This window comes from Shewanella sp. SM95, assembly GCF_025653595.1.
In the GTDB taxonomy this organism is placed as follows: domain Bacteria; phylum Pseudomonadota; class Gammaproteobacteria; order Enterobacterales; family Shewanellaceae; genus Shewanella; species Shewanella oncorhynchi.
Window position 1 is genome coordinate 57672 of the sequence record NZ_JAKKSE010000017.1, and the last position, 57066, is coordinate 114737.

Sequence of the window (57066 nt, forward strand, 5' to 3'; positions counted from 1 at the left end):
TGATATCCTCCAAAAGCGTTACAACAACGCTATTAAACGGTTGATTCAAACTAACAGTGAAGACGTGTTTCAAGGCGTGATGAATGCCTTCTCTCGTAGCATTGAGCCACATACAAGTTACCTTTCACCACGCAATGCTGAACGTTTCCAAATGGAAATGAACTTGAGCCTTGAAGGCATTGGTGCTCAACTGCAACTCGAAGACGATTACACTGTCATTAAAAGTTTAATTACTGGCGGCCCTGCTGCGGGCAGTGAAAAACTGTCACCGGAAGACAAGATTGTCGGTGTCGGTCAAGAAGGCGGCGAGATTGTTGATGTGATTGGTTGGCGTTTAGATGACGTAGTTGATCTGATCAAAGGGCCTAAGGGCAGTAAAGTTGTACTGCAAATTTTACCGAAGAAAGGCGGTTCGAATGCTAAGCCATTCGACGTTACCTTAGTTCGCGACAAAATTCGTCTTGAAGACAGAGCTGCAACCTCTAAGGTGATTGAACCTAAAGACGGCGAGTATGCTAATCGCAAAGTCGGCGTGATCCAAATTCCTGGTTTTTATATGAATTTGTCGCAGGACGTTGAAAAAGAGCTAGTGAAGTTAAACGACGCCAAAGTAGAAGGCATAGTCATCGACCTTAGAGGTAACGGTGGGGGGGCATTAACGGAAGCCGTGCTGCTGACGGGACTCTTTATCGATATGGGCCCTGTAGTGCAAATTCGTGATGCCGATGGACGAGTGTCTGCGCATCGTGATAACGACGGTAAAACCAGTTATGCAGGACCATTGACTGTGATGGTTGACCGTTACAGTGCTTCAGCCTCTGAAATTTTTGCTGCCGCATTGCAAGATTATGACCGTGCACTGATTGTCGGTGAGTCGAGTTTTGGGAAAGGCACAGTACAGCAGCATAAGAGCCTAGGCCGTATCTACGACATGTATGAGAAGCCAATTGGCCATGTGCAGTATACGATTCAAAAGTTCTACCGTATTAATGGTGGTAGTACACAGATTAAAGGTGTGACCCCCAACATTGCTTACCCAAGTGCGTTGGAGCCGGGCGAGTACGGTGAAGCTGAAGAGAAAAATGCTTTACCTTGGGATAAAGTGCCAATGGCGCAATATGGTACGCTTAATGATGTTACGCCTGAGTTAGTGACTAGCCTTGAATCTAAGCACCTTAACCGTATAAAAAATAGCGTAGAGTTTGCCTATATCAATCAAGATATTGCCGACTTTAAAAAGCATCACAAAGAGAAAACTGTGTCTCTGGTTGAAAGTGAGCGTATTGCTTCCCGTGAAGCCGATGAGAAAAAAGTCCTCGACAGAACAAACGAGCGTCGAGTCGCCAATGGTTTAGCACCGGTTAAATCAATGGAAGACATTAAAGACGACGCTGAATTGCCAGATGCATTTTTAGACGAAACCGCTTATATCACCTTAGATATGGCTGATGTGCAAAAAATGGCTAAAACTAGTGCTAAGTAGGCGCTAGTCGAGTCGATTTATCCGATATCAAAACGCGCTTATGGCGCGTTTTTTCTTATTTAGATCAGCGTTAAAGGGATCGAAATGACACAAGCTCAAGCAAAATACTTAAAAGATTATCAAGCGCCACTTTTTACGATAGAGACTATCGATTTAGCGTTTAATTTGGCAGGCAATGAAACCCAAGTGCAGGCGATCAGTCGTATAAAACGCACTTCAAAACATGCACAAGCCTTAGTGTTGGATGGCGAAGATTTGACCATTGTTTCACTGACAGTTAATGGTGATGCTGTGCCTTACCATGTTAGTGCAGGTCAATTAGTTCTAGAAACTGAGCTTGATGAGTTTGAGCTTAACATTATCACTAAGCTCGATCCTGAAGCTAATTCGAGCCTTGAAGGGCTCTATATGTCCGATGGTGCCTACTGCACGCAATGCGAGGCAGAGGGCTTTCGACGTATCACTTATTTCCTTGATCGCCCTGATGTATTAGCTAAATACACAGTTCGTATCGAAGCCGATAGCGCCGCATTCCCGTTTTTACTGAGTAACGGTAATTTGATTGATCAAGGTGAGTTAGATGGTGGACGCCATTATGTTTGCTGGCAAGATCCATTTCCAAAACCAGCGTATTTATTTGCCTTAGTCGCTGGCGATTTTGATCTATTGCAAGATGAGTTCATTACTCGCAGTCGCCGTAAAGTGATCCTGCAAGTGTTCGTTGATAAAGGTAATTTACATAAAGCACACCATGCGATGGCATCACTTAAGAAATCCATGGCATGGGATGAGAGCCGTTTTGATCTTGAGTATGATTTAGATATTTACATGATAGTGGCCGTCGACTTTTTCAATATGGGTGCGATGGAAAACAAAGGGTTAAATATCTTTAACACTAAATATGTGCTCGCAGATACCTTAACGGCCACCGACGAGGATTATCACGGCATTGAATCGGTTGTAGGCCATGAGTATTTCCATAATTGGACAGGAAACCGCGTAACGTGCCGCGATTGGTTCCAGTTAAGTTTGAAAGAAGGCTTAACGGTTTTTCGCGATCAAGAATTTAGCTCAGATTTAGGCTCTCGTGCTGTGAATCGAATTCACGCAATTAAAGTGATCAAAAATCAGCAATTTGCAGAAGATTCTGGCCCTATGTCCCATCCTATTCGTCCAGAATCCGTCATTGAGATGAATAATTTCTACACTGTGACTGTGTATAACAAGGGCGCTGAAGTCATTCGCATGATGCACACTTTGCTCGGCGAAGAAAAGTTTCAGGCGGGAATGAAACTGTATTTTAAACGCCACGACGGCCAAGCTGTCACCTGTGATGATTTTGTGGCGGCAATGGAAGATGCCAGCGGAGTGGATTTAACCCAATTCCGTTTATGGTATAGCCAAGCCGGTACGCCGATTGTGACTGCGATGGACAGTTTTGATGCGCAAACGGGCGTTTATCAATTGACCCTTAAACAAAGTCTAGCGAACTGTGCATCACCGCTGCATATTCCGTTTAGCTTAGAGCTCTTAGATGCGAAGGGCCATTCTTTAGTGAATGAAATCCTCAATTTTACTCAAACTGAACAAGTGTTTAGCTTTGATGGACTCACTCATAAACCCGTCGCTTCGTTATTGCAAAACTTCTCCGCGCCCGTCAAATTACAATATCGATTCAATGTGGATCAACTCGTCCACTTGATGCGTTTTGCTAGCAGCGAAGTGGCGCGTTGGGAAGCCTCTGTGACCTTAGTGAGCCAAGCTATTTGGCAAAATGTGGCGAGTTTACAACAGCAACAAGCTATGGCTCTCGATCCCCGTGTGCGCGATAGTTTTAAAGGTGTGTTGTTAGACACTCAGCTTGATCCGGCATTGATCGCCGAAATATTAGCGATACCTACGGCTTCGGCTTTGATTGAGCAAACAGAGAATGTTGATCTAGATGCGTTAGCTTTAGCACGTGAATTTGTACTAATAGAGCTCGCTTCACATAGTGAAGATGAATTGATTGCGCTATATCGTTCTTTAGTCGCAGTAGAGAGTACGCAGGCAAGAGCCCTTAAAAATCAGTGTTTAACTTGGTTAGCTCGGGTGTCGGATGAGGCTGAGGGGTTAGTGATTTCTCAGTTCGATAACGCCAGTAATATGACGGATTCTCTTGGTGCGTTGACGGCAGCCAATGTTGGGAATTTACCTTGTCGTGATGAACTGATGACGACATTTGAGCTACGTTGGCAGGATACACCATTGGTGATGGATAAATGGTTTATGTTGCAAGCGACCCGTGATGCAGATGATGTGATTGAGTGTTTGCGTCAGTTGCAGCAACACAAGTGCTTTAGTATGAGCAATCCAAACCGAGTGCGTGCTTTAGTGGGCAGTTTTGCTGCCGGTAATATTTATCAATTCCACCATAGAGACGGTAAGGGTTATGCTTTCTTAACCGAATGCTTAATGACCCTTAATAAGCTCAATCCGCAGGTTGCGGCCCGTATGGTGACGCCATTGATCCAGTATCATAAATTCGACTTAGGCCGCCAAACCTTGATAAAAGCCTGTTTAGGACAACTTTTGGCTTTGCCTGACTTATCTAAGGATATGTACGAAAAAGTCTCTAAAGCATTGGCAAAATAGCAGTTTGTAGGAGGAGGGCAGCAGTCTGTGCTGCCCTGATATTATGGAACTGTATTTCAAACTATCGATCAGCTATCGAGATTTCTTACCTTATTATCAAGGGCTTGCCGATAAAGTCGAGGTTCGTGAAACTCAAGGGCGGATTTTGTGGATTAATGGCCGTCATTTTAGGCGTTTTTTAACCGAAAATGGCATTCAAGGCTATTTCAAATTGGTTTTAGATGACAAGGGACAATTTGTTTCATTAAATCGAGTTTAGTCTTAATTTGTTTATCTTTACTTAGAGCAATTACTTTAAACGGTCGGCTGATTACTAAGCTCGCTTTGTGATATTTTATTTTTAAATATGTTAATGAATTATATGATTTTTTAATGTGTTTTTATGTTTCATTCCTATTCTGCTTTTCGCTAATTTAAATCTCTCCTTTTTAGTTATCGGTACAAATGTACCTACATGCTTAATTCTTTAGAAAATTTTCTCTAACTGCGCCTTGCTCAAGGGGATTAATTGCTGTAACAATGATGTTACCTGTGAGCTAACAAGATGTTGGTTGTAATTCCTAAAACAAAGAATCCAGCAGGGTACGGAGAGCTAAAATGAAAATTGTTAAAAATAGTTTTAACAAATCGGCGCTTGCTTTGGGGGTGGCGTCGGCATTGAGTTTGTTAATGATCCCAAGCGTTAATGCAGTATCTTTTAATTGGGGAGAGGTTGAGGGCACATTTGACTCAACTTGGACTGCTGGTGCGAGCTGGCGTGTAGGGGAGCGCGATTGGGAAGGTCAAATTGGTAAGGTTAATCAACCCCAATTCGATTGGTCTAATTACAGCGCATTTGGCAATACTAAATACACTTCTGCTGAGATTTGGGCCCAGCCCGGATCGTATTCCAGTAACAATGACTTAAGTAATTTACTTTATTCTCAAGGCGATACTACATCCGAAATCGTTAAAGGTTTGCATGAATTGTCATTGAAATACAAAAACTACGGTTTATTCGCTCGTGGTATGTATTTCTATGATCGTAAACTCAATGACGGTAATTATGATTTTAATGATCCGATAACGGGCAAAGAGTTTGACCCTTGTGAAGATAACCGTGCTTCAGAAGTTCAATGTAAAGATATTCGCCTACTCGATGCGTTTGTGTATGGCAATTTTGATCTTAACGATGGCGCTAATCCATTATCTATTCGTGTAGGTAATCAAGTGGTGTCATGGGGTGAAAGTACACTGATTGCCCATGGGATCAGTGAAATCAACGCCGTTGACTTGAACATACTTAATGCGCCAGGTGCTGAACTAAAAGAAGCGTTCAGACCTCAAGGTATGGTATGGGCTTCCCTTGGTTTGACGGATTCATTAACGGTAGAAGCATTCTATCAATATGATTGGCAACCTATTTGGGTACCAACACCGGGTTCTATTTTTGCGACTAACGATTTTGCGGGTTTCGGTGGTTACGCTCAAAACGCTCAGCTTGGGTTTAATGCTAACCCTGACATCAATTTAGACTTTGTGATGCAAGAATACGAGCGTTTAGCGGGCATGATTGCCAGCGGCCAATCTATTCCGACACAGCAATTGGTTTCTATGGCCTTAGCTTACCCAACAAAAGTGACGCTAGTGCAGGATGAGGCAGAGCCAAGCAATGATGGCCAATATGGTATTAAGCTGGGTTATTACGCGCCTTCACTGGGTGAAACCGAATTTGGTTTTTATTTCATGAATTATCATAGCCGTCGTCCTCTTATAAGTGGTACTGCCGCCGATTTTAGCACGGGTGCACTTTTGTCTGATCTGGCGACCATAGGTCAAAACTCGGGTAACATTGATCGTGAATTGCTGCTCAATTTGAAGAGTTTCTCTAAGGCGCAAATCGTTTATCCAGAAGATATCAAGCTTTACGGTTTCAGTTTCAATACCTTGGTTGGTGATACCTCTGTCGCGGCTGAAATTGCCCATCGTCAGGATGAACCACTGCAAATCGATGACGTAGAATTATTGTTTGCCGGTATGCCACAGCAGTTAGCTAACGCTGGTCTTCGTCCAGATCTCGATGGTATTTCGCAGATTAAAGATGTTAAACCGGGTGAAACCGTGGATGGCTTTATCCGTCTTGATACCACTCAGGCGCAGATGACTTTCACCCATTTATTTGGTCCAACCTTAGGTTTAGATAACTTGACCATGTTGGCCGAAGTGGGTGGCGTGTGGATCCATGATATGCCAGGTTTTGATGAGCTACGTCTCAATGGTCCTGGTACGTCACGTTCTGGCGGCAACCCAGATATGCCCGGCATCATTCAAGCCTTGCACAATGGTCCTGAAACTAACCCGTTCCCAACCGATTTTGCTTGGGGATACCGTTTAGTTGGAAAGGCGGATTTCAACAACGTATTTGCTGGGGTCAATATGTCTCCACGGGTGATTTTCTCCCATGACGTTGATGGTATTACACCTGATCCTATGTTCCTGTTCACTGAAGGACGTAAGTCTGTCGCGCTAGGCGTTAACTTCGACTATCAAAACCGTTGGGGTGCAGATATCTCCTATAACAATTTCTTTGGCGGTGTCGGTACGACGAATGCGATGGCAGATCGTGATTATGTTTCATTCAATATCAAGTATTCGATCTAAAAGGACTCAAACAATGAAGAAACTGACGATATTGGCGAGTGCAGTCATGCTGGCGTTCGCAGCGCCAGTCGCTATGGCTAAGATATCAGAAGCTGATGCGGCAAAACTTGGCAATGAACTTACCCCTTTAGGTGCTGAAAAAGCAGGTAATGCTGATGGTTCTATTCCTGCGTGGGATGGTGGTATCACTAAGCCTGTGGCGGGTTATACCAAAGGGATGCATCATCCAGATCCTTTCCCTGAGGATAAGATTGAATTTACTATTACCAATGCTAACAAAGCGCAATATAAAGATTTTTTAACGCCGGGTCAGATGAAGCTGTTCGAACTTTATCCTGATACCTACAAGATGAATGTGTATAAGACTCGCCGTAGCGCCTCTGTACCACAGTTCGTTTACGATGCGACTAAAGTTAACGCGACTCGTGCTGAACTGATTGCACAGGGCAATGGTATTTCTGGCGCGGCTATTGGTATTCCATTCCCGATCCCTGCAAATGGTTTAGAAGCAATTTGGAACCACATTTTGCGTTTTCGTGGTATCGATATCGAAACTTCCCGTAGCCAAGCTGCACCGACAGCCGATGGTAGCTATAGCTTAGTGGAAACGGCTGAGGAAATTCGCTTCGAATATTCTCGTCCAGAAATTACCTTAGATCAGCTTAAAGCCAGCAATACGCTGTTCTACTTTAAGCAAGTGGTGACTCAGCCTGCACGTTTAGCAGGTACAGCCTTATTGGTTAAAGAAACCATGGATCAAGAGGCGCTTCCCCGCCAAGCTTGGACCTATAACACAGGTCAACGTCGAGTACGTAAAGCGCCGAACGTGGCTTTTGATACACCGGGTACAGTGTCAGATGGTCTGCGTACGACAGATGATTTCGATATGTTTAACGGCTCTCCAGTGCGTTACAACTGGGAACTGGTTGGCAAAAAAGAAATTTATATCCCGTACAACGATTACAAACTGCATTCAGATAAGCTTAAATATGACCAAATATTGAAACCTGGTCATGTGAATCCTGAATACGTTCGTTGGGAAAAACACCGCGTATGGCAAGTGAGGGCGACGCTGAAAGACGGTATGCGCCACATTTATAAAGTGCGCGATATGTACCTTGATGAAGATTCATGGCAAGTGTCAATCGCCGATCTCTACGACAACCGTGATCAGTTGTATCGTGTGGCTGTTGCACATGGCTTGAATTACTACGAAGTGCCAGCACAGTGGGATACTTTAGAAGTCTTCCATGATTTGCAATCCCGTCGTTATCTCGCCATGGGCTTAGACAACCAAAGTGGCATGTATAACTTCGATGCCAAACTTACTGAAGCTAACTTTACCCCCGATGCATTGCGTCGTGAAGGTATCCGTTAATAGGCCACGTACAAAGGGGCGCTTAGCGCCCCTCATTAGTTTAAGGAAGTTTGTATGTCGTTTCGCATCCTTCAGTGTGTCGCTGTATTAAGTTTCGGTGGCGCTTTTTTTCCTTCTACGTTATCTGCAACGCCCTCTGATCAGATTTTTTCTCAAGTTCAACCTCTTGCTGCTTCATCTTTGATTTTAGATATTGCCAACGTAGGCGCAGGTTTAGTGGCTGTGGGTGAACGTGGCCATGCTCTGGTGTATGACGGCAGTTGGCATCAAGTGGCAACGCCCGTGAGTTCACAGCTGACCAAAGTCTTTTTTCTCAATGAAAAACGCGGTTGGGCTGTAGGTCATGATGCAACCATTTTACAGACTCAGGATGGCGGTCAAACTTGGCAGCTACAAATGCATTCTCCAGAGATTGAAAAGCCTTTCCTCGATGTGGTGTTTTTAGACGAAAACAATGGCATTGCAATTGGCGCTTACGGTTTGTTTTATCGCACTAATGATGGCGGTGCCCAGTGGCGCGAGGAGTTCCATGAGGAGCTTTTAGCTGAAGAAGATGTGGCTTATTTGGCGGAGTTAAAAGGCAGCGATCAATCGGCCTATTTGAGTGCGCGCGCTTCATTATTGCCGCACTTTAATCGTATTTTAACCTTAACCGATGGACGTTTATTATTGGTTGGCGAGCTGGGCTTAGTCGCTGTTTCTGGCGATCAAGGTAAAACATTTACGCGTACCAATTTTGATTACGATGGTTCTATGTTTAACGCCGTAGAAACGAAAAATGCTGTGTATGTGATGGGCCTTCGCGGTCATATATTCAAAGCTGATGTGAGTTTAAGCCAATGGAATCAAATAGAACTGCCTGTGCAATCCTCAATCAACGGTGCCATGGTTGTTTCTGACGACGCGCTATATTTAGTGGGTAATGCGGGGATAGTGATCAAGCTAAATGAGGACGACAGTAGCAGTATCGTGACTCGTCGCCAAGGGGAAAACTTAGTGTCTATTGCGAAGGATAATCAAGGGAATATGTGGTTATCCGGCAGCCAAGGGCTGTTTATTCTTAAGCCATAAAATTTTAAAACTACAATAAATAACAGGGCCGAGAAGATGTTAGAAAAACTGGTCAACGGATTTGAGTCATTTTTGTTTCGCAATCGCGCATGGGTCGTCGGCATTTTTGTGTTTTTGACGTTGTTTTTTGGCTATCAGGCCAGTCAACTCAAAATGGATGCGGCTTTTATCAAAAATATTCCACTGCAGCACAGTTATATGCAGACCTACCTGAAACACCAAAAAGATTTTGGTGGTGCCAACAGCATCATGGTGGCGGTGGAGGATACCAGCGGTAATATTTTTAATGCTAACTATTTTGATACCTTAAAAAACGTGCATGATCAGCTGTTTTTTATTCCTGGGGTTGACCGTGCGCAGGTGAAATCAATTTTTTCGCCTTCCACTCGTTTTACGGAAGTCGTTGAGGATGGTTTTGCTGGCGGGCCAGTTATTCCAGCGGATTTTTCAACTTCAGTGTCTGGGTTAGAAACGGTTCGCGATAATATTGAAAAAGCAGGGATTGTCGGCCGATTAATTGCTAACGATTACAGTGCGGCTATGGTGTCGGCTCAATTAATGGATTTTGATCCACAGACGGGTAAACCGCTTGATACCATTGCTTTTGCTGCACAATTAGAAAAAGAGCTTAGGGGCAAGTTCGAAACCGATAAGGTTAAAATTCACATCATAGGTTTCGCCAAAATGGCGGGGGATGTGGCTGATGGCGCTAAGGGCGTGTTGCTGTTTTTCGTGATCGCGATTTTGATCACCGCCGTCATGGTTTACCTCTTTTCTAAATCCATCATCTTGACCATGTTGCCACTGGTCTGCAGTTTAACGGCTGTGGTCTGGCAGCTTGGTTTATTGACTGTGATAGGTTTCGGTCTCGATCCTATGTCGATTCTGGTACCGTTTTTAGTCTTCGCCATCGGTGTGAGCCACGGGGTGCAGATCATCAATGCTGTACGGCGTCGAGTGCTCGACGGGCAAACGACAAAAGCGGCTTCGGCGTCGGCATTTCGTAGTTTATTAGTGCCGGGTGGTGTGGCATTACTGTCCGATACTGTTGGTTTTATTACCCTGTTATTTATCGATATTGGGATTATTCGCGAGCTGGCGATTTCTGCCTCGCTCGGTGTTGGCGTGATCATTTTCACTAACCTTATCCTGTTGCCTTTGGTGATTTCTTTTACTGAAATCAAAGTCAATAAACACGCAGAACCGACCGCTGAAGAAGTGCGAACTGAGGCTATTTGGCGCTTCATGGCGCGTTTTGCGACGCCTAAATATGCTGTGGTAGTCATTATTGCCACTGTGGTGTTGTATTTTGTGGGTTTGCAACAAGCCAATCAGATGAAGATTGGTGACTTACAAGGCGGCGCGCCAGCGTTACATCAAGATTCGCGTTATAACCTCGATACCTTCTTCATCACAGATCATTTCTCTATCACCACAGATGTGATGACTGTGATTGTTGAGGCAGCACCTGAAGCCTGTACTTACCACGATGTGCTCACTCAAATTGATCAGTTTGAGTGGTTAGTGCGCAATACCCCTGGGGTGGAGTCGACAGTGAGTTTGGCGTCAGTCGCTAAAAAAGTGAATGCTGGCTTCAACGAAGGTAATCCAAGGTGGGAAGTGTTGCCGCGTACAACGGCGAGCTTAGTACAGGCCATTGGCCAAATTCCCACGACTTCAGGTTTATTAAATGGCGATTGTTCTGTCATGCCTGTGTATCTGTTTATGAAAGATCACAAGGCCGAAACCATAGAAACTGTGGTCGCTAAGGTCAAAGCCGTCGCCGCGAAAATGGACAACGAGAAGTTGCAGTTTAAACTGGCGTCGGGTCCTGTGGGTGTAATGGCAGCGACTAACGAAGCGGTGGCCGAGGCGCAGTTACCTATGATGATATACGTCTATGGTGCTGTGTTTGTACTCTGCTTAATCAGCTTTAAATCTTTTAAAGCCACTGTGGCGGTCATTATTCCGTTATATGTCGTGTCGACACTGGCACAGGCTTTGATGACTCAGCTCGATATTGGCTTAGCTGTCAGTACCTTACCTGTCATCGCGCTGGGGGTTGGTATTGGTGTGGACTATGGTATTTATATCCTCTCGACTATGTCGTCTAAGCTATCGAATGGTATGCCAGTACAGCAGGCTTACTATGAGGCGTTGGTCGAGCGGGGCAGTGCGGTGATTTTTACTGGCCTTACATTGGCGATTGGTGTCAGTACTTGGTTCTTTTCGGCGCTTAAATTCCAAATGGACATGGGAATATTGTTAACATTCATGTTTGTGGTAAATATGCTCGGTGCCATAATTATCCTACCTGCATTGGCAGCCATTTTCTGGCGCCAGCCTAAGTAGAGTCTACAAATGGGGAGCTAAGCTCCCCATTTACTTTTGAATACTTAGTCTGCTTTATCGATTGTTTGGTCATTTGTCATTCCTTGTTTACGCCAACACTGGATTTCAAGAGGATGTACCACTAAAATTTTCCTCGAAATACAGCGGTTTTAGTAATAAACTTCGCGCGACGATCTAGATCACATTAATTTATCTGCGATTGTTAAGCCGAAGCATCCAAATAATGAAAAAAGCGCTGCCATAGACGCTTAAGGAAACAGCAACATGGCCTTGAAAGATGCAATGCCTTCAGTACTACTTGAAAATGTAGTCAGTTTAATTCACGCTAAAGTCCCTAATTCACAAGCCAAGCAAGTTGAACAGTTCGCCACCTGCCTTTATGCCCACATGTCGAAAGACGATCTCAATGCGCGTAATGACAGTGATTTATACGGTGCGGTTCTCAGTTTATGGAACGCCCTGAATAAAACACCAAAAGGTAACACTCATCTGAGAGTGTTCAATCCTAGCCAAGCCAAACACGGCTGGCAATCTACTCACTCGATCATTGAAGTTATCCAACCTGACATGCCATTCTTGGTCGATTCAGTTGGTATGGCATTGAATCGTATGGGTATTACTGCTCACATGATGTTGCACACTCCACTGGCGATTGAGCGTTCAGAAAGTGGTGTGACGAATGTTACTTATCTTAATAAAAGCCCTGAAAGCACTGAGCATGTCGCCGTATTTTTGATTGAAATTGACCGTCAAAGCAGCACGGTCGATATCAAAGCATTAGAGCGCGAAATTCAGTCTGTGCTTGCCGATGTCGCTTCATCAGTCAACGACTGGGAAGTCATGTCTGCCAAGTTGGCTGAGATGATTAAGGAATTGCCAAAACGTCCGTTCCCGGGCGATAAGCAAGAGTTAGAAGAAGCGATTAACTTCCTGACTTACTTGAATAATCATCACTTTACGCTATTAGGTTACCGTCAATACGATTTGAAACGTGTCGAAGGTGACGTTGAGTTAGTGCCTAATATCGCCTCTAGTTTAGGTTTGATGAACAAGCACACTAAAGCGCAACCTGAGCAAGGTTTGTTGCTATCTAGCTTCTCCGATAGCGCCCGCAAAGAAGCCTTAGATCACAGCTTGTTGATCCTCACTAAGAGCAGTGCCAAGAGCCGCGTACATCGCCCAGCTTATGTCGATTATATTGGTATTAAGCGTTTCGATAAGAAAGGCAATGTGATTGGCGAAGATAGATTTATCGGTTTATATGCGTCAAACCTGTATAACCGCAGCCCACGTGAAATCCCACTGCTGAATGAAAAAGTGCAGCGTGTGTTAGATCGTTCAGGCTTGACCCCACGTTCACACGACTATAAAGCCCTGCTAAATATCCTTGAAAATTTACCTCGTGACGAGCTAATTCAAGCCAATGTTGATGATTTATCGCACATGGCCCATGGCGTGTTAGAAATGCAAGACAGAGACAAGCTGAAACTCTTTGTACGCAAAGATGGCTTTGGCCGTTTCTTATCCTGTTTAGTGTACGTTTCTAAGGATCGTTACAACACTAAACTCCGCCAAGATACTCAACGTATTCTGGCCCAGCACTTTAACAGCAAAGAAGATGTAGAGTTTACGACTTATTTTTCCGAGTCGACGCTAGCCCGCACTCACTACATAGTCAAAGTTGATAACAATAATATGGATGTAGATGTGGCTGCCATAGAGAACAACTTAATAGAAGCGGCACGTTCGTGGGAAGATAAGTTAAGCACTGCGCTTAACAGTGCACTCGGCGAAGAAGCTGGCACTCATCTGACTAAGCGTTATTTCAATGCGTTTGAGCAAAGCTATAAAGAAGACGTATTGCCAAGTTCTGCCGTCGTCGACATGCAACAGCTCGAAGCACTGGATGATGAACACAAGCTCGGCATGTTGTTCTATCAACCGCAGGAAGCGGCGCTGAACGACAACAAAGTGCGTTTAAAGCTATTCCACAAAGATGAGCCTATTCATCTTTCTGACGTGCTGCCAATGCTCGAAAACTTTGGTCTGCGCGTGATCAACGAGCGTCCATATGAAGTCACGACTTCAGACGGTTCTACCTTCTGGATCTTAGACTTCTTGATGACAGTTAAAGTCGTCAACACAGATAACATCGCTGATAGCCAAGACAGATTCCAAACAGCACTGTCACAAGTGTGGCAAAAGAAGTTAGAAGATGACGGCTTCAACCGCATTATTCTGGCGTCAGGTTTAACCGGCCGTGAAGTCTCTGTATTGCGCGCTTATGCGAAATACATGCGTCAAATCGATGCGACTTTCAGTCAGTCATATATTGAAGAAACCTTCGGTCGTTACCCACAAATCGCTGATTTGTTGGTGAAGATGTTCATCCGTAAATTTAACCCTAAACTGAAAACCCGTACTCTGGGCAAGTTTTTGGAGCAGATCAATTTACGTTTAGACGAAGTGTCTAGCTTAGATGATGACCGTATTATTCGTCGTTATTTAGACTTGATTAACGCCACTCTGCGTACCAACTTCTACCAACTGGATGCCAAAGGCGAATCTAAGAGTTATATCTCGTTTAAATTCATGCCTTCACTGATCCCTGAAATGCCACGTCCACTGCCGAAATTCGAAATATTCGTTTATTCGCCACGGGTTGAAGGTGTGCATTTACGTTACGGTAAAGTGGCTCGTGGTGGTCTGCGTTGGTCAGATCGTCGTGAAGACTTCCGTACCGAAGTATTAGGTCTGGTAAAAGCACAGCAAGTGAAAAACACTGTGATTGTGCCTGTGGGTGCTAAAGGTGGCTTTGTTTGTAAACAATTGCCAACTGAAGGCGGCCGTGAAGCTTTCTTCACCGAAGGTCAAGAATGTTACCGCATCTTTATCCGTGCTTTACTCGATATTACCGATAACATTTTGAACGGTGAAATCGTCCACCCATTGGATGTGGTTCGTCACGATGAAGATGACCCATATTTAGTGGTCGCAGCCGATAAAGGCACTGCGACATTCTCTGATATCGCAAACTCGATTTCCCTCGAATACCGCTTCTGGCTCGGTGATGCATTCGCATCGGGTGGCAGCAACGGTTATGACCATAAGAAAATGGGTATCACGGCCAAAGGCGGCTGGGAATCGGTTAAGCGTCATTTTCGCGAAGTCGGTATTGATTGCCAAACCACAGACTTTACCTGTTTAGGTATAGGTGACATGGCGGGCGACGTATTCGGTAACGGTATGTTGTTGTCTAAGCACACTAAACTGGTTGCAGCCTTTAACCACATGCACATCTTTATCGATCCAAATCCGGATACGGCATTAAGTTATGATGAACGGGCGCGTTTATTCGCTCTGCCACGTTCAAGCTGGGAAGACTACAGCAGCAAGTTGATTTCTAAAGGTGGCGGTATTTTCCTACGTTCATCTAAATCCATTCCATTATCGGCAGAGATGAAGCAAATGTTGGCCACAGAGAAAACCTCTATGACCCCAACTGAGCTGATGAAAGAACTGTTGAAAATGCCAGTGGATTTGATCTGGAACGGCGGTATCGGTACGTATGTGAAATCTTCACGGGAAACCCACGCTGAAGTCGGCGATCGTGCCAATGATGCTCTACGTGTCAACGGTGGCGAACTGCGCGCTAAGATAGTCGGCGAGGGTGGTAACTTAGGTTGTACTCAGTTAGGTCGAATCGAATATGCGTCTAACGGCGGCCGTATCAACACTGACTTCGTGGATAACGTAGGTGGTGTGGATTGTTCAGACAACGAAGTGAACATCAAGATTTTGCTGAACGCTATGGTGACTGAAGGTGAGCTGACGCTTAAGCAGCGTAACCGTTTACTGGAAGAAATGACTGAAGAAGTCGGCCAAATCGTACTGCAAGACTGTAAAGATCAAACTCGTACTATCTCCGTCACCCAAGTGCGTGGTGCTGAGCAGTTAAAAGAGCAGATCCGCTTTATCCAGTATCTGGAAAAAGAAGGCAAGTTAGACAGAGCGTTAGAGTTCTTACCGTCTGACGATGAGCTAGCTGAACGTCTAGCCAGTGGTCGTGCATTAACGCGCCCAGAGCTATCAGTATTGGTTGCCTATGCAAAAATGGTGCTGAAAGAGCAATTAGTGACCCCAGAAATCACTGAAGATACGCTGTTAAGCCAATTGCTTATCGCCTATTTCCCGAAAAAACTTCAGGAAAAATACAGCGACAAAATGGCAACCCATCCACTGCGTGGCGAAATCATTGCGACCTCACTCGCCAATGAACTCGTCAACGACATGGGTTTGAACTTTGTTCAACGTATGCAAGATGAGACTGGTGCCTCAGTTGCCGACGCGGCAATTTGCTACACTATGGCCCGCGAAGTATTTGGTTTAGCTGAATTAACTAAATCGATCACTGACTTAAACGGCATAGTTCCGGCTGTGGTTCAAGGTGAAATGCTGCATCAGTTACGCCGCAATATGCGTCGTGCTAGCCGCTGGTTCCTACGTCACCGTAACCGCACTTGGAGCATCGAACAAACCGTTGCTTTCTTCAAACCGGTATTTGAACAAATTAAAGATAATGTTCATTTATATCTGGTCGAAGAAGAAGCGAAAGGTATTCAATCTGAGATCAATGCCTTGGTCAAAGAAAACGTACCACAAGCTGTGGCAACGATTGTGGCTAACATGAGCACCTTGTTCTCTGCCTTAGACATTGCCCAAATTGCGCAAACAGAAGATAAGACAGTGGCATTAGTGGCTGAAACTTACTTCAAACTCGGCGCCCGCGTTGAGCTGCATTGGTTTTTAGAACAGATCAGCGCTCAACCTGTAGCGAACCATTGGCAAGCACTGGCTCGTGCTGCCTTTAGGGAAGAGTTAGATTGGCAACAACGTGCATTGAGTTCAGTGGTCTTAAGAACCTGCAGTGCAACCTGTGATGCCGAAAGTGTGATTTCTCAGTGGATTGAGATAAATCAAGGCTTATTGGAAAGATGGTTCCACATGCTAGCTGACTTTAAAACGTCGCAAATCCATGAGTTTGCTAAGTTCTCTGTCGCCCTACGTGAACTTAACCTTCTGATCCTTCATTGCGAAGGCCAAAAGTAAACTTATTATAACAATCAGAAGCCCTGGCGATCGCCGGGGCTTTTTTTAGGTCGAGGAAAGTACATGTTTTATAAAATCGCACAGAAAGTCATGTTTCAGATGGATCCTGAGCGAGCTCACCATCTTGCTATAGGCAGTTTAAAAATGACCGCCAATAGCCCGTTAACGTGTCTATATGGACAAACGATTGCCCCCGCTCCTGTCAGCTTTATGGGGTTGACCTTTCCTAACCCAGTGGGACTCGCTGCCGGTATGGACAAGGACGGCGAATCGATTGATGCCTTTCATGCGATGGGATTTGGTCATATTGAAGTGGGTACAGTGACCCCAAGACCACAGCCTGGTAACGATTTACCCCGTCTATTTAGATTAAAGCCTGCCAAAGGCATCATTAATCGCATGGGGTTTAATAATAAGGGTGTCGATAATCTGGTCAAAAATTTGATCGCTAAAAAGACCAATATCATGGTTGGCGTCAATATTGGCAAAAATAAAGACACGCCAGTAGAACAAGGTAAAGACGATTATTTGATCTGCATGGATAAAGTTTATCTCCATGCGGCTTATATTGCGGTGAATATTTCATCACCCAATACCCCAGGATTACGATCGCTACAATATGGCGATCTATTAGATGAATTATTGAGCGCAATTAAAACCAAGCAACTTGAGCTGGCCGAAAAGCATAAAAAATACGTGCCCATCGCGCTTAAAATTGCTCCAGATTTAACCATCGAAGAAATTGAAAATATCGCACAAGCTTTGATTAAAAACAAATTTGATGGCGCAATTGCGACCAATACTACTTTAACGCGTGATGGTGTTAGCGGTCTTGCCAACGCCAATGAAAGCGGCGGCTTAAGCGGCAAACCTTTAACTGAGCTGTCTACTAAAGTGATTAAGCAATTGGCAATTTGTTTGAAAGGGCAGATCCCGATCATAGGTGTGGGTGGTATTAATAGCGCTGAAGATGCCTTAGCCAAATTTGATGCGGGCGCGACTATGGTTCAGATTTATTCAGGTTTTATTTATCAAGGTCCGAAGTTAATTAAAGAAATAGTGAATGCATACCGCTTGAAATAATGATCTTAGGATTAATATAACGATCTAAAATAAGATCTTATTCTTTAGCAGCGATCTAAAATGATCCTTAGATCGCTGTTAAGATCTTACAATAGATCGACTAAGTAACTGTTAAATAATTTGTATTTTATTATTTTTATTTTGATATTGGATAAAATATCTACTATTATGTCCCAGTGTTCAAATATTGGGTCACCGTTATGTTATTAATGCCGCAAAAAGATTGGCAATGGAAATATAACGATTCGTATGGTGTATTAGGCGTATCGTTAGGTTCCGAGATAGAATTTCTGACGTCTTATAAAGCAAAATTACTCATTCCAGATGCCTTATCAAGCATGGAATTTAATATTGCGCACGCCAAATTCTATATGAACTTACTCGATAGATTGCCTAAAACTCTGTCTTTGTCCGATGCCGCTATTGTTCAAATTGCGCTCAATGCCACCGCAGCCCATTTTATGCTGACACCACAAATGCCTAAATCATGGTTTTTTGATACCAGTGATGTCTGTGTTTATAGCGATGTAGGTAAAGTCTTTGAGCTAAAATGCCAAAAGCAAAGAGTACTAGCCCTCGTGGTTGAAAATACCCTACAGTCCGCGCTAGTGATGTTATTGTCACCTGAATGTGTTTTGTCGGGCGCGAAAACTATGGTGCAGTTTGAAACCATCAAAGTGATGCATAATCGCTTACACCCACTACGTGCACAGCGCCACGTGGTTGCGGCATAGCGTAGTTGTAGATCAATAGTCATTATTGGTTTTTGATATCTATTATTAGCCGATAATTCGCTTAAATCTCCATAGCATTAGTGCGCTATCCGTACTCTTTTCTGCTAAGAAAGCTTTTATCTAAAATTAGTCACGTGACTCTTCAACACCTTTCTATCGAATGCTACCCAATGATAATTCGTGAGTCTTATTACTCTTTATTGGCTCTGCTTGTAGTATCAAACTCACTACGCAGTCTGGTTTGCCATGGTATTCACTCGTCGACACGCAGCCAGTCCATCCTTGGATGCTCGACCGCCCCGTCCATGGGGCGGACGGTCGTCTCGCCAATCACCATGGCGCACCTTTTAGCATTTGCGTAGTCTATAGATTTGAAAGATTAGAGATTACATTTAACGGTGTTTTACTTTGATTTTTTAGTGTTGTCTGTGCAGCGCTAAAAGCAAAAATCTGTGGGTGTTCGGTCTTTTCGATGTATATAGCATTTATTATCAACAACTTATTTTTTGACAGCTTGAGACAATAGGTTTGGAAAACGCGCATGCGCGTTTTTCCTGATGGTATATCTAAACAAAAGCTGATAAGTTCCTTTTATTACAGTTAGTTAACCATGCGCGTTTTTACTGGTCTAATGAGGTAAACGCGCATGCGCACTATACAAAGTTAGGCTCTAGGTTCACGATATTTGAGTCTCATACAGAAACACTGAGTGCAGTAAAGGAGCACTTTAAATATGGTGGAGGACTTTACTGGAACCCAAAAATTTAGACCAGTGTAATCCTAGAAGTGACGGAAGCCTAACCAAGCTATGTAATTGACGTCAAAAAGTTACGTTCGCTTCACTTACTCCACTTTTTGCCGCAATTGATAGCGGCGTTATAAGCCAAATTGAACATGATAGATATATTGTTGTTTATTGTAGGAATCATAATCTACCTAGCCACGATTACATTTTTGGTTAAATTGCATAAATCTATGAATTTGCGCTTTGGATGGCCTAAACCACGCGGCATCGGCAACATTCTTATTTGCTACTTTATTTCTGCATTGTTCATCGTCACTGTTATCCCTATTGGAATATTTTTCCCGTTATGGCTAAACTCTGTCTTTCAAGCTATCCCTGACACTGAAAATACCAGAGTTTTTCTTTTGCTATCAGGTTGTATTGTTTTAGGTTATGTCATGTGGGCAAATTACAGGCATGAAAAATTGTTGTATTAATGTGGGATGCTTCTTACTAGAAATAGGAAGGCGAGTGACTGGGGAAGCAATGAAAATTAATATTAATTATTTTGTCGTCAGTTAGCTTTTAGTTAAGTAAATCATCTATCCAGTTACCGACAAATCCACCAATGAAAACGCCTGCAATTGCAGGCGTTTTTGTTTATATCTATTCGTTTTGCTTTTACGCGCTAGAACCTTAAAAAGCGGATTATTTCTTAATCCATTTGCCTTTGGCATCTTGCACATAGTTGCCTTTATCTGTGGCGGCTATGGCTTTTTCGCCTGCGAGTTTAGCAACGTCGGCTGGGGAGAGTTTGTTCTTCTTGGCGATGGTTTCGTAGTGGGCGCGACGTTTGTTATTTACGTCGTCCATCACCGAATTTAATAAGACAATTTAATAAGACACCCATTGTTAAATTTTGTTACCCAGTGTACGCCGGGGTCGATGAGATTAAGCACAGTCATGGAAGTGACCGTCCGTGACAGGGATGTCACGGTCGAGCACTGTAGGATCCCCTCATAATTCATAACCCCAACAACCATGAGTTAATGAGAGTTCAGCTAGTTTCTTCGCAGCACAAAGCAAATCATCTGCTGATATGGGGTAATCATGCCGTCGCCGCAGCAGTTCTTTGCCTATTCTGATTGTTGATAGCACATTCCTTTTCTTTACCGTGTTGGCTTGGAAGTGCCGCTGTAATTGCTGTGTTTCCCCGTATAATCCTACCCACCAAAATGCCAGTTGCACCAATAATGCTATCAATAGCAGTATATCCATCCTCGCCGCGTAACGTGTTCTGCTATGACGTAAACCAAAGCCATAAGCGGGACTTTTTAAATCTCTAAAGGTTTCTTCTATTTGCATCCGCTTTTGGTAAATATTAACCAGTTTTTGAGGCGACATGGCTTCCATGGTCAAGTTAGTCACCAGTGCCCAAGGTTCTTTGGCGGTCAGTTCATACGTCCATTGCGCCGTATGGTGACAGTCTGTTGTCGTACTTCGCTGACCTTTACTTGGGGCCCTGAACAATACCATCTCACATAACAAAGGTTTCTTTACCGATAACGCCACCCGCCCAACATGTTTTGCGCGACGACGGGCTTGGGGATAAAGCGCTTTTAGTGAAAATTGGCGACCGAAAGGATGCGGCCGATAGACACTCAATCCTCTAACGCGACCCAGCCAATACCAACCGAGCTGCTCGACTTTGCGAAACCATGGATTACGAAAGCCCGCGTCAGTAACTATCAGCGGGGTGATGTTGTCAGGTAATACTTTTCTGAGTTCATTAAGAAACTGATTATGGGCGGTTTGAGTGCCTTGCAGCACTAACGGAAATGTTCGTTCGTAGAGCGTGATAGAGCGACCTTTGATAGCGATAGAGGCGCGTAGCGCAATAAGCTCACGACCTTCAAGCATATCTGACCAATCCACCAATATTGTCGGCATCGTATGTGCTGTTAGCAACCACTTTGCATGCCACTGATAAACAGCCATTCTTTCATGGTGAAGATGCGGGTTGCCCAACAATCTATCCATGCGTTTTATTGAGTGCTTAGTATGAGTGCTGGTGCCATCAATGTGCCGCCCTAAATGCGTTAGGGTGAGGCAATCCGCGTTGATAAGTGCTCGGCAAGCAACCATGAGGGTATTGAGTCGCTTTTGATGGATTTCTGGACAATGTTGATAGAGAGATTGATGTAAGATAGTTAACACTTGCACCTTGAAGCCCTGTGATTGATGTTTGTTCGCACTTCCATCAGATCACACTTCAAGGTGCAAGTTCACTCCAATCTAATGATTTATATGTAAATCATCAGGGGATTCTTCAGGGTCGAGCATACACGGATGTACTTGCTGCGAGTCACTGGAATGACAGTGCTTAACCAAACTCCATCAAACAATCTAAAATCTAGATCCTCGTTCAAAGGTATTGGCCAGCAAATCATTCCTTTTATCGACCACCAATGAAAACGCCTGCTATTGCAGGCGTTTTGTTTATTTCTATTCGTTTTGCTTTTACGCGCTAGAGCCTTAGAAAGTGGACTACTTTTTAATCCATTTGCCTTTGGCATCTTGTACATAGTTGCCTTTATCTGTGGCGGCTATGGCTTTTTCGCCTGCGAGTTTAGCAACGTCGGCTGGGGAGAGTTTGTTCTTCTTGGCGATGGTTTCGTAGTGGGCGCGACGTTTGTTATTTACGTCGTCCATCACGGCTTTGGCTTCGGGATTGGCTTGCACTAATCCTAAGTAGCCGTTGGCTTGTTCGCCTAAATAGCCCTGTGATTTAGCTTCTTGAAGTGACATGGCAAAGGCGCTTAGGCTTAAGAAGCTGAGGGTTAATAGCAATAATAACTTTGTTTTTAGTCGGATTGATTTCATGGTGATTCCTCAATTCTTATTTAATTAGAACAGCTTATCGTCTGACAGGAGTTGATCTAATTCCTTATCTACTTTGATCCGTATCTCATGTTCAATTTTCACATTGAGATTGATAACGATAGGTTTATCCGGCGGTTCTATTTTGACTGTGGGCGTACAGCCCTGCAATGAGGCTAGGGCTACCAATGCGATAAGTGCGCTTCGGGTACCTATGCTAATTTGCTGTAATTGAATTATCTTCACTGAGGTTTCCTTGTTACTTCACTGATTTTTCGATTCTGTCCTGCAAGTCATTACCAATTTGCAGACTTCTAAATAATTGCAGCATGTTCTCTTCGTGGGAGTAATTCAAGTGGATAGGACGTTCAACCCCTTGGCTGCGGCCTTTCACTTCGACGAGTAGCTTAGCATCACCAGTTTGGTCCATGTCAAAGCTGCTCGATAATTGACTGTATTGTAAGTGTTCTAGCGTCGAAAAGACAAAATCTAGGTATGGCTGGGATTGGCGCATTTGTTCAACGGCGGGGTTGCCTGAGATAGCGATAAGTCCGCCGGGTGCGCGCGCGGCTAATTGCCCGCCAGTGATCGACACTTTGCCGTTGATTAAATCGACGGGCAACACGCCATCGAATATGCCGTCGGCATAGATGCCAATTTGCGGTTGAATGCGCAGGACCTCTTCTAGACTCATGGCCTGCAGTAACAGATAGGCATGGGATTTATCCTGTAATTTAAGATTAAATTCTGGCAGCAGAAACTGGCCGCTGAGCACTTTGCCTTTGGCGGTCATGGAAACATCGGTGTCACTTAAGCCTGTGAGTTGTTGTATCCAATTGTCGGGCAATTTCTCGGCATCTTTGCCAAGGGCGATATCGGCTTCCACTTCGATATCGGTCAGTGGGAAGCCAGGATCAAACAGGTTAAAGGTCATCAGTGTCTGCGGACAATTGAGCTTACTGAGACTGCTAAAATAGCCTTTATCCTGCTGTTTTTTATGAGATTGGCCCCAAGTAAACTCACATTGCGCCTGCAGTTTCCCCCCCTCAAAGGTGGTGTCCTTATAAAAACCTTCAAGTTCGGTCATCGACTGGGTAATTTGCATGGCAAATTGGGTCTGATCGCGCTGTTGGGTTAAATTAAACTGTGCCTGTAATTGGTTATTACCTGTGACATTAAGCTCAGATGGTAAGGGTTGGGTTTGATTGAGTAAGGCTAGCGCCTCGGTCATGCTAGTGTTGACTACCCATTGGCCCGTTAACACTAAGGGATTGTTCGCGGTGGCAAGATTCAACTTGTGTTGGCTTTGCAGCTCAACGGTGCCCACTTGCCAATGCTCATCACCAAAGAGCGTGTTATTTTTCCAATCTAAGCTTTGTGCCAGCGTTAACTTGTCCAGCTTAAGTACGGTTTCTTTGCGGCTGCGGCCTTTGCTGCTGAGCTGTTTTTCGATATTAAGCTGACTTGCTTGCCATGCGAGTTGATTACGCCAAGTGGTAGCGCGTAGTGAGTCGAACAGCGCTTCGATATCGGGTTTAAGCTCAAATGACATGGCTTTTTGTAATGCAATCGAGAAACTGCCCGCATTCATATCGGTTTTCGTTATGATGCTAGTGCTAGCATTTTTATCCGCATTAGCCTCAGCGACTACATCATCTGTCACTAAAGTCTGTTTGGTCTGCGAAAAATACAGTTGCTCCAGTGCTAAGGCTAAAGGCGGTATGGCAAGGGTTAACCTGTTTGCGGTATCAGATGTGGGCACTGAGCTTTGCGCTGGACTGACTTTCTGAATGCTAGCGTTTTGAATACCAGAACTCTGAGTATGAGTGCTTTGCAGCGAGCTTATGTTCAGCGGCGCAAGGGCATTTATCGCGATACTACCAAGGCTAAACTCTGCATGTTTAGCCGCATTTTTATTTTGCATGCTAATACGCTTAAGCTCACCCACGGCGAATTGTAGCGTGTTGCCAGTATTTTTTTTTGCTGATTGAGTCAGTTCAGTCGATTCGGTAGCGGCAGTGATAAATTGCCAATCGGTTGAACTTGGCGTCTGAACTAAGTTAAATGTGCCTGCTGTCGTTAACTGACTATTATTCCAGCTAAAATCCTGCGGCGGATTTGCCCACAATTCAGATAATTGCATTGAGCTTGTTTGCCTCGTACTAAGGCGCCAATCTGTTTTGAAGGACAGTGCTTCGGTTGATTTTGTGATTTCAACATTGGCCAAATCGACTTGGGTATCTAGCTTGCTGCCTAAGGTTTTAAGCTTCACTCGAGGAAGTTTAATCGCAAGGGGATTAGCTAAGTGCACATCTTGCGGAATTTGAGTCAGCGGATAGTGCAGGGCTTCAGGCAATGTCAGTGCGATCCCTACTGGTGCATCTGTACTTTTGAGCCCCGATAGCAGCTTAGCGATTTGACTCGCTAGCGGATCAGGCACTTGCTCAGCTATCGGTTGAGATACTGGTTCAGATACTGACTGAGATGAAGGTTTAGCTAGTGATGCATCGAGCAGCTGCATCAGTCGTTGTTGCTGCTCTGTATTTGGACTCAGGGCTAAGCTAAAGGGTTCTAGTTTTAGGTCAAGTTCGGCTAAATGCCCTGCAATCTTAAATGCGAGCTCAGGTTTTGGCGCAAGCTCGGGTTTAGGTGCAAGTTGCAGCGCTGCCAACTGATTAAAGGTCAGCTTTGGCTTGATTAACTGATGCTCACTGATAAGTTCGCCTGAGGTTAAAGTGATACTGCTGTTGGACACCAATTGACCTTGTAGATCAATCGCTAACGCTTGCCACTCTTTATCAAGCTCAGTTAACGGACTCAGTACACTGTCCTGCGCTTGCCTCAGGCTTATTTGATGCAAGCTCGCAAGCAGCGGCGCGAGCTGGATTTGACTCATGAGTTGCCATTTGTTGGTTTCGAGTGTTGCTTTAAGTGTGGCGATACTTTCGCCTGCGTGGCTAAACTCGCTGTTGATTTCCCCCGCGCCGTTGAGGCTCAACTTGTCCATCACCAAACGATAGACGGGTAAATCATTTTGGGTGTCGAGATGGTGGGCTTTGAGAATAAGGTTGGTTTTGCCGATATCAATGAGTGGTAATGATTTGATATCTAAGGCCAATGCGGGGCCTTGTTCATCGATGGCATTCCGATTGGGTAAAAACAGTGATTGCCCTAACTCGACCTCAATATCACCTGTGGAGATTTGGGTGATTTTTTGAGTGAGGTAAGAGGCTTGGCTGAACTGTTTAAGTTCGGCAAAACTCTGTGGCCAGTCAAGTTTTAGCTGAATATTCAAATCATTAAGCCTGATATGGCTATCATGTACCCTCAGATTGGCAGAGGTAATTCGCCAATGTTCTAACTGACTTTCCCCTAATTCAATGTTAATCAGTTCGCTGTCCATACCTGTGAGGGCAAAATTTGCCGCCCGTATGATGAGTTGTTCAGCCTGGGTATTCACAATCCAAACAGTTAACGCCACGCCCGCCAAGATGCCCGTTAAGCTGGTCGCCAATAAGGTTTTTTTTAGGGGGAATTTACGGCGATTTTGTGCAGCAACATGAGTATCCGTTCCAAAATCTAAAGCACCACTGCGAGGGCCAGCGGATATCTGCGTTGCCTCGTGCTGAAGTGCGTTGCTATCAGAGGCATTGCCACGGCTTGGCTTGTTGTGGATTGGCATTGGGTTTGATATTTATCCTTTATTGACTGAGCCCTGATCAAACTCGTGCCTTAGCAGTGCACAAATACACGAATGTGTATATTTCATCGGCACTTTTACTTCGGAGCGGCTACTTCGGAGCGTTTGATTCTGGGCTGTTGCTCCGGAGTTATCGCATCGGAGCTCTTATATCGCGCACGAGCACTTGAGGCAGTTTAACACTCAAGGGCTTAGCTGACTAATGTGAAAGGATCATTGAATAGACAAGCGCCTGCTGTCAATAGTTGAGGTTTTACAGGCTCTTGTACTTAATCTTTTATTCGAGCTAGCTAACTTTTGGTTAACTCATTCTTGGTGAGTGAATTGCGGCTAGCTAAATATCTGGGCGGCGATCACCACAATTCCGCAAAGTGTGGCGAGCATTAAGGCTAACTTGCCGCCCGCAACGCGGTAACCCGTCGGCATATTGGCCGCGTCTCGCATCTGGCGTTGTGTCCACACCATGGCCACAGGTAAAAAGATGGCGAGGATCACCAGCGCAATCGCCGCGTAACCCAGCGCTGTGATAAAACCTTGAGGGTAGAAGAGGGCAAAACCTAAGGGCGGTAAAAAGGTGATAGCCGCGGTTAAGCTTCGACCTGTTGCATTATCTTCTTGCCTTAAGCTTGAGGCCATAAAATCGAACAAACCTAAACTCACCCCTAAAAATGAGGTCGCAAGGGCGAGATCGGCAAATAGACTAATAGCGCTACTTAAGTATTCACTGTGCAGCACACTTGCCAGTTGATTGATAAAGCTTGATAAGCTCTGATTTTCGAGCAATTGACTTTGGTTCAATACGCCTTGACTGCCCAGTTGCCACAAAAGGTAAATCACTAATGGCAAAGCCGAGCCAAACAACATGATCCTTCGCAGGGCTTTGACCTCAACGCCCAAGTAGCGCACCACTGAGGGAATCGAACCGTGAAAACCAAAGGAGGTAAAAATCACCGGAATAGCCGTGATAATCAGCCCTTGGTTGAGCGGGAGTTCGAGCAAATGTGGGCTTTCAACCTGCGGCAGTAACAATGCCAACATAAGCAATAATGCCAATAGCTTAAGGGCAAATAAACCGCGATTGATGAGATCCACACAGTGGGTTCCCATGCCCACAATGGCGCCAACCAGCAGGGTGAATAGGATTGCACCCGCCTGCGGTGGCAAATTTAGTCCTAGCCAAGTGCTCAGCTTTTGGTTCACTTGCTCGCCGCCGCCAGCAATGTAGGCGGCGCAGAGGGCGTACAGTAAAAACATCAGGGCGCTATTGGCGATCAACTGGCCCTTACGACCCAATAAGCGTTGCGCTAAGTGATTAAGACTGGCATCGCTGGGGGCGAATTGATGGATTTCCACCATTAGCAGCGCCGTGTAGGCCATTAGCGCCCATAGGATGAGCATAATGGCGGAGGAAGTGCCAAAGCCAAGTCCAGCCGATGCGATAGGCAAAGCCAACATGCCCGCGCCGATTGTGGTGCCGGCGATAAGCAGTAAACTGCCGAAAATTTTATTCTGTGTCATAACATGATCTCAAAAGCGTGTTGCAAGAAAAAGAGATAAAGACTTGATCCTAAAGCAACTGTCTTAAAGGATTTTGATGCGATTCAAGCACAAAATGATTTAAGCAAATGAGACAGTGGCGCTCAGCGGATCCGAAAGGATATGGCCACAATGGAAGGCCAGGCGAGGTGCCTATTTTATACCCAAACAACCTGAAGATGCAGGATTCAGCGGGAGTTTAACGCACTTTAGGCAAGGCGGTTATTTGCAGACCTAGCGGGCTAAGTTAAAAATAACCAACACCGCATAAAGTGCGTTAAAACCCGCCGGGACGGAGCGCCTAGGGCACTTCACTTCCGTGTTGCATCAATTCAAAAGGTGGTCGACATTCTGTCATTGATGCGCCTTGAATTGAATCCCCCTAGGCGCTCTGAAACTCGTATCTTCAGGTAGTTTGGGTATATCCATTGCGGCTACAGATAGGGAGTACAAAATGCTGTGAAACACATAAAACTTGCCTTAGCGTGTGTTGAGTAAAAACGGATAAGTGTTTTGATGCTTTGCCTTAATAACCTAACGGCAACGGAGGTTACCATAGGGAACTGAAATGTACTTGTCAACCATTACAACAGTATTTTGATTATTTTTTGTCACAGGATTAAGGCGCAAGATATTCATTGATCACATTGCGGCAATGGCACTTGAGGGAATCGCGCAATAAAAAATGCCGCAGACTTGGCTCAAGTGTGCGGCATTTCTAGATGTCAGTGACTAGTGTGAAATCAGAATCAGTAAGCAGATTATGCTTTGTTCTGCAGCGCCTTTTCATGTCTTGCCAGCAAGTTTGCTGTGATGTCACTGAGGCTTAAGTTTTGATCTTCAAGCAATACCAGCAAGTGATAGATAAGATCTGAGGCTTCGTTAACCAGCTCTTCTTTATCGTGGGTCGCAGCGGCAAGGGCGGTTTCAAGACCTTCTTCCCCGACCTTTTGGGCGATACGTTTCGTGCCGCGCGCAAACAAAGACGCTGTATAGCTGGAATCGGCACTTTGCCCTTTGCGCGAGGTGATTAAGCTGGCGAGGTTGTTCAAAAATGGATGCGCATTGTCATCTAACCAGCAACTTTCGGTGCCTTTGTGGCAGGTTGGGCCGTTGGGGATCACTTGCACTAACAGGCTATCGTTATCGCAGTCTTTATCGATAGCGACCAACCTTAGCGTATTCCCCGAGGTTTCACCTTTAGTCCACAAGCGCTGTTTTGAGCGGCTGAAAAAGGTGACATCACCTGTGCTCAAGGTTTTTTCCAGCGCGGCCTTATCCATATAACCGAGCATTAATACCTTGCCCGATAAATGATTTTGGATAACGGCAGGAATGAGCCCATCCTGTTTGTTCCAATCCAGCTCATTAACTTGAACAGGGCTAAAATCCGACTTAGTGTTTGTTTGCGTTGACATAGTATTCACTCTTAATCTGTTTGTAGAACCTAGAACCTAGAACCTAGAACCTAGAACCTAGAACCTAGAACCTAGAACCTAGAACCTAGAACCTAGAACCTAGAACCTAGAACCTAGAACCTAGAACCGCTCTAGCGTCTAATCGCGATACCTTCGGCCGCTAAATAGGCTTTTAATTCACCTATGTTGATAATTGCCTTGTGGAATACGCTCGCTGCCAGCGCCGCATCGACCTTAGCTTCAATAAATACATCGCGAAAATGCGCCATAGTCCCAGCACCGCCCGAGGCAATTAAAGGCACGTCGCAGATGGCGCGAACAAGACTTAACTGTTTGATATCATAGCCGCCGCGCACGCCGTCTTGGTTCATCACATTGAGCACGATTTCACCACAACCTCGTTTCTGTACTTCTTCAACCCAGTCTTGGGTGAACCACTGAGTATCCTTAGTTGCCGTTTCATCGCCGGTAAATTGCTTTACCTTATAGCTGTTGCTGGTGGCATCGAAAAAGGAGTCGATACCAATCACGATACACTGGCGGCCGAACTCGTCCTGCAGGCGCGAGATCAGACTCGGATCGGTTAAGGCGGGGGAATTAATCGAAATCTTATCCGCACCAAAGGCTAATAATTCTCGGGCTTGGCTAATGGTTTTAATGCCACCGGCCACGCAGAAGGGAATATCAATCTGTTCCGCCACGCGGCTCACCCACGATTTATCGACCACACGTTCGTGGGCGCTGGCGGTAATGTCATAAAATACTAGCTCATCGGCGCCTTCTTCGGCATAACGCGCGGCTAACGGGACGATATCGCCGACAATTTCGTGGTTACGGAACTGCACGCCTTTCACTACTTTACCGTCTTTTACATCTAAACAGGGGACTAGTCGTTTGGCCAGCATTGGATTGCCTCCGCCACATTAAACTGATTGATAAGCAAGGCTTTACCGATAATGATGCCCGCAGCGCCGCTGTCTCGCACGGCGCTCACATCCTCAAGGGTCGCAATACCGCCAGAGGCTTGCCAAGCGATGTCGGGGAAGCTTGCAGCAATTTCTTGATAAAGCGCGGTATTGGCGCCCGTTAAGGTGCCATCACGGCTAATATCAGTCACCAGCGCGTGCTTTAAGCCGACCGTGCTAAAGGTTTCTACGAGGGATTCCAAACTCTTACCGCCGCCACTTTGCCAACCGGATACGGCGACCATTTTCTCACCGCTCTGGTTGATATTGACATCGAGTGCGAGGCAAATCGCTTCGCTGCCGTATTTGATAAACCATTGCTTAACTAATTTAGGTTCTTTCACCGCCAGTGAGCCAATCACCACACGTTTTACGCCGATAGCTAATAATTCAGTGACTTGCTCTTCAGTACGAATGCCGCCGCCCACTTGAATATTGGCGTTAAGTCCCGCCACGAGTTCACTGATAAGGCGAGTTTGGCGTTTCGCGGGATCTTTCGCGCCCGTTAAATCAACGAGATGCAACCACTTAGCGCCTTGTGCTTCATAGGATTGCAGCTGTGCCAAAGGACTTAAATCAAAGGTGGTCTGCTGGCTGTAATCGCCTTGATAAAGGCGGACGACATTGCCATCAATTAAATCAATCGCAGGAATAATCATATGCTTAAATCCTCGATTGATTTATTTGTAAGTTGTTTATTAATAACTGGTTTTTTAATGAGTAATTTATTCATTGGTCAGTCTTTCCTGCGCCAACTTGTCCATCAGCGCTTCATCCATCTGTAAAAAATTACGCAGAATTTGCGCACCCACGGCGGCACTTTTTTCGGGGTGGAACTGCACGCCCATAAAGTTGCCTTTGCCGATGGCGGCGCTAAAGTCTTCACCATAGGAACATTGGGCTAAGGTAAATTCACTCAACGGCGCGCGGTAACTGTGGACGAAATACACATAACTGCCATCTTCAATGCCCGTAAACAGCGGGTGAACGTTAGGGATTTTGGCTCCTTGTGAGTTTGTCGTAAGCTTAAGTTGGTTCCAGCCCATGTGTGGCAAAGGTAAGCCTTCAGCTTTGAGTAACTGCGTATCCAGTTCACAAATGTCGATTGGGATTATGCCTAAGCACTCGCAATCTTGACCTTTTCCGCCGCGCTCCTTAGAAATCGCCGCCAACATTTGCATGCCAAGGCATACTCCCAGTACAGGTTGAGTCAGGCCTTGAATGAGTTCGACCAAGCCTTTTTCATGCAAGGACGCCATGGCGGCTCCCGCTGTGCCCACTCCCGGTAGCACCACACGTTTTGCCGCTTTGATTTTGGTTTTATCGTCTGTGACCAACACCTTAGCGCCTAAACGCTCGAAGGCGAAACGTACTGAGTTTAAATTGGCGCAGCCCGTGTCTATGATGACGGTTTCAGCATCTGATGATTCATTTGCTGTTAATTGCGGGCTAGTTGTTAATTGCTGGCCAGCTATTAATAGAGTGTCTTGTTGCATCCTAACCTCTTAAACGATTTATGCTGATGCCTTAAAGCACGCCTTTGCTCGATGGCAGAATATCGCCTTCGACTTTAACTGCTTGGCGTAGCGCGCGGCCGAGCACTTTAAACAGGGCTTCAACCTTGTGGTGATCGTTATCGCCTTCGGTCGACACATGCAGCGTACAGCGCAGGCCATCGGCAAAGGATCGGAAGAAGTGCGGCACCATTTCAGTGGCCATTTCGCCCACATGCTCACGCTCAAAATCGGCCGAGAACTTGATAAAAGGGCGGCCAGAGATATCCAGCAGACATTCACCCTTGGCTTCGTCCATCGGCAGACTAAAGCCGAAACGGGCAATGCCGCGTTTGTCGCCGAGCGCTTGGCGCAGGGCATCACCTATAGCCAGTGCAGTGTCTTCGATGCTGTGGTGATCGTCGATTTCTAGATCGCCATCGACTTTCACATCCATTTTAAAATTACCGTGGGTGGCAATTTGATCGAGCATGTGGTCGAAAAAGCCAATGCCAGTGTCGATTTTGCCTTTGACTGAACTGTCGAGATCAACAGTTACGCGAATATCGGTTTCTTTGGTGGTACGCACAACAGTGGCGGTGCGGCCTTTACTCAGCAGCGCATCGGCGATGGCGTTCCAACCTAAAGTGTCGCGTTGATATTTCAGGCTTTTAATGCCCATGGCATTGCCCAGCTCCACATCGGTTTCGCGATCGCCAATCACCGCTGACTGGGTGAAATCGATACAGCCTTGGGTGAGATAGTCTTTTACTAGCCCAAGCTTAGGTTTACGGCAGCTGCAATTTTCATCGTTAAAGTGCGGGCAAATCACCACATCTTCAAAGTTAACCCCTTGGCTTTTGAGGATTTGCATCATCATATTGTGGGGAGCGTCGAAATCTACCTGCGGGAAAGACGGTGTGCCAAGGCCGTCTTGATTGCTGACCATGACTAAGCGAAACCCTGCCTTTTGCAGACGTAGCAAAGCGGGGATCACCTGTGGCTCGAACACTAATTTCGCTAGACTATCGACCTGTTTGTCGGTGATGGGCTCTTCAATCAAGGTGCCATCGCGGTCGATAAACAGAATTTTTTGTGCAACGTTCGGGACAAATTGTGGGTTCATGGCTCTACCTTCAAATTCAATTCGTTTAGCTAATGCTTAAGCTGATTTAACTTTCAGCGTTACATTGCTTTTTATTAGTTTTTTATGATCAGAGATTTATTATCAGTGACTTATCATTCATTTTCTGATGGCTGCTCAGTGCGTTGCGATTCAAATAAATTCACTAACACATCGGTATCCGCCTTTGAACTAAAGCTAAAACGGATAGCTTTGGCAAGCCTTGGGTCTTTGTAGGCGCGGGCGACAACACCGCTGCCTTGCAGTAATGCTGCGACCTTGGCGACATCATCAAATTCAGCCAGTACATAATTGCCGTTAGGCTTAAGCACGCGGGCGCGGGACTCTGAACTATTCGATTTTGAACAATAAGCGCTGATCGCCGCTGTGAGTCTGGCGCCTTGTTCATTTAATTGTGCGACTTGCACTTTCATCCGCGCAACGCCAGCGCTTGATAGCGCCTGAGTAGCTACTTCACTCACAGGCAGCGGCACAGGATAGGGCGCAATTACGCGCATAATGATTTCGACTACGGCCTCATTTGCCAGCATAAAACCACAGCGTGCGCCGGCGAGTGCAAAGGCTTTTGACAGGGTGCGCAGTACCACTAGATTCGGATAGCTTTCCAGTAAATCCGCCACACTGTATTCAGGACAAAACTCAATATAGGCCTCATCGATGACCACAAGCGTGTTGGGCAGGGCTTTGATTGCTTGCTCGATAATGGCTTTGTCGATCACAGTCCCGGTCGGATTATTGGGATTGCAGATAAAAACCAGTTTTGCGCCGCGAACGTCCTCGGCATAGCTTGTCGGCAAGCCATATTCCGCGCTGAGATTTAACGCTTTAACGCCCACATTAAAGGTGTTCGCGCTGATGGCATACATGCCGTACGTCGGGCCAAAGCAGGCAATGCTGTCGACGCTAGGTATACAAAAGGCACGAATTAATAGTTCAATCGCTTCATCGGCGCCGCGGCTGGCGACTATCTTGCTGGTGCTCACGCCGCTATATTCGCTGTAGGCACTGATAAGCTGCGGCGGTTGGCATTCTGGGTAACGATTCAATTTCGATAAATCGAGCGCTGCGGTATCGACATTATTAAAGGGCGATTCGTTGGCATTGATCCAAATATCACCACGACCGCCCAGTCTGCGGGCACTCTGGTAGGGCGTTAAATCCAGTAACTCAGGGCGCGCTAAACGCTCGGCTAAATTTAGTGGCGCCGATTGCGTTAACGTTGATGCTGCTAACGTTGATGCTGTGGGGTCTGCTGTCTTTTCCATGCTGCTCACTTGGCTCATTTTATTCACTCAGCTCTATTTTCAATTACTTAAGGTTAAGCGGATCATTTCTCTAGGCTAGCGAGACGAATGGCAACGGCATTTTTGTGTGCATCGAGCAATTCGTTACTGGCTAACGTCATGACCGCTTGCCCCAATCCGATTAAGCCCTTAGCACTGAGTTCCTGCACGGTAAAGTGGCGGCTAAAGTCGGCTAATGACAGGCTCGACACGGCGCGGCTGTAACCGTAAGTCGGCAGCACGTGGTTGGTGCCACTGGCATAATCGCCAACTGATTCAGGTGTATAAGCGCCTAAAAATACCGAGCCCGCCGCGCGAATGTTTTTCAGTACCTCACGGGGAAAGCGCGTTTGAATGATCAAGTGCTCTGGCCCATATTGATTGGAAACCTGCGCGGCTTGCAGCATATCGTCCACAACAAAAGTGCGACTGCTCAGTAGCGCCGTTGCCGCGATATCACAACGCGGCAGGACGGCAAGTTGTCTCGTCAGTGCGTCATTCACGCCGTCCGCGATAGCTTGCGAATCCGTCACTAAAATCACTTGTGAATCAGGGCCGTGCTCCGCTTGTGAAAGCAAATCGGCGGCGATAAATTCGCAATTGGCGTCGCTATCGGCAATCACTAACACTTCAGAAGGACCAGCTGGCATATCGATACACACAGTGCAGCGACCATCCTGTGACACTAAACGTTTAGCTTCCGTCACATAGCGATTACCAGGACCAAAAATCTTATCGACCGCCGGAATCGTTTCTGTGCCAAAGGCCAGTGCCGCAATGGCTTGTGCGCCGCCCACTTGATAGATTTCAGTGATCCCGCAGGCATTGGCTGCATAGATAATGGCATCGTTGATGGGCGGTGGGCTGACCAATACTCTTTGTTCGCAGCCGGCGATCTTGGCGGGGAGGGCAAGCATCATCACGGTAGAAATTAATGGTGCGCTGCCACCGGGGATATATAAACCCACTTTTTCAATCGGTTCGCTACGTAGCTCGCAGCGTACTCCCGCCTCGGTCTCCATATCAATCGGGCGAAATTGCTGGGCGCTGTGAAACACATCTATATTCGCCATGGCTTTGGCTATCGCCGCTTTCAGCTCTGGTGATACTCGTGCGCTTGCTGCAGTAATCTCGGCTTCACCCATGCGCAGCTCACCACTTCCTTGTCCATTTAAATCTTTGGTCGCGCTATTGAAGCCATCAAACTTTTGATTAAATTCGGCAATGGCGGCATCACCCCGCGTCGCCACCGCATCGATAATGGCGCGAACGCTTTGCTCTAAGCCGCTGTCACCAATTAAAGGCGAGCGTTTCAGCGCCGTTTTTTGCTCGGCGGTTGATAAGGTGGACCAAGTTAGGATTTCCATAGATCACCCCATCATTTTTTCGATTGGCATCACCAGAATCGAGCTGGCACCGAGTGCGGTCAACTGTTCCATGGTATCCCAGAACAAATCTTCGGTACTGACGGCGTGGATAGCAACGCGGTTAGTATCATCATTTAATGGTAATACGGTTGGGTTTTCAGCGCCGGGCAGCAGGGCGACGATCTGATCTAAGGTTTCGGTTGGCGCGTGTAGCAGTATGTACTTGCTCTCACGGGCGCGGATAACGCCGTTGACGCGGGACAGAATTTTGTCGATGAGTGCTTGTTTAGTCGGCGATTGGGTTTGGGTCGATTGAATGATGCAGGCCATTGAGCGGTAAATCACTTCGGTTTCGTATAAGCCGTTGGCCTCTAAGGTAGCGCCTGTCGACACGAGATCACAAATCCCATCGGCAAGGCCAGCACGCGGGGCGACTTCAACCGAACCTTTTAACATACAGTCGCGATAAGTTATGCCTTTTTGTTGCATAAAACGGCGCAGCAGGTTCGGGTAAGACGTGGCGATGCGTAATCCTTCTAACGAGGAGGCATCGGCGTAACTGAATTCTGTTGGTACGGCTAACGAGAGGCGACATGATCCGAAATCTAACTGACGCAGTTTGAGGCACTCTGCGGGTTTGTTCAGAGTTTGACGCTCGATTTGTTCCTCTTCGAGCACGTTTTCACCGATGATCCCCATATCAACCACGCCGTCCATCACCAATCCTGGGATATCGTCATCACGAACGCGCAGTAAATCGATAGGCATATTGTCAGCGTGAGCGATAAGGCGTTGTTCATTAATGGAAAATTTAACACCACAGCTTTTTAGCAGTTGCTGAGAGTCAGTAGAAAGACGGCCAGATTTTTGGATGGCGATGCGTAAACGGTTCGATTCAGTCATAGTGTTATCTCGCTCAAAAGTATCAAAATTAAAAGATTCAAAAAGTGTTGTTTAATCGGTTTAATACGCCTTGCCATTCAATGGGCCCTAGCTAAGAAATCTAGCTAAGTGTTCTAGCTAACGTATTGATAATTTATTAAATATCTAAAGTTGCTTATGTAAATTAAAACCCAAATTAACGCCTAAATGCAAAAACCCCCGGAATTCCTTCCAGGGGTTTATGATCATCTTGAATCAGTCCGCCAGAAGGATATAGTCCTCCGGCAGTGAGCGTCCGAAGGCTACCGCATATGGTGGTGATGGTGGTGGATAGCGTTCAGTAATGTGCTCATTTTACTCTCTCGGTATTTAACGTTATTGGCCCAACTGTTCGAAATAAAGTGCAGTCGAAATACAGTGAAGCGTTGAATTCGTTGTTACGGACGTCTATCCGTATAAGTGGATTTAAACTAACCGCTTTTATGAGCCTTTGCAACAGCCAATTTGAATTAAATGAGAATATTTATGCGTTTTTGTGAAAGGCAGAAGGTTATCGTTAAATAAAGTTATTGAGCATTTTTGTTGGGTGCATGTTGAAAGTAGATGGAAATGTGTTGGAAGTAGTGCAGGGGGGAACTGTAACTTGAGTTGTGCGGTGCGTTTGCTGCTTCAACTCACGTAGGCTTGCCATGGCGCACCTTTCGAGCATTCGCATAATCTGTAGATTTACAAGACATACGCAACATACTTTTGGACAAAACTGTACTGGGACTGATGATCTAATTGGTATATTTCGGATTAATATTTGTAGGGATTAGCGCCGCAATAAGCGGCTGTAATACGTAGACAAAAATAGGAGATAGGCGACAAAGCCTACGTGTTAGCTTAATCATTAACTTCCATTATCTCAATGACTTGGCTTACACATGATGGAAGATAAATCTGTTTAAAACTCTCAGGGTCGTTTCTCAAAGAGAATAAATCATTGGTGAGCGTTTCGGTTGTTTTTAAAGACTGCTTATACGACTCTCTAATCTCAGCTATTTGTTGTTCTGACATTACAATAGACTTAAATTTCGCGATTGCAACCGACCTATTGATTACGTCATCAATTACTTCTTCCTCTTGTTTATTAAAGAGAAATCTATCAACTATAGCTTGCCAACTGATCATGCAGTTCATTTCTGCATGTATCAGCATTTCATTTTTCAGAGGATTAATGTTTTCAGTCAGATTCACAGCACTTGGCGAACTTATACTATTGCCAAAATATTGGGGAGTATTTATACGACAGATTTTGTCCCAAGAAATACAAGAGTTTCCACAAGGCTGTCCTTTACTACAACTTTTTGCGTTTGCATTAAAGGAAAACACAAGTGTAACAATTATCAAAAATCTAAGTATCACAAAACTATCCTTAGTTAAGCCAACAGCTAGTATTAAATCAAACCATCCATTTAAAAAAATCTGGCCATCCATTTTAGATCAACAACATAATGCACTTTCTATTTGTCTACAACTTGTACTAGCTAAAATTGCTTAAAAGTATTTCTAAGCCACCCAAAAAAGTATTTCTAAGCCACCCAAAAGTATTTCTAAGCCACCCATGATGCGAAACATAACCTACAACACCAAGTCGCATTTACCAAAGGTATTTTTACTGAGGTTGAAAGTCACATTTTCGAGTTTTTTTGGTCGTTTTGTATTAATTTGCCGATAGTTAGCTGAAATTGGATGAATTAAGTTCGAGCCATATTCTCCACTGCGGTGGATTAATCAATTTGAGCACTAAATTATCTCAGCTTCGGTCAGCTTGCCATTAAATGCTGACAGCTGTGTCGATAGTGTCTTCGTCGCTTTTCAAGGTGTTCGCAGTAACAAGTGAGTTCTTGCAAAGTACCCACGGGGCCTTTAAATAGCTGCCCGAAATGGTGAGTGAGCTTAAGCCAATGCTCAGGTGGAATATTAAGGCGACTCAGTAAGCTAGCACTGCTCGAACTGATACTCCCGCATTTATCATCGCGAATAATTCTGCCGGTATCGTCGACCAGTTGCAGATACTCTTGTAAATCGAAGTGCACCCCTTTAGGTATATTGTTCCGCTCACTACCGATAAAGGGCAATAATGTTTCAGGTTGTTTGCCTGCGAGTGCCGCGCGGATACGCCGTTGAATACTGGTGAAATCCGAGGTTTCTGGTGTTGTGGCTAGTTGAGCGCGGATAGGATTGAGGTCAACATAGGTCATACATGCGAGTACTGCCGCCTCATCGAGTAGGGCTTGGGATTTAAAACGCCCCTCCCAGAAGCGTCCAGTGCAGTTATCCTCTTGATTTGCCTTACGGGCGATAGGTTCATTTAACGCTCGCATAAACCAAGAGATATCACTTAAGCGACTGCGATATAGGGCAATATGGTGTTTAAGGTTAGCCACGTCATCGGCTTCAACAACGTGCCCTTTGACAAATTGTTGTGTTAATTCAGTGCCTTTAAATACTTGATGCCAATGCTCAAGCACTTCTCTATCGCTCCATTGATTGGCTTGGTAAATATCCACACAGAGTACCAAGTGCAGATGGTTGCTCATCACTGCATATGCTGCAACATCAATAGCAAAGACCTGAGCCAGTTTAAGTAATTGCTGCTCTACCCACTCGCGTCTATGGTCGTAATTTTTACCTGAGAAAAGGTCTTCACCACACAAATAGGCACGTCTGACTACTCGACTCCAGCAGTGATAAAAAGGCGTATCTTCCAAACTGACTTGAGTTCTCCTTGGCTGTGGCATCATCGCACTCCTTGTGCAGGGAAACAGACACTAAGCCTAGTTGCTAATTTGGTGACTCACCAGGAAGTACCATCAAATTCACAATAATTAACAATGGGTGGCTTAGAAAACTGTCATGGGTGGCTTAGAAAACTGATTATGGGTGGCTTAGAAAACTGCTGCTTAGAAAACTGCTTAGAAAACTCAGCTTAGAAAACTTGAATAACATGGATTGTTAGATGTGTTCATTTATGATGAAAGTATAAAACGGAGTAGTTTCATCCTCGATTAACTCACGTACTGAATTAAGCTGTAATCGTTTTGATACCGCTTTAAAAAAGCGCAAAGCCAGTTCATTTTCTTTGAACGTAGCGACCAGTATCGGTGTGCTAATCTGCTCAAATATTTGACGGACTACTTCGAGCGCAATCCAACCACCGCGATATTTAGGAAGAATAAAGAGGTCAGCCAGTTCCCAGATAAGCCTTTTTTCATCTTCAACCCATTCTAGTAGAACAAAGCCTATCAATACTTCATTTACCCAAATGAGGTAGGCTTTTGCCTCTTGTGAGTTAACATAGGATTCAAGATCTGAGGCTGTAGAGCCATCATATAACCCATCAATGCCTATATCTTCTTTACTCCAAGATGTTGAATCAAAATAATAAAGTTGGAGCAGACGTTGTAGCGTTGTGGTGTCACTTGTTTTTAAATTGATAAGACTAACGTTTGACATCATTCATCCTGATTACCTGCGTCTTAGTATTGATGCTTGGGCACTGAAACACCCTGTTATCGAGCGTATATAATGGTATAGAGTTTTGCTTTGCTGAGGTAGCTTATTTATTTCAAATGGTTAGTGGCAGGCTGAAATCGACAGAAGTTTGCGAACCGTTACAGCTAGCGCACATGCTTTGGCGGATGCTAGCAAATACCGACGTTTAAATTGGCGTTAATTACGCGGCTAACTTGTAGTCTTATCTCAAATCAGCATAATGCTTCGAGCTGTTAAGCTTAACGCTATTGTTTACGGCCGCGGCTTGCGTCACTAACCAGTGCTTGTGGTTAATTAAAGTCATCACAATGCACTCGCTCAGCAATTTATTGTGTGGACTTGCAGTACTGTTTTCACTGACGTTCCTAACACCTTGATAAAGGATTGATTCTCCCTTTGACTCGCTCCCGCCAACCGACATCAAAGCATGTTTCCTCTAAAGAAACCGCCGCTAAGCCTTCTGCCTTAAAAGGCGCCGCTGCGGTGAGTCGACTCGCGTCCGAAGTGCAACGCGCATTTTTGCCCGATGGAGTATTGTCTAAACATATTCAAGGATTTAGTGCGCGAACAAGCCAGATGCAGATGGCACAGGAAGTGAGTGAGGCGATAGCGGCGAAGGGCAATGTGGTGATTGAGGCGGGTACGGGGGTAGGTAAAACCTTTGCGTATTTGATCCCCGCGATATTGAGCGGTAAGCAAGTCATCGTCAGTACGGGCAGTAAAAACTTGCAAGAGCAGTTGTTTTTTAAAGACTTACCCGCGCTGGTCGCCATGTTGGGGATTGAGCCTAAACTGGCTCTACTAAAGGGCCGCAATAATTATCTGTGCCAGTGGCGCCTCGATAAGCAAATGAGTGAGGCGACACATATCGATGCGCGTTTGTTGGATGATTTGTTGAAAATCAATCAGTGGGCGAGCACTTGCAAAGATGGTGATATTGGCGGCTTAACCTCAGTGCCTGAGAATTCTTCGGCGCTGCCGCTTGTGGTCAGCACTAAGGAAAGCTGTATTGGTAAGCGCTGCGATTTTTACGATGCCTGCTTTACCCGCAAGGCGCGCAGCCGTGCTCTGGATGCCAAAATTATTGTGGTTAACCACCATTTATTTTTCGCCGATAGTGTACTGAAAGACACGGGCTTTGCCGAGTTATTACCCGATCCTGATGTGGTGATTTTCGATGAAGCGCATTTATTACCCGATATTTGCGTTAACTATTTTGGCCAGCAATGTTCGAGTCGTACTATCGATGATTTCATTCAAAAGCTACTCGCTATTTATCAGACTGAACTCAGTGATACTGGGCAACTCGCCCAATTTTGCCAGCGTTGCCTCGCTAAATTAAGTGATTGGCATAATCAGTTATATTCCTGCGGTGAATCCGATTGGCGTTTAGTGCTGGGCAATAAAGCGCTCGCGGGGGCGTCATGGGATTTATTAGCGGAATTAACCGCGCTGCAGAATTTATTAATGGCCCATATTGGCCGCAGTGAATTGTTAGATGATATCGCCATTAAGTTGGCGGAGTTGAATAACAAGCTCAGTGTGTTTTTTAACTGCGATAATAATCTGGCGGCCTACAGCATCGAATTTGGTAGTCGCTTTGTGGTGCTGCGAATTTCACCAATCAATATTGCCCGTGAGTGCCAACAGTTATTTGTACCCGAAACCAGCTGGATATTTACCTCGGCAACTTTGCAGGTCAACCGCAGTCTTGTTCATTTTGCCCGAGAAATGGGTATCGTTGATGCGCAGCAAAGCATTCTCGACAGTCCCTTCGATTATCCCCGCCAAGCGGTATTTTGTGTGCCGAGTCAACTTGGGAGCGTGACCAATCAACAGCAAGCGTTAAAGCAGCTGGTGGATGTGTGCGTGCAAGCGATAGATGCGGCGCAGGGACGGACTTTTATTTTATTTACCAGCCATAAAATGCTCGAACAAGCGGCGCTGGCATTGCGAACTCGCACTCAGTATCCGCTGCTGGTACAAGGCCAAGCGGGTAAACAGAGTCTGCTGACTAAGTTTCGCCAACTCGGCAATGCGGTATTGCTCGGTACCAGTAGTTTTTGGGAAGGGGTGGATGTGCGCGGCAAATTGTTAAGCTGCGTGATTATCGACAAATTACCTTTTGTGTCGCCCGATGAGCCCCTGTATCGCGCCCGAGCCGACAATGTGAGTCGTCAGGGACTCGATCCTTTTACTGAAGTGTCGTTACCGCAGGCGATTATTGCGCTGAAACAAGGTGTTGGCCGTCTTATTCGTGATGAAAAAGATCGTGGTGTGCTGATCCTTTGCGATAATCGCATTGTGAATCGCTACTATGGCCAAGCTTTTTTAAACTCGCTGCCACCGATGGCGCGCACCCGTGACCTAGAAAAGGCATTGGCATTCTTGAGAACAATCCCCTGAGAGTCGTCTATGGCTTACCTAGCATACGTAAACTTGTCCTATTTGCCGGATATGGGATTCTGAGCTAAGTATTGAGCCGTTAAACATATTGTAAGGATATAAAAACGGAGGTAAAAATTGCCACCTGTGAGCAATAGATGGCAAACACCCTTGGAGGTTGGGTCAAGTGGCATCCTGCCTAATGGTTCCATTCAAAATAAATAATTCTTCGGCCTTTGATTTTAGATTTTTAGTGAATTAATGGCATTCTTTGCAAGCATCTGCTGGTGCTTTCTCTTGATGAGCGATGTGGCAATTGGTGCATGTTAAAACGCCATCATGTTTAGTATGAGCTTCGCCTGCGAGTGTTTTCATTTCTCCATGGCATGATACACATTGCTGATTTTCAAAAACATAATCCGCTGAAGGTTTTTTATCTTTATGGCAGGATTCACAGTCAGATCTTTCAGAATGACTGTCGGCAAGTGATACCGCCATTAAATTAGTTGAAAAGCACAGTGCGCACATTAGCATCATCTTTTTAAGCATGTTATTTTCCTTTTTTATTGTTGGTTAAATCATCATTTTGAAGCGAGTAAATCATATATCTAGTTATGAAATATGTAACTTGAAGTTGGAACTGTATTTTTCTCGCTGTTTTATTAGTGATATAAACGGAAAGATAATATCGCTTTTGCTTGGTGCGTAAGTTTAATAATCGAGAATTTTACACCTTAAGCTTTAGCAGTCTTGCGTGTGTATAATAGTTTTTTAATATGACAAAACCTTGATCGTTATCAAAGGTTAACTGGTGAGTTATTTTTTAGCGTTAAAGTATGATCAAGGTTATATTGCGGAATGTAAAAGACTAATGATTTAAATCTGGATTATGCAATTTATATTTTTAATGTTTATTTAAAAATTCTATATTTTAGAAAATGTATTGATTTTACTTTTTCTAGTCGGATGTGTGATATTCATTTTGGTCTTAAACAATAGGCGAAGCCAAAACGAGCTTCGCCTATGATGTTTAATGTTGAGTAGCAGAGCTACAATTACACATTAATTTCTGGCTTGCAGAGCTTAGAAACTTGCAGTTACCCCAGCATAAATACTGCGACTCTTTTGAATATAATCAAGGTCGGTGGCAACTTGGTCACGTTCAGAATCCGTTAGGTTAGTCACGCCAAGCTTCAGTCTAAACATAGGATTAATTTGATAATTCGCACCTATATCGAGCGAGCCATAACCCTCTGATTTGACATTGGCTCGTAAATACTGCTCGCCAGTATAATGGTAGGCGATAAAGGTGGATAAACCATCGAGTGCCTGCCATTGTAGTTTCAGGTTATAGCTGTCGTCCGGTGTTAAGGTAAAAGGCGCGCCATTTTGCTTATCTTCGGCATCGGTTTTACTGTAATTACCGTTTAGGCTGAGATCTTGAGTTAAATTGTACCAAGCTTGTAATTCCCAACCAGTGATCTTAGCTTCGTTCACGTTTTGGTAAGTTAATACTGTACCTGGGACTCTATTCCAAGTTTCGGTGATAATTTTATTTTCTACATCGTTATGGAAGTAGGTGATCGAGCCACCAAAATCCGTGGTTTGATATTGGGTCGATAACTCGTAGTTCACTGAGGTTTCGGGTTGTAGATCAGGATTTCCCGCAACGGTACAGGCGCCACGACAAGCGGGGATAATATAATCGGCTTGGGATTGCGCCATATTTGGCGCTTTAAAGGCTTTGCCGCCACCACCTTTAATGACCCATTCAGAGCTTAAGTTATACACTAAATACAAGCGTGGGCTAAATTCGGTGCCGTACACATCGTGGTGATCGACGCGCCCGCCTAAGGTGATATTGAGTTCGCCTAAGCTAAATTCATCTTGTAGATACAATGCCGATTGGCTGTCGTCTAAGGTGCCATCACCTAAAATATTGCGGCTATTTTCGAGCTGGGTCCAACGGTATTCTGCACCGCTGGTTAACATGTGATCGCCAAGCAGGACAGTGGTTTGACCGTCGAGATTGTGGTTGGTTTGGGTGATATTACCTATCTCGGCGATTAACGCTGAGTCGTCAGTCACCTCAACATTTTCATAGTAATAGCGCAGGCGAGTGTCGCCCCAGTTCCAGTGGCCATTATGGGTCAGACCTGAACTTATCCGCTCCGCTTGTTGGTTATTGGTGAGAATCGTGCCGTAGTTATTCCAATCAGACTCGCGTTCATCGTTGGCGTAACTTAAGTCAAATTGCAGATCTTGCTGGTTATCAATCAGCCATTGTAAATTGGCGAGGGCGCTGATTTCATCTCTGTCTTCTAACGCATCAATAGTGGGTTTTAAGTCCGAGCGCCATGCATCGCGTTTATTGCTGTCGACGATTAAGTTTGCCAGTAATTTATCTTTGATCAGCGCGCCACTGCTGTAGAAATTGTACTTAGTGCTATCGCCACCCTTGCCACTGGTAGGTGCATCGTATTGCACGCCAACGCTGGTTTGCCAGTCCTCAGTTGGTTGACGCAGTATGACGTTAACCACACCGCCCAAAGCTTCTGAGCCGTATAGGGATGACATAGGCCCACGCACAACTTCGATACGTTCAATGGCAGACATTGGAATAGAGGACAAGTCAAAATCGTTGCCATAACCAGAAGTTAATGCTTCGCGGGAGTTAATGCGGCGGCCATTAATCAAGATTAAAGTGTAATCTGAATCTAAACCTCGCAGGCTGATTTCATTGCGACCATAGGGCGTGCCTTCGCTGATGTTCACACCCTGTAAATAACGGACTGCGCTAGCAAGATCGTCTATGACTAGCGCTTCAAGTTCACTGCGGTTTATCACGGACACTGAAGCTGGCGCCGAAAGCTCCGAGTGTTTAGTTTGTGTTGCTGTGATCACCATGCGTTCCATTTCTGGAGTGGTATCTTGCGTGTTTGCAGCACTAGCCCATGCTGCAGGTAATAACAAACATAAACCAATAGCGCGCGATAGCTGGCTCAACATAGGTGTCTGTGTTGCATGAGATAGATGCGAGGTTTGGCGAGTGCGACGGATAAAGCGGGGCATATCATTCTTCCTTCGGTAATTTTGGCGAATGATAATTATTCTTAATTATAGCTTCAAGCTTGGATGTCTCTCTTTTGTGTAAAGGCAGTGTAAATTTTTTAGTGTTTAATAACAGTGTGATAGCCCGTATATTCGACGTGTTGCTCGCTGGCATGGTCATTCTGATTGAGCGCATTGAGCGCATTGAGCGGATTGAGCATAAGGCACTGAGTATGACGATCTGAGTCTGACTGTCGTCGGATAAATCACTAAAAAATAGTGAGAATAATCAGAAACTATCACCGCACAAAACTGCATAACGTAATATGAAGCTATATCAATATGATTAATATGGACATTTTAACTGGCATAAGCTTTGCTGGCGATGTGACTTTATGTCTCGTGGTGCATTCATGTTTGTGATGTGAATCGTCGCCATACAAAATGTATTGCCAATATTTACGGAGAGAATATGAATCCAGCATTTTATAGCCTAGCCACAGTCACTGTTTTAACTTTGTCACTCGCCACTACCGAACCTGCTGTTGCAACAGATGCGCCCGCATTAGCTAAAGTAGCATCAGTTAAAACGGCTGGGGCTCCACAAGCTGACATTGCGCAGCCCGCTGCTGCACTTACAGACACTTTATCTACCCAAATTGCAGCGGTGGATTTTGCTGTGTTCGACAGTTTCAATAAGTGTTCAGCCCCTGCTGAACTCAAGAAACACGCGGCGTTTTTCACTGAAGATGTGGAGTTTTACCACGACACGGGTGGCGTCACTTGGAACCGCAAGGATATGATCGCCAACACCGAAAAATATGCCTGTGGCCATTACCGCCGCGAGTTAGTTGCGGGCACGATGAAAGTGTTTCCGGTGAAAGAGTTGGCGCGATAGAGCAAGGCGTTCATCGTTTTTGCAGCCTTGAAACCGGCAATTGTGAAGGTCTAGCCGACTTTGTCATTGTGTGGCGCAAACAGGACGAGCAGTGGAAAGCCACTCGAGTGCTGAGCTATGGACACAGAACCGCTGAGGCCAAAACGGACTAAACCACTCAACCAAAGCTAGCTTTTAACAAAAAACGAGTCTTTAACAAAAAGCTAGTCTCTAACAAAATGTAGTAGTCGATTATTGGCGGGCATAGCCACATCTTGCTTCAGCGTTAGGCCTTGCTCGCTGGCTAAACTGCAAATCCATTCAATATCACGAATGCCGCTGGCGGGATCGCGCTGTTTTAAAAAGGCATCAAACTGGCGATTGCTGTCACTGCTAAATTCGCCTTGGTAGTTAAAGGGGCCGTAAATGCACAGGGTCTTGAGTTGGGGGAGATACAGACCAAGGCCAGTAAAAAACGCTTCAACCATATTTTTGCTCATAATATGCAAAGTGTTTGCAGTAAATACGCCATCAATATCAAATGTTAATCCCTTCACCGGCCATGGCGCGGTAACATCAAGGGTAAGTGGTAAGCGTAGGTTTGCCGCTGCATTGGGTCGCTTGCCTTCATGCATACACCTTGCGGTAATGACCTCAATATATTCAGCCTGATCGCTGGTTTGCCAGATTAAATGGGGAAGATTTGCTGCAAAATACACAGCATGTTGCGCTGTGCCACTGCCGATTTCGAGTACATGTTGGTTGAGTGAGAATGCTTGTGTTAATACCGCTAAAATCGGCGCTTTGTTGTTTTCACATGCTTGGGAAAACGGCAATTGGACAAGTGGTAATAGTGGCATAATGGACTCTAGGTTGCTGAGATAAAAAGAGGATGACGCCGCACAAGCCTATCTTAAACCAGCAAAAAGTATAAGGCTTAAAAGATAAAATCAGCCGCGCCTTAACATTCGGAGTCTCTATCTTAGGTAACTTAATCTTAGGTGCCTTAATCTTAGGTACCTTAATTTTAGTGCCTTAATTTTAGGTACCGCCATTTCAGAAGCTTCCATTTCAAGCACCTCCATTTCAGGTTCTTCAAGAAGGAGCCTGCAGCCAGCTCAACTCCCTTTGTCATGTCCTGCAAATAGTTATCGCAATTCAGTGTTGACCTCGATCTCAACTTAGATATACTCACAAATTCTGAACGTTTGTAAAAAATATAAAACAATTTCGGCATACTGTCGTGTTAAAACGAGCCTCCAGAACTGAGTGTCCAGAACTAAGACTTAACACTCACTTTCAGCCATCAACTTTCAACATCAAGGAATGACCATGCCAGCAGAGCGTTGCGCCTCCTACTACAATGCCACCATTGACCAAGAGTCAGATTATCCTGCGCTTGAAGGCGACATTCGAGTCGATGTAGCGATTGTCGGTGGCGGTTTTACTGGCGTGGCAACGGCGTTGGAATTATCTGAGAAGGGCTATAAAGTGGCGCTTATTGAGGCCAATAAAATTGCGTGGGGCGCAACCGGACGCAACGGTGGGCAGGTGACGGGCAGTTTGTCCGGCGATGTTGCGATGACAAAACAGCTGCGCCGTCAAATCGGCAATGAAGCTGAAGATTATGTGTGGAATATGCGTTGGCGCGGCCACGATATAATTAAAAATCGGGTGGCCAAGTACGGCATAGACTGTGATTTAAAGTTTGGTCATATCCAAACCGCTTACCAGCCAAAGCACATGCAAGAGCTTAGGGCTATGCATGATGAGGCGCAGCGCCGCGGCATGGGTGAATTTATGACGCTGGTATCCGCCGATGAAATGCCTGCCTATTTAGGCTCGCGCTTGTATCACGGTGGCTTAGTCAATCGGCGCAATATGCATTTGCACTCAGTCAATTTATGCCTGGGTGAAGGGCGCGCCGCAGCAGGTCTTGGGGCGTTAATCTTTGAACACTCACCCGTACTTGATATTGAAGAAGGCGATGTGGCGACTGTTGTCACTGCCAAGGGAAAAGTGCGCGCCAATAGTGTGCTGATCGCCGGTAATGCTTACCATAAACTCGCCCGTCCAAAACTGCGCGGTATGTTATTTCCGGCGTCCTTAGGCAATTGCGCCACTGCGATTCTGCCCGATGATATCGCTTTACAAATTAATCCGCAGGATTTAGCCGTGTACGATTGCCGCTTTGTACTGGATTACTATCGCCTGACCGCGGATAAACGGCTGATGTTCGGCGGCGGCACTAACTACAGCGGCCGCGATCCTAAAAATGTGGCTGCGGAATTACGGCCTGCGATTGAGCGTACGTTTCCACAATTAAAGGGCGTTGATATCGAATTTGCCTGGGCCGGAATGGCGGGAATTGTGATTAACCGTATCCCGCAGCTCGGCAAAGTGTCGCCTAATGTATTCTATTGCCAAGGATATTCTGGGCACGGAGTGGCGACATCGCACATTATGGCCGAGATCATGGCCAATGCGATGGATGGGCAATTGCGTGAATTTGATTTGTTTGCGGCCATGCGCCATATCCGCATTCCGTTAAATGAATGGTTTGGCAATCAAGCGCTTGCATTAGGCATGTTGTATTACACTTTGCGGGAAAACTGGCGCTAGTTTGCGCCGTGTTGTCTGCTACCAATCAATTTGCTCAAACAGTATTTAATCCTGCTCGGCGAGTTTTTCGGCAAGATAATCAACCAATACGCGGATCTTGGCCGACAGGTGGCGGTTTTGCGGATAGAGTGCCCAAATGCCTTCTTTGGCTTCGCGGTGACTGTCAAGGAAGGAGAGCAACCGTCCGGCTTGAATATCTTCTTCAATATAATAATCAGGCAGTTGAACTATCCCTATGCCTTTTAGTGCCGCATCCCTTAATGCGTAGCCGCTGTTACAATTGAGATTACCGCGGACTTTAATATTGCGCTCGCGGCCATTTTCGACAAAGCGCCAGTAATTATGATTACCGATCAAACAATTGTGCTGGTTAAGCTCAGATAAGGTATGGGGCTGACCGTATTTTTCCACATAGCTTGGTGAGGCGGCGACATAGTGGGTACGGCTGCTGAGCGGTTTGGCCATCAGGCTTGAATCGGCGAGTTTTCCGAGGCGAATCGCCAGATCATAACCGCCTTCAATCAAGTCCAAGGTGCGATTGGTCAAGTCGACGCTAAATTCAACACTGGGATATTGCACCATAAAATCATTGAGTAACGGCATGATAAATTTCTCGCCATAGGCGACGGGCGCTGTGAGCTTGACTAAGCCTTGGGGTGAGTCCTTTAGGTTTGAGATGGCGCGCTCGGCTTCTTCTAACCCAGTTTGTAATTGGCGGCAATGACGATAATAAATCGTGCCTTCTTCGGTTAACGACACTTTGCGGGTTGTGCGGTAAAAGAGTTTTGTGCCAAGGCGATTTTCTAAGGTGCTCACTTGGCGGCTAACGTGGGCGGTGGAGATATTCAGCCGCTGCGCTGCTAGGGTAAAACTTTCGGCCTCGGCCACTGCGACAAATTCAGAAATGCCATCCCAGAGATACATTGTTGTTACTCAGTAAAAATGAATTGCTTGAATACTAGATTGTCTCTCGCTGAGAAACAAATACAATCCTCCTATTCAGTAGCATCAGTACAATGGGCGCAAGAATTTGCTTGGCCTGAATTGAATTTATGATACACCAATGACTTACTCCTATTACCTATTCAAGGGACGTAACAATGTCGAACGAAAAACCGCAGTTTATTAAATCAAAGGCCGCTGTTGCTTGGGGGCCAGGACAACCACTTAAGATTGAAGAAGTGGATGTGATGTTACCTAAAGCGGGCGAAGTCTTAGTGCGCATTGTGGCTACGGGCGTGTGTCACACGGATGCCTTTACCCTGAGCGGTGATGATCCAGAAGGCGTATTCCCAGCGATTCTAGGCCACGAAGGCGGCGGTATCGTTGAGCAAGTGGGCGAGGGCGTGACGAGCGTGCAAGTGGGCGATCATGTGATCCCGCTTTATACCCCAGAGTGCGGCGAGTGTAAGTTCTGCCTATCGGGCAAGACTAACCTGTGCCAAAAAATTCGTGCGACCCAAGGTAAGGGCTTAATGCCCGATGGCACCACGCGTTTTTATCTCGATGGCAAGCCTATTTTCCATTACATGGGTTGCTCGACCTTCTCTGAATATACTGTGTTACCTGAAATCTCATTGGCTAAAGTCAATAAGAGCGCGCCATTAGAAGAAATTTGTCTGCTGGGTTGCGGCGTAACCACAGGTATGGGCGCTGTGATGAATACGGCCAAAGTGGAAGAAGGTGCGACCGTGGCGATTTTCGGCCTCGGCGGTATCGGTTTATCGGCGATCATTGGGGCGACTATGGCCAAAGCCAGCCGCATTATCGCGATTGATATCAACGAGTCTAAATTCGAGTTAGCCAAAAAACTCGGCGCGACCGATTGCATCAATCCTAAATTACTCGATAAGCCCATCCAAGAGGTGATCGTTGAAATGACCGATGGCGGCGTGGATTACTCATTCGAGTGTATCGGCAACGTCAACGTGATGCGCAGCGCCTTAGAGTGTTGCCATAAGGGTTGGGGTGAATCAGTCATCATAGGTGTTGCCGGTGCTGGTCAAGAGATTTCAACCCGTCCATTCCAATTAGTGACTGGCCGAGTATGGCGCGGTTCTGCCTTTGGCGGTGTGAAAGGGCGTTCTGAACTGCCCCACATTGTTGAGCGTTACATGGCGGGCGAATTTAAGCTCGATGATTTTATCACCCATATTATGGGACTTGAGCAAATCAATGAGGCGTTTGAGCTGATGCACGAAGGTAAGAGCATCCGTAGCGTGATCCATTTTGATAAATAAGCGATTTTGCACGCTAAGTTGATGCTTCAGCTTGATGTGACAAACCAGCAGACAGGTGCAAATCTGTCTGCTGTGTTGCCAATTGATCAGATGATTAACGCTAAGACAAGCGCTAACAGATTGAGCTAAAAGGACTTGTATGACCATAGAAAATATCAGTTGTAACAAGAGTTTCGGCGGTTGGCATAAGCAGTATCGCCATCAATCTCAGTCGTTAAACTGCGAGATGCGCTTTGCGATTTATCTGCCGCCTGAGGCGGTGAATAAACCTGTGCCTGTGCTGTATTGGCTTTCAGGTCTAACCTGTACCGATGAAAACTTTATGCAGAAGGCGGGTGCACAGCGCATGGCAGCGGTACTTGGGATGGCGATTGTCGCCCCTGATACCAGTCCTCGCGGTGACGATGTGCCCGATGCGGCTGATAAAGCTTACGATTTAGGCTTAGGCGCGGGTTTTTACCTCAATGCGACAAAAGCACCTTGGAATCGTCATTACAAAATGTACGATTACATAGTCCATGAGCTGCCTAACTTGATTGAAGCGCATTTTCCCGTCACTACCCAGCGCGCTATCTCCGGCCATTCGATGGGCGGTCACGGTGCTTTGGTGATTGGTCTGAGTAATCCGCACAGATATAGCTCAATTTCGGCTTTTAGCCCGATTTCGAATCCGAGTAATGCACCTTGGGGCATTAAAGCCTTTAGTGAGTATTTAGGTGAAAATCGTGAACATTGGCGCCAGTATGATGCCTGCGAGTTGCTTAAGCTCGCGATTAGCGAAGTGCCAATACTGATTGACCAAGGTGAAGCTGACAGCTTTTTAGATACCCAATTGATGCCACAATCGCTGGTGGATATCGCCCATACCAAGGGTTATCCCTTGGATGTGCGGATGCAAGCGGGGTACGATCACAGCTACTACTTCATCGCAAGCTTTATTGAAGAGCACCTTAAGTTCCATAGCTTGTACTTTAAGCCTTAAACCCATTTAAAATATTGATACAAAAGGCGCAGTGATATTGTTTTATCACTGCGCCTTTTGTTTACCCAATACTGTCTCTTGGTCGTTGGATAGCTTAGAAACATGTCACGCTTGAACATTAATTTGGTTGAATAAAACATTTATCAACAGTAAGTTAGTATTCAATATTTAGGGATTTGAAACGTATTTAAAGGAGATTTGATGAGGATCGTTAAACTTGCCATGTTAGGCGCATTGTTGATATTAGGGGGATGTGCATCGTACACCACCCCAGGTGGTAGTGTGCAGCTGAGTTCGTTAGCTGAATCGGATATCAACTTACTTATGTCCAAAGAGCCTGCTGCGGTGTTTCCTGCAAATATTTCGGTAGCGCGTATTCAAGCTCCCGGTTATTTATCCTATCGAGTAAGCAGTTTTGGTACAGGTCGTTATAGCGTGGTGACGACCCGAGAAGTTGAGACGGAAGCCGACTTTGCTAGGCTAGCTAAAATGCCACAAGTGTCAGGTATTGCGCCATTAAATCGCATTTTACTCCCTGAGAATTTGGACTCGATAAAATCCTTACGAGAAGCCGCTGCGAGATTAAAAGCGGATATCTTACTTATCTATACCTTCGATACTTCATTCCATGCGGGTGAACAACAGTTTGCTCCACTCAATGTGGTGTCTTTGGGTTTCTTAAAGAATAAAGAGATCAGTGTAACGACGACTGTTTCTGCTGCATTTTTTGATGTTCGGACTGAATATCTTTATGGACTTGCCGAATCTACCGCGAAAGAGACGGGAAATGCTAGCGTATGGGGAACGTCTGAAGCGGTAGATGATTTGCGGGTGATTACCGAAAAAACGGCATTTACGCAGTTAATCCCTGAAATAGAAAAAGCTTGGGCGGGTATTATTTCGCAGTATTCCCTGAAAAAATCTTAGTTATGCCAGTTGCCTCACATCTACCATCGATAGCGATTTAGGAGGCAAGTGCTAGCTAAAACAAAAATGCCGCAACTCACTGGTTGCGGCATTTTTTATGGTGCGATTTAAGCGATTAACGAGAGTTAACTAACACTCAGTACTCAGTACTCAGTACTTAGCACTCAGCACTTAGCACTTAGCACTCAACAATGTTGACCGCTAAACCACCTTTGGCGGTTTCTTTGTATTTGCTGCGCATATCTCTGCCGGTGTCCATCATGGTTTTGATCACTTTATCCAGTGAAACCTTATGGTTACCATCGCCACGCAGGGCCATACGAGAGGCGTTAATCGCTTTAATCGCGCCCATGGCATTACGTTCGATACAAGGCACTTGCACTAGGCCGCCCACAGGATCGCAGGTTAGACCTAAGTTATGTTCCATGCCGATTTCAGCCGCGTTTTCAACGTGCTCAACCGTACCGCCCATGATCTCAGTCAGTGCGCCAGCGGCCATAGAACAGGCCACACCCACTTCACCTTGGCAACCGACTTCGGCGCCCGAAATTGAGGCATTTTTCTTGTACAAAATACCAATTGCAGCGGCAGTTAATAAATAACGGGCGCAGACATCGATATCCACTTCTTGTACGAAGGTATCGTAATAGCATAATACGGCAGGAATAATTCCCGCAGCACCGTTTGTTGGCGCAGTGACGACGCGATCACCGGCCGCATTTTGCTCGTTGACCGACAGGGCGAATAAATCGACCCAATCCATAGCGGTTAATGGATCGACATTGTTACGGCCTTCGGCTTTCAAACGGCGGTACAGTGCAGGAGCACGACGACGCAGTTTTAGGCCGCCAGGTAAAATACCTTCCTTCTGATAACCGCGTTCGATACAGGTTTTCATCGTCTGCCAAATATTCCACAGCTTGGCTTTGACTTCATCTTCAGTGGCTAAACTCAGTTCGTTCGCCATCATTAAAGAAGAAATGCTGAGACCTTGTTCTCCGCATAATTCCAGTAAGTGAGCCGCACTCACAAAATCAAAAGGAGCCGATTCAATTTGTGAGGCTGGCGATGCATTACGTTGGCTAATTTCATCTTCATCTAAAATAAAGCCGCCGCCCACTGAGTAGTAAGTGCGATCAAAAATGCATTCCCCTTTACAGTAAGCGTACAAGGTCATGGCGTTAGCATGCGCAGGTAGCGTTTTGCGTCTGTGATAGGTAATGCCTTGCTCACGGGTAAACTTAACCACTTTGCCACAGTGCAGCGTTAAGGTTTCGTCCTTGGAGACGTGTTCTAAAATACCGTCGATACTGTCAGTGTCCACGGTTTCGGGATCTTCGCCCATTAAGCCTAAAATCACTGCTTTGCCCGTGCCGTGGCCTTTGCCTGTTTGGCCGAGGGAGCCAAAGAGCTCGGCTCTTAATTCATCAATCTGGGTCACGAGTCCTGAGTCAGTCAGGTTTTGCATAAAGATTTTGCCCGCTTTCATTGGGCCGACGGTATGTGAACTCGATGGACCTATGCCGATCTTGAACATGTCAAATACGCTAATCATGATAGAAGTCCTGTTGTGTCTTGTTTATTATTTTAGTCTGAGTGCATGGGATTGCTCGCTCTGCAGATTGAAGCACGCTAATCTTGCGCGTGTACTCTGGTCAGTGGCGGCGTTCTTTCATGCGAAATCTGCTTGTGTGATACTCTAACGCCAGTATCCCATAGATTAGTGTGACAATTCACATTAGTTTTTTTTATTCGTAATAGTTCGGATAAGCTGAACTTAATTGGGACTTTTTTACAGGCCATTTTATGGCCAAGAATACAGGCTTCGACAGCGCTACAAGAGTAGGTGGCTCGCTTTTTTTAGCTTTTTTGTGAGCGTGGACTACTTATGGCTTGAGTGGTTATTTTTTGAGTATTAATGAATATTTTTAGGGAGAAGTATGAGCTATTTAATGTTGGATTTACTGTCGTTGGACGTCAGTGAGGCTGAATCTGAGATGCTACGCCATCCACAGGTGGGTGGTTTAATCCTATTTTCCCGCAATTTTTCGAGCCGTGATCAGTTGATCCGTCTGGTACAACAGATACGCCAAATACGCCCAGAAATATTAATCGCCGTAGATCACGAGGGTGGCCGAGTACAACGTTTCCGTGATGGCTTTACCATTATTCCCGCCATGGGCGACATTTTACCCGCAGCAAAGGGCGATATGGTATTGGCCAAGCGTTGGGCCTGTGAGCTCGGTTTCTTGATGGCGATTGAATTACTGGCTTGCGATATCGACTTAAGTTTCGCGCCCGTGTTGGACTTAAACGGCGTGAGCCAAGTCATAGGTAAACGCAGCTTTAGCCCAGAGCCCGCCGAGGTTATTACATTGGCCGAAAGCTTTATTGCTGGCATGGCCGCAGCTGGCATGGGCGCCGTGGGTAAACATTTCCCCGGACACGGCAGTGTGGTGGCGGATTCGCACTACGAGAAACCCATTGATGATCGTGATGCCGAGGCCATTTTTGCAAAGGATATCCTGCCGTTTAAAGAATTGATCGCAAAAGAGAAATTATTAGGCGTGATGCCCGCGCACGTGGTTTACCCTAAAGTCGACCCTAACTCTGCGGGCTTCTCCGAATACTGGTTAAAACAAGTGCTGCGTAAAGAACTTGGCTTTAACGGGGTGATTTTCTCCGACGATCTCGGCATGCAAGGCGCAGGATTTGCGGGCGATTACCGTGCAAGGGCCAGCGCCGCCTTAGCCGCAGGTTGCGACATGATTTTAGTGTGTAATGACAATGCGGGCGTAATGTCGCTACTCGATGGCTTTACTTGGCCTGTGAGCGCGCCACAGTATCCTGCGAGTTTACTTAAACCCAATGCCTCGCAAACGGCAGCGGCGCTCGATAATACGGCTCGTTGGGAAAATGCCAAGCAGCTTGCCGAGCAAATTTGTTTGGCTCAACAGGCGAAAGTTTGATGTAGCGCAAGGTGTGAGAGCACTCTTTTGCTAGGGTTAGTTAATTCACTGTGATTAAAAATGATTAAAAGGCCTTGATATGATTTTCTATCTTCATGGATTTGATGCGACTAGCCCAGGTAATCACGAAAAAATGCGTCAGTTGCAATTTATTGACCCTGACGTACGTTTGATCAGTTACAGCACCTTGCACCCTAAGCACGACATGCAACACTTGCTCAAGGAAGTTGCTAAGCAAATGCAGCATTGCGACGATCCCGCGCCGTTAATGGTTGGCGCAGGACTCGGCGCTTATTGGGCCGAGCGGATTGGATTTTTAAATGGTCTTAAATCTGTGCTGATTAACCCTAATTTGCACCCAGAAAATAATATGCAGGGCAAGATTGACCGCCCAGAAGAATATGCCGACATTGCCAATAAGTGCGTGTCGAAATTTCGTGAAAAGAATACTCACAAGGCCATGTGCATATTTTCTGTGAATGATGAGATGTTCGATAATCAGCAACTCGCCAGTGAATTAAGCGCCTATTATTCGATTGATTGGGATGACGTTCAGCCCCACAAATTCCCCCAACTCGCCGCCCATCTCCCCAAAATAAAAGCCTTTAAGTTGGCTTGATTAATATCGATTGAATAAAAGTATCACTCCTCTTTTTATATTTAAGAGGGGGAGTGGATTTATCTCATCGGCTATTCCGCCTTATGGTTTTGGCTTTTAATACTTCATGCCGCGCACATTGCGACTCTGAATATGAATGTGGCTATTGGGAATATTTTTAAGTAGAGCACATTGAGGGCTCTAGATTATAAAATCGATTGTATTGGTTTTGGACTTAAATGTGTAGGAAAGTAGTCTAGGGTGACTGCGACTTTTGGTTTTGTTTTTAGGGGATTAGCGTTGGCTGGTATCTACGCATATAGGCTTGCCATGGCATTGACTCACCGACACGCAGCCAGTCCATCCTTGGATGCTCGACCGCCCCGTCCATGGGGCGGACGGTCGTCTCGCCAATCACCATGGCTCACCTTTCGTGCATTCACGTAACCTGTAGATTTAAAAGACATACGCAACACACTTTTGGACAAAACCTTGTTAGATAATTGGCTCTTTTTAGCCAAATTCGGATTAGCTATTCTTGGAGTAACGTCTTATCGATTTTCAAGTAATACAATGGCATGGTTTGTAACAAAGATAAGGTTGTTTGCCCAGTACCAAAGTCATCGATAGCCACTAAAATCCGTAACTGGCATAAGCTTTCAATACGCTGGCGCCACGTTAAACGCAATCCTAAAGCCCGAGTCAACCTTCATATCGGCAAAATCTTTTAATGCCCGCTTAAAAATATAGTTAGGGTCTGTTGATCTTTCGAGAGTAATTTTTAGACAGCATGGCAAGACGTTATAATTTGCTTCGCCAAAAGTAACCATAACCTCAAGCCATGCCAAGACTTATGCTAACCGATGCACGCTGGGAAAAGCTATTTCATTTAATGAAAAGCACAGGCCGTGTTTATGACAAACCTGAACATAGACAAACATTCGAAGGTATTCTTTACCGCCTTAGAACAGGTATCCCTTGGCGAGATTTACCTAAAGA

The 57066-nt window shown here is 45.5% G+C and carries 41 protein-coding genes and 2 pseudogenes (1 of these 43 cut by a window edge); 20 read left to right on the forward strand and 23 right to left on the reverse strand.

Features of this window, described 5'->3' with window-relative positions:
- The 10 genes from prc to L5M29_RS17090 all read left to right on the forward strand — a co-directional run.
- A protein-coding gene (gene prc, locus L5M29_RS17045) for a carboxy terminal-processing peptidase (RefSeq protein WP_173244557.1) crosses the window boundary here: on the forward strand, nt 1–1483 show its 3' portion. Its footprint begins 563 nt before the window's first position; 1483 of the gene's 2046 nt are visible here — the last part of the coding sequence; its start codon lies off the left edge, out of view; it ends in the stop codon at nt 1481–1483.
- 84 nt (nt 1484–1567) lie between these two features.
- Nucleotides 1568–4117: an aminopeptidase N gene (gene pepN / locus L5M29_RS17050; protein WP_263168975.1), complete on the forward strand. Its 2550-nt coding sequence runs from the start codon at nt 1568–1570 to the stop codon at nt 4115–4117.
- Between the two features lie 43 nt (nt 4118–4160).
- Nucleotides 4161–4376, forward strand: a complete 216-nt coding sequence (locus tag L5M29_RS17055) for a DUF2835 domain-containing protein (RefSeq protein WP_028759764.1) — start codon at nt 4161–4163, stop codon at nt 4374–4376.
- 338 nt (nt 4377–4714) lie between these two features.
- On the forward strand, nt 4715–6757 hold the full coding sequence (locus L5M29_RS17060; RefSeq protein ID WP_105252651.1) for a DUF1302 domain-containing protein: 2043 nt from the start codon (nt 4715–4717) through the stop codon (nt 6755–6757).
- Between the two features lie 13 nt (nt 6758–6770).
- On the forward strand, nt 6771–8135 hold the full coding sequence (locus L5M29_RS17065) for a DUF1329 domain-containing protein (protein WP_198572303.1): 1365 nt from the start codon (nt 6771–6773) through the stop codon (nt 8133–8135).
- A gap of 54 nt (nt 8136–8189) precedes the next feature.
- Nucleotides 8190–9206 carry a WD40/YVTN/BNR-like repeat-containing protein gene (locus L5M29_RS17070; RefSeq protein ID WP_263168978.1) on the forward strand — a complete coding sequence of 339 codons (1017 nt, stop codon included), beginning with the start codon at nt 8190–8192 and terminating at the stop codon, nt 9204–9206.
- Nucleotides 9207–9242: 36 nt separating this feature from the next.
- Nucleotides 9243–11558, forward strand: a complete 2316-nt coding sequence (locus tag L5M29_RS17075) for an efflux RND transporter permease subunit (protein WP_263168980.1) — start codon at nt 9243–9245, stop codon at nt 11556–11558.
- Between the two features lie 264 nt (nt 11559–11822).
- Nucleotides 11823–16667: an NAD-glutamate dehydrogenase gene (locus L5M29_RS17080; RefSeq protein WP_113940561.1), complete on the forward strand. Its 4845-nt coding sequence runs from the start codon at nt 11823–11825 to the stop codon at nt 16665–16667.
- Nucleotides 16668–16730: 63 nt separating this feature from the next.
- Nucleotides 16731–17750, forward strand: coding sequence for a quinone-dependent dihydroorotate dehydrogenase (gene pyrD, locus L5M29_RS17085; protein WP_113940562.1), 1020 nt, complete (start codon nt 16731–16733; stop codon nt 17748–17750).
- Nucleotides 17751–17950: 200 nt separating this feature from the next.
- Complete coding sequence (locus tag L5M29_RS17090) at nt 17951–18484, forward strand: cell division protein ZapC (RefSeq protein WP_105252649.1); 534 nt, start codon at nt 17951–17953, stop codon at nt 18482–18484.
- A gap of 1432 nt (nt 18485–19916) precedes the next feature.
- Here the strand turns inward: L5M29_RS17090 and L5M29_RS17095 are convergent.
- The 17 genes and pseudogenes from L5M29_RS17095 to L5M29_RS17175 form a co-directional block, all read right to left on the reverse strand.
- Nucleotides 19917–20087, reverse strand: a pseudogene (locus L5M29_RS17095) (DUF1318 domain-containing protein); the annotation flags it as partial.
- Between the two features lie 138 nt (nt 20088–20225).
- Nucleotides 20226–21431, reverse strand: a complete 1206-nt coding sequence (locus tag L5M29_RS17100) for an IS4 family transposase (RefSeq protein ID WP_263168985.1) — start codon at nt 21429–21431, stop codon at nt 20226–20228.
- Between the two features lie 324 nt (nt 21432–21755).
- Nucleotides 21756–22091 (reverse strand): YdbL family protein, encoded by a 336-nt coding sequence (locus L5M29_RS17105; RefSeq protein ID WP_106650697.1) that lies wholly within the window; start codon nt 22089–22091, stop codon nt 21756–21758.
- Nucleotides 22092–22115: 24 nt separating this feature from the next.
- A complete protein-coding gene (locus L5M29_RS17110) occupies nt 22116–22334 on the reverse strand; it encodes a YnbE family lipoprotein (RefSeq protein ID WP_028759774.1) in 219 nt (72 codons plus the stop codon).
- A gap of 13 nt (nt 22335–22347) precedes the next feature.
- Nucleotides 22348–25770, reverse strand: a complete 3423-nt coding sequence (locus L5M29_RS17115; protein ID WP_263168987.1) for a YdbH domain-containing protein — start codon at nt 25768–25770, stop codon at nt 22348–22350.
- Nucleotides 25771–26118: 348 nt separating this feature from the next.
- Nucleotides 26119–27306: an aromatic amino acid transport family protein gene (locus L5M29_RS17120; protein ID WP_263168988.1), complete on the reverse strand. Its 1188-nt coding sequence runs from the start codon at nt 27304–27306 to the stop codon at nt 26119–26121.
- 779 nt (nt 27307–28085) lie between these two features.
- Entirely contained in the window at nt 28086–28742 is a 657-nt protein-coding gene (hisIE, locus tag L5M29_RS17125; RefSeq protein WP_263168989.1) for a bifunctional phosphoribosyl-AMP cyclohydrolase/phosphoribosyl-ATP diphosphatase HisIE, read from the reverse strand.
- Between the two features lie 131 nt (nt 28743–28873).
- Complete coding sequence (gene hisF / locus L5M29_RS17130; RefSeq protein ID WP_226058464.1) at nt 28874–29647, reverse strand: imidazole glycerol phosphate synthase subunit HisF; 774 nt, start codon at nt 29645–29647, stop codon at nt 28874–28876.
- Nucleotides 29629–30366, reverse strand: coding sequence for a 1-(5-phosphoribosyl)-5-[(5-phosphoribosylamino)methylideneamino]imidazole-4-carboxamide isomerase (gene hisA / locus L5M29_RS17135; RefSeq protein ID WP_263168992.1), 738 nt, complete (start codon nt 30364–30366; stop codon nt 29629–29631). The genes hisF and hisA overlap by 19 nt, the downstream gene beginning before the upstream one ends.
- Nucleotides 30367–30432: 66 nt before the next feature.
- On the reverse strand, nt 30433–31203 hold the full coding sequence (gene hisH, locus L5M29_RS17140; RefSeq protein ID WP_263168995.1) for an imidazole glycerol phosphate synthase subunit HisH: 771 nt from the start codon (nt 31201–31203) through the stop codon (nt 30433–30435).
- 31 nt (nt 31204–31234) lie between these two features.
- Nucleotides 31235–32326 carry a bifunctional histidinol-phosphatase/imidazoleglycerol-phosphate dehydratase HisB gene (gene hisB, locus L5M29_RS17145; RefSeq protein ID WP_131525901.1) on the reverse strand — a complete coding sequence of 364 codons (1092 nt, stop codon included), beginning with the start codon at nt 32324–32326 and terminating at the stop codon, nt 31235–31237.
- Between the two features lie 113 nt (nt 32327–32439).
- Nucleotides 32440–33627 carry a histidinol-phosphate transaminase gene (gene hisC, locus L5M29_RS17150; RefSeq protein ID WP_263168999.1) on the reverse strand — a complete coding sequence of 396 codons (1188 nt, stop codon included), beginning with the start codon at nt 33625–33627 and terminating at the stop codon, nt 32440–32442.
- A gap of 44 nt (nt 33628–33671) precedes the next feature.
- The gene (gene hisD, locus L5M29_RS17155; RefSeq protein ID WP_263169002.1) at nt 33672–34994 is read right to left on the reverse strand and encodes a histidinol dehydrogenase; all 1323 of its coding nucleotides are present in this window, start codon (nt 34992–34994) and stop codon (nt 33672–33674) included.
- A 3-nt stretch (nt 34995–34997) separates the two neighbouring features.
- Nucleotides 34998–35897, reverse strand: coding sequence for an ATP phosphoribosyltransferase (gene hisG / locus L5M29_RS17160; RefSeq protein WP_105252639.1), 900 nt, complete (start codon nt 35895–35897; stop codon nt 34998–35000).
- An 864-nt stretch (nt 35898–36761) separates the two neighbouring features.
- Complete coding sequence (locus L5M29_RS17165; protein WP_231466225.1) at nt 36762–37355, reverse strand: hypothetical protein; 594 nt, start codon at nt 37353–37355, stop codon at nt 36762–36764.
- Between the two features lie 329 nt (nt 37356–37684).
- Nucleotides 37685–38662: a transposase gene (locus L5M29_RS17170; RefSeq protein ID WP_263169005.1), complete on the reverse strand. Its 978-nt coding sequence runs from the start codon at nt 38660–38662 to the stop codon at nt 37685–37687.
- Between the two features lie 214 nt (nt 38663–38876).
- A complete protein-coding gene (locus L5M29_RS17175) occupies nt 38877–39377 on the reverse strand; it encodes a GNAT family N-acetyltransferase (protein ID WP_158683085.1) in 501 nt (166 codons plus the stop codon).
- 435 nt (nt 39378–39812) lie between these two features.
- Between L5M29_RS17175 and L5M29_RS17180 the strand changes: the two genes are divergently transcribed.
- Nucleotides 39813–41822 carry an ATP-dependent DNA helicase gene (locus tag L5M29_RS17180; RefSeq protein ID WP_263169007.1) on the forward strand — a complete coding sequence of 670 codons (2010 nt, stop codon included), beginning with the start codon at nt 39813–39815 and terminating at the stop codon, nt 41820–41822.
- A 237-nt stretch (nt 41823–42059) separates the two neighbouring features.
- Here L5M29_RS17180 and L5M29_RS17185 read toward each other — a convergent pair whose 3' ends face one another.
- The gene (locus tag L5M29_RS17185; RefSeq protein ID WP_028759787.1) at nt 42060–42350 is read right to left on the reverse strand and encodes a cytochrome c3 family protein; all 291 of its coding nucleotides are present in this window, start codon (nt 42348–42350) and stop codon (nt 42060–42062) included.
- A 534-nt stretch (nt 42351–42884) separates the two neighbouring features.
- Complete coding sequence (locus L5M29_RS17190) at nt 42885–44873, reverse strand: TonB-dependent receptor domain-containing protein (protein WP_219251576.1); 1989 nt, start codon at nt 44871–44873, stop codon at nt 42885–42887.
- Nucleotides 44874–44974: 101 nt separating this feature from the next.
- Here L5M29_RS17190 and L5M29_RS17195 point away from each other — a divergent pair, with 101 nt between their 5' ends.
- Both L5M29_RS17195 and L5M29_RS17200 read left to right on the forward strand, forming a co-directional pair.
- Complete coding sequence (locus L5M29_RS17195; RefSeq protein WP_263169010.1) at nt 44975–45097, forward strand: hypothetical protein; 123 nt, start codon at nt 44975–44977, stop codon at nt 45095–45097.
- A gap of 227 nt (nt 45098–45324) precedes the next feature.
- Nucleotides 45325–45750, forward strand: coding sequence for a nuclear transport factor 2 family protein (locus L5M29_RS17200; protein WP_263169012.1), 426 nt, complete (start codon nt 45325–45327; stop codon nt 45748–45750).
- A gap of 203 nt (nt 45751–45953) precedes the next feature.
- On the opposite strand, the gene L5M29_RS17205 is transcribed toward L5M29_RS17200, so the two are convergent.
- A complete protein-coding gene (locus L5M29_RS17205) occupies nt 45954–46589 on the reverse strand; it encodes a class I SAM-dependent methyltransferase (protein WP_263169016.1) in 636 nt (211 codons plus the stop codon).
- Between the two features lie 472 nt (nt 46590–47061).
- Between L5M29_RS17205 and L5M29_RS17210 the strand changes: the two genes are divergently transcribed.
- Nucleotides 47062–48351, forward strand: coding sequence for an NAD(P)/FAD-dependent oxidoreductase (locus tag L5M29_RS17210; RefSeq protein WP_263169019.1), 1290 nt, complete (start codon nt 47062–47064; stop codon nt 48349–48351).
- A gap of 45 nt (nt 48352–48396) precedes the next feature.
- On the opposite strand, the gene L5M29_RS17215 is transcribed toward L5M29_RS17210, so the two are convergent.
- The gene (locus L5M29_RS17215; RefSeq protein ID WP_263169021.1) at nt 48397–49275 is read right to left on the reverse strand and encodes a LysR family transcriptional regulator; all 879 of its coding nucleotides are present in this window, start codon (nt 49273–49275) and stop codon (nt 48397–48399) included.
- Between the two features lie 176 nt (nt 49276–49451).
- Between L5M29_RS17215 and L5M29_RS17220 the strand changes: the two genes are divergently transcribed.
- The 3 genes from L5M29_RS17220 to L5M29_RS17230 all read left to right on the forward strand — a co-directional run bounded on the left by L5M29_RS17220 (nt 49452) and on the right by L5M29_RS17230 (nt 52500).
- Nucleotides 49452–50591, forward strand: a complete 1140-nt coding sequence (locus L5M29_RS17220; protein WP_263169022.1) for an S-(hydroxymethyl)glutathione dehydrogenase/class III alcohol dehydrogenase — start codon at nt 49452–49454, stop codon at nt 50589–50591.
- Nucleotides 50592–50730: 139 nt separating this feature from the next.
- A complete protein-coding gene (fghA, locus tag L5M29_RS17225; RefSeq protein WP_263169024.1) occupies nt 50731–51573 on the forward strand; it encodes an S-formylglutathione hydrolase in 843 nt (280 codons plus the stop codon).
- A gap of 201 nt (nt 51574–51774) precedes the next feature.
- Nucleotides 51775–52500, forward strand: a complete 726-nt coding sequence (locus tag L5M29_RS17230) for a hypothetical protein (protein ID WP_011919404.1) — start codon at nt 51775–51777, stop codon at nt 52498–52500.
- Nucleotides 52501–52678: 178 nt separating this feature from the next.
- Here L5M29_RS17230 and L5M29_RS17235 read toward each other — a convergent pair whose 3' ends face one another.
- Nucleotides 52679–54055 carry an L-serine ammonia-lyase gene (locus tag L5M29_RS17235; RefSeq protein WP_028759794.1) on the reverse strand — a complete coding sequence of 459 codons (1377 nt, stop codon included), beginning with the start codon at nt 54053–54055 and terminating at the stop codon, nt 52679–52681.
- A 385-nt stretch (nt 54056–54440) separates the two neighbouring features.
- Between L5M29_RS17235 and nagZ the strand changes: the two genes are divergently transcribed.
- Together nagZ and ycfP are read left to right on the forward strand one after the other, a co-directional pair.
- Nucleotides 54441–55469, forward strand: a complete 1029-nt coding sequence (gene nagZ, locus L5M29_RS17240; protein ID WP_263169028.1) for a beta-N-acetylhexosaminidase — start codon at nt 54441–54443, stop codon at nt 55467–55469.
- Between the two features lie 79 nt (nt 55470–55548).
- Nucleotides 55549–56088 carry an alpha/beta hydrolase YcfP gene (gene ycfP, locus L5M29_RS17245; protein ID WP_263169030.1) on the forward strand — a complete coding sequence of 180 codons (540 nt, stop codon included), beginning with the start codon at nt 55549–55551 and terminating at the stop codon, nt 56086–56088.
- Between the two features lie 520 nt (nt 56089–56608).
- On the opposite strand, the pseudogene L5M29_RS17250 reads toward ycfP, so the two are convergent.
- Nucleotides 56609–56819 (reverse strand): annotated as a pseudogene (locus L5M29_RS17250) (cyclic diguanylate phosphodiesterase); the annotation flags it as partial.
- A gap of 89 nt (nt 56820–56908) precedes the next feature.
- Here L5M29_RS17250 and L5M29_RS17255 point away from each other — a divergent pair.
- The coding region (locus L5M29_RS17255) for a transposase (RefSeq protein WP_259573881.1) at nt 56909–57066 on the forward strand (158 nt) is incomplete at its 3' end.

Excerpts from the sequence above, each read along its gene's own strand:
- hisF (WP_226058464.1), bottom strand. The coding sequence starts at position 29,647 with ATGCTGGCCAAACGACTAGTCCCCTGTTTAGATGTAAAAGACGGTAAA.
- L5M29_RS17120 (WP_263168988.1), bottom strand. The coding sequence starts at position 27,306 with ATGACACAGAATAAAATTTTCGGCAGTTTACTGCTTATCGCCGGCACC.
- L5M29_RS17165 (WP_231466225.1), bottom strand. The coding sequence starts at position 37,355 with ATGGATGGCCAGATTTTTTTAAATGGATGGTTTGATTTAATACTAGCT.
- L5M29_RS17215 (WP_263169021.1), bottom strand. The coding sequence starts at position 49,275 with ATGTATCTCTGGGATGGCATTTCTGAATTTGTCGCAGTGGCCGAGGCC.
- L5M29_RS17065 (WP_198572303.1), top strand. The coding sequence starts at position 6,771 with ATGAAGAAACTGACGATATTGGCGAGTGCAGTCATGCTGGCGTTCGCA.
- L5M29_RS17190 (WP_219251576.1), bottom strand. The coding sequence starts at position 44,873 with ATGCCCCGCTTTATCCGTCGCACTCGCCAAACCTCGCATCTATCTCAT.
- L5M29_RS17230 (WP_011919404.1), top strand. The coding sequence starts at position 51,775 with ATGAGGATCGTTAAACTTGCCATGTTAGGCGCATTGTTGATATTAGGG.
- L5M29_RS17090 (WP_105252649.1), top strand. The coding sequence starts at position 17,951 with ATGTTATTAATGCCGCAAAAAGATTGGCAATGGAAATATAACGATTCG.
- L5M29_RS17115 (WP_263168987.1), bottom strand. The coding sequence starts at position 25,770 with ATGCCAATCCACAACAAGCCAAGCCGTGGCAATGCCTCTGATAGCAAC.
- L5M29_RS17105 (WP_106650697.1), bottom strand. The coding sequence starts at position 22,091 with ATGAAATCAATCCGACTAAAAACAAAGTTATTATTGCTATTAACCCTC.
- nagZ (WP_263169028.1), top strand. The coding sequence starts at position 54,441 with ATGAGCTATTTAATGTTGGATTTACTGTCGTTGGACGTCAGTGAGGCT.
- L5M29_RS17170 (WP_263169005.1), bottom strand. The coding sequence starts at position 38,662 with ATGCCACAGCCAAGGAGAACTCAAGTCAGTTTGGAAGATACGCCTTTT.
- L5M29_RS17080 (WP_113940561.1), top strand. The coding sequence starts at position 11,823 with ATGGCCTTGAAAGATGCAATGCCTTCAGTACTACTTGAAAATGTAGTC.
- L5M29_RS17205 (WP_263169016.1), bottom strand. The coding sequence starts at position 46,589 with ATGCCACTATTACCACTTGTCCAATTGCCGTTTTCCCAAGCATGTGAA.
- L5M29_RS17075 (WP_263168980.1), top strand. The coding sequence starts at position 9,243 with ATGTTAGAAAAACTGGTCAACGGATTTGAGTCATTTTTGTTTCGCAAT.
- L5M29_RS17185 (WP_028759787.1), bottom strand. The coding sequence starts at position 42,350 with ATGCTTAAAAAGATGATGCTAATGTGCGCACTGTGCTTTTCAACTAAT.
- hisIE (WP_263168989.1), bottom strand. The coding sequence starts at position 28,742 with ATGTCAACGCAAACAAACACTAAGTCGGATTTTAGCCCTGTTCAAGTT.
- fghA (WP_263169024.1), top strand. The coding sequence starts at position 50,731 with ATGACCATAGAAAATATCAGTTGTAACAAGAGTTTCGGCGGTTGGCAT.
- L5M29_RS17055 (WP_028759764.1), top strand. The coding sequence starts at position 4,161 with ATGGAACTGTATTTCAAACTATCGATCAGCTATCGAGATTTCTTACCT.
- hisC (WP_263168999.1), bottom strand. The coding sequence starts at position 33,627 with ATGAGCCAAGTGAGCAGCATGGAAAAGACAGCAGACCCCACAGCATCA.
- ycfP (WP_263169030.1), top strand. The coding sequence starts at position 55,549 with ATGATTTTCTATCTTCATGGATTTGATGCGACTAGCCCAGGTAATCAC.
- hisD (WP_263169002.1), bottom strand. The coding sequence starts at position 34,994 with ATGGAAATCCTAACTTGGTCCACCTTATCAACCGCCGAGCAAAAAACG.
- hisA (WP_263168992.1), bottom strand. The coding sequence starts at position 30,366 with ATGATTATTCCTGCGATTGATTTAATTGATGGCAATGTCGTCCGCCTT.
- L5M29_RS17235 (WP_028759794.1), bottom strand. The coding sequence starts at position 54,055 with ATGATTAGCGTATTTGACATGTTCAAGATCGGCATAGGTCCATCGAGT.
- hisB (WP_131525901.1), bottom strand. The coding sequence starts at position 32,326 with ATGAACCCACAATTTGTCCCGAACGTTGCACAAAAAATTCTGTTTATC.
- L5M29_RS17175 (WP_158683085.1), bottom strand. The coding sequence starts at position 39,377 with ATGTCAAACGTTAGTCTTATCAATTTAAAAACAAGTGACACCACAACG.
- L5M29_RS17220 (WP_263169022.1), top strand. The coding sequence starts at position 49,452 with ATGTCGAACGAAAAACCGCAGTTTATTAAATCAAAGGCCGCTGTTGCT.
- L5M29_RS17200 (WP_263169012.1), top strand. The coding sequence starts at position 45,325 with ATGAATCCAGCATTTTATAGCCTAGCCACAGTCACTGTTTTAACTTTG.
- hisH (WP_263168995.1), bottom strand. The coding sequence starts at position 31,203 with ATGCAACAAGACACTCTATTAATAGCTGGCCAGCAATTAACAACTAGC.
- pepN (WP_263168975.1), top strand. The coding sequence starts at position 1,568 with ATGACACAAGCTCAAGCAAAATACTTAAAAGATTATCAAGCGCCACTT.
- L5M29_RS17070 (WP_263168978.1), top strand. The coding sequence starts at position 8,190 with ATGTCGTTTCGCATCCTTCAGTGTGTCGCTGTATTAAGTTTCGGTGGC.
- pyrD (WP_113940562.1), top strand. The coding sequence starts at position 16,731 with ATGTTTTATAAAATCGCACAGAAAGTCATGTTTCAGATGGATCCTGAG.
- L5M29_RS17060 (WP_105252651.1), top strand. The coding sequence starts at position 4,715 with ATGAAAATTGTTAAAAATAGTTTTAACAAATCGGCGCTTGCTTTGGGG.
- hisG (WP_105252639.1), bottom strand. The coding sequence starts at position 35,897 with ATGACTGAATCGAACCGTTTACGCATCGCCATCCAAAAATCTGGCCGT.
- L5M29_RS17210 (WP_263169019.1), top strand. The coding sequence starts at position 47,062 with ATGCCAGCAGAGCGTTGCGCCTCCTACTACAATGCCACCATTGACCAA.